Here is a 55,882-nt window from a genome sequence, read left to right on the forward strand (position 1 = left end):
ATCTGCGCCATCTTCGCGCCGCTTTTCGCCGCGAGGTCCTGCACCGCCTGGATGACGGGCCTATCCTGATCGCCTGTCTTGTCGTAAAGCCGCTTGCCGACGTCGTCCGTCTGCAGCCGCTGCGTGGCTTCGTCCGCCGGCCGCGTGAGGCGGCCGCGCGCCATCGGGCTCCAGGGAATCAGACCGACGCCCTGATCGGCGCACAGCGGGATCATCTCCCGCTCCTCTTCGCGATACAGCAGGTTGACGTGGTTCTGCATGCTCACGAACGGCGTCCAGCCGTTGCGGCGCGCGACCTCCTGCGCTTTCGCGAACTGCCACGCATACATCGAGGACGCGCCCAGGTAACGCGCCCGGCCCGAGCGCACCACGTCGTTCAGCGCGCACATGGTTTCCTCGATCGGCGTGTCGTGATCCCAGCGGTGGATCTGCAGCAGGTCGACGTAGTCGGTGCCAAGTCTTGCCAGGCTGGCGTCGATCTCGGCGAGCACCTGCTTGCGCGACAGGCCGCGGCGATGCTTGACGCCTTCGGGCGTCTCGTACGGGAAGTACATCTTGGTCGCGAGCACGACCTCCTCGCGCCGCGTCATCTCCTTGAGCAGCACGCCGACCATCTGCTCGGACGTGCCGCCGGAATAGCTGTTGGCGGTGTCGAAGAAGGTGATGCCGCTGTCGACCGCCTTGCGGAAGATCGGGCGGGAGGCCTGGAGGTCCAGCGTCCAGCTGTGGTTGCCCACGTCCGCGGCCCCGAAGGTCATGCATCCCAGGCACAGCCGCGAGACGTCCAGCCCCGTGTTGCCCAGCTTCGTGTACTTCATGCCTGCAGCTCCTGGTTGAGATCACGTCGATGCCGCGCGGAGCCGGTGCGAAGGCGATGCCGCGAGGCGGGGAATGCCGGCCCAGGATAGTCGACCCTCGTGAATGGGAGACACTCGCCCCCTTGATGGCCCTCCCCGGATTCGGAGCATTCATGAGCACAACGCGCTTCTATCCCATCGGCACTCCCGGCGTCCCGTGGGGCGACGCGGAACGCACCGCCTGGCGCGAGCGCCAGGTCGTGTCCCGGCGTTATCAGGACGACGTCGTCACGCGCGTCGAGGCGCTGGCCGACCGCTTCGAGATCGTGCGCTACGGCCAGCTGACGTATGGCGCGGACACCTTCCCGCTGCTCGCGTTGAAGAGCCGCAGCTGGGACCCGGCGCGTCCCGTGGCGCTGGTCACCGGCGGTGTGCATGGCTACGAGACCAGCGGCGTGCTCGGTGCCCTGCGATTCGCGGAAGAACACGCGGAGTCCTTCAGCGATCGCGTGAATGTGATCGTCGTGCCGTGCGTGAGCCCGTGGGCCTATGAGCGCATCTGCCGCTGGAATTACCACGCGGTCGATCCCAACCGGAACTTCGGCGCGCGCCGCGAGGCCGCGGAGTCCTCTGCGCTTATCGAACTGTTGGCGCCTTACGCGGGCCAGTTCCTGCTGCACATCGACCTGCACGAGACCACGGACACCGACATCACCGAGTTCCGCCTGGCGCTGGCGGCCCGCGACGGCAAGGTGCTCGAGGACGAAGAAGTCCCGGATGGCTTCTACCTCGTCGGCGACAGCGAGACGACCCGGCTCGACTTCCAGCAGGCCATCATCGAGGCCGTGGAGCGGGTCACCCACATCGCCCCGCCCGACGCGGACGGCCGCATCATCGGCGCCCCGCTGAGCGCCCGGGGCGTCATCGAATTCCCCGTGCGCAACTCGGGCCTGTGCGCGTGCGTGACGCGGGCGCCGTTCACGACCACCACCGAGGTGTACCCCGACAGTCCGCGGACGAATCCGGAGGAGTGCGTGGAGGCCCAGGTGGCGGCGGTGCGCGCGGCGCTCGAATTCGCCATCGCGCACAAGCCCTGACAGCGGGCACAGCGCGCGGCTGCGCGGCGCTGGCTGCAGCGTTGGTGCCTGGACTGCTGCCACGACTGGACGGCGTCGCGCGGAAACTGGTCCGGTCGACCACCCTACCCGAGGCCTCCCATGCACACGCCCTCCTCTTCAGGCGCCGATGATTTCGACTTCGAATTCGGCAGCTTCGCCGTCCATCACCGCCGGCTCGACCGCCGCCTGAGCGGCTGCGAGGACTGGACCACCTTCGAGGGTCGCTGCACGACGCGGCCCATCCTCGGCGGTCTCGGCAACCTTGAGGACAACGAGCTGGACCTGCCCGAAGGGCGCTACCGCGCGGTGGCGCTGCGATCCTTCGATTCAGGGAGCGGACAGTGGGCGATCTGGTGGCTCGACGGCCGCGCGCCGCATGCGCTGGACGTGCCGGTCAAGGGCCGCTTCGACGGGCCGATCGGGTTGTTCTACGCCGACGACGTGCTGGACGGTCGGGACATCAAGGTCCGCTTCACCTGGGACAAGCGCAACCTCGACGAACCCCGATGGGAACAGGCGTTCTCCGCCGACGGCGGCACCACCTGGGAGACGAACTGGGTGATGCGGTTCACGCGGGTAGGCGAGGCGGACTAGGGACGCGCCGCATCGTCCTCCAGGCGGTCTACCCCCACACCGCCACCGGGCAGTCCACCTTCCCGTCGCCGTATTTCACGCCGGGCTCAACGTCCTGGACCAGGATCGTCGGCCCGTCGAGGTCGACGATGTCGCACAGCTTGCCGACCAGCATCGCCGGCGCCATGGCCAGGCTGGTGCCGCCCATGTTGCCGACCATCACGCCGAGCTTCAGCACCCGCGCGCGGTGTGCCATCAGCAGCCCTTCGGTCAGCCCGCCGCATTTGTCGAGCTTGATGTTGAGCACGTCGAAGCGCCCGGGCAGCGATTCGAGTTCGTCGAGCGTCAGGCAGCTCTCGTCCGCCGCCGTCGGCATCGGGAAATCGACGAGCGCCATGTCGGCCTCGCGTCCGCGCGCGAAGGGTTGCTCGACCAGGCTGACGTCGCACGCGACCAGCACCGGCAACAGCGCCTCGATCGTCGTCGGTGTGAAGCCCTGGTTCGCGTCCACGCTGAGCCACACGTCCGGCCGTGCGCCGCGCACGGCGCGCACCCGGGCGATGTCGGCATCCGTGTCACCGGTGAGCTTGAGCTTGAGCGCCCGCATGTCGCGCAGCGCCAGCGCCCTCGTCGCCATCGCGCCGGGCTCGTCGGCCCCCAGCGTGATCGTCGTGGTCAGCGGCCTCGGCTCGGTGAGCCCCGCCATCTGCCAGACGGACCGGCCGGTGCGCCGGGCTTCGAGCTCCCACAACGCGCAGTCCACCGCGTTGCGCGCACCGCCAGGCGGCAGCAGGTGGCGCAGCGCCTGGCGGCCGATGCCGCCTTCGATGGCCTCGCGCACCGCCTCCAGTTGCGCCGGCATGTCCGCCGGACGATCGTCGAGGTAGTAGACGCCGGCCGCTTCGCCGCGGCCCTCGTACGACCCCTCCCGCAGGGTGACGCGCATCGCGGGCATCTCGGTGAAGCGGTAGCCGGAGATGACGAAGGGCTCGCGCAGCACGAGCTGCTCGACATGGCTGGACAGTTGGAGACGGGTCATGACATCGGGGACCGGGCGTGAGGAACTGGACGTGGGGGGGGGTCAGGCGTTGCGGAAACGCTGAGGGGAAAGTTCTCGGGCGTGGACGCCGGCGGCGGCGATGTCGTCGGGCAGGTCCTGGCCGAGCGCAAGCGCCGCTGCGGCGCGGCTCAGCGCGGGCGCCGTCTGGATGCCGTAGCCGCCCTGCCCGGCGCACCAGAAGAAGCCCGGCGCCGTGGGGTCGAAGCCCACCACCGGCGTGCGGTCGGGACTGAAGACGCGCAGACCGGCCCAGCGATGGCGCACGCGCGGAACGCGCTGACCGCTGAGCGTCTCGAAACGGTCCACCGCGATCGCCACGTCCAGTTCCTCGGGCTGCGCGTCGCAGGGCGGGCTGGGCGTTTCGTCCGCCGGGGAGATCAGCAGCAGGCCGGCGTCGGGCTTGAAGTAGTGGCTCTCGTCGATGGCGATGACCGCCGGCCAGTCGGCGGCCTCGGCGGCGGCGACGCCCGCCGGCACGTCGATCAGCGCCGCCGTCCGCCGCAGCGGCTGCAGCGACAAGGGCGCGACGCCGGCCAACTGGGCCACCGCATCCGCCCACGCGCCCGCGGCGTTGATCACCAGCGGCGCGCGCACGCTGAAGCTGTCGGTGCGGGCGAGCCAGCCCCTCTTCTCGCGCACCAGCTCGCGCAGCGGCGATCCCAGATGCAAGCGCACGCCGCCGCCCCGCGCCTGGCGCAGGAAGCCCTGATGCAGCGCGTCGACGTCGATGTCGGCCGAGGTGTCGTCGAGCAAGGCGCCCTCGATCCGGTCGCGCTGGAGGATGGCGATGCGCCGCATCGCCTCGTCCGCATCCAGGCGGCGCGTGTGCGTGCGCACGTCCTCGTCCGCGGCGAACTGGTCGGCGATCGATTGCTGCCCGGTACCGATCAGGTAGAGCGTGTCGCGCGCCCGCAGCAGCGGGACCTCGGCGAAACCCGCCGTCGGTCGATCGAAGAACGGCCGGCTGGCCCGCGTCAGCGCCCGGACCGGCGCGTTGCCGTAGAGCGCCGAGTAGAGCGCAGCGGAGCGGCCGGTCGTGTGATACCCGGCGTGCGCTTCCGCTTCGAGCACGGCCACCGTCATGTGCGGTGCGAGGTTCGCCGCGATCGACGCTCCGGCGATGCCGGCCCCGATCACCAGGCAATCCACGCTGCGGGCGGTCGTCTCACTCATGGTTTTTAGCTACTTTCCAAATTGGAAAATAACTCTACCATCCGGACAACTCGATGCACAACCTTGTTTGTCACGGGAAGACCCGCAGGGATTTCCCCGGAGGCCCCGCGACGATGAGCGCCACCATGACCCCCCTCAGCACTGTCCCCGACGCCGTAACGACGAGTTCCCGCGCCACCTGGTTCGGCCAGCCGCGCGGACTCACCGTGCTCTTCCTGACCGAGATGTGGGAGCGCTTCTCCTTCTACGGGATGAGCGCGCTGCTGGTCTATTACATGACCAAGCAGCTGCATTTCTCGCAGGCCGACGCCTCGCTGATCTACGGGCTGTACACCGGCGGCGTCTTCCTGACGCCGATCGCCGGGGGCTACCTCGCCGACCGCTGGCTGGGGCGGCGCTTCGCGATCGTGATGGGCGGCAGCCTGATGGCGGTCGGGCACTTCGCGCTCAGCTGGGAAGCGATGTTCTATCCGAGCCTCGTGCTGATCGCCCTGGGCAACGGCCTGTTCCTGCCCAACCTGCCAAGCCAGGTCGGCGACCTCTACACCGAGGACGATCCGCGCCGCGGCGGCGCCTACAACGTGTACTACGTCGGCGTGAATCTCGGTGGGCTGCTCGCGCCGCTGGCGTGCGGCACGCTGGGCGAGGTGTACGGCTGGCACTGGGGATTCGGCGCCGCGGGCGTGGGCATGTGCGTGGGACTGGTGATCTATCTGCTTGGAGGGAAGCACCTGCCGCAGGACCGGCCACGAGACACGTCGGCGCGCGGCGCCAACGCCGCGAGCCCCGATGCAGCCGGAGCTGCGGGATCTTCGGACGGGAGCGTGAAGCGCAAGCCCGGCGCCGCAGCGATCGTCGTGCCGCTGCTGCTGGTGGCCTTGTCGGTGATGGTGTTCCGCAGCTCGTACGCGCACAGCGGCAACACGCTGGCGCTCTGGGCGGACACCAGCGTCGACCTGCACGCCTTCGGCATCGCGATCCCGGTGACCTGGGTGCAGTCGCTCAATCCGCTGTTCGTCTTCCTGTTCACGCCGCTGCTGATCCGCGCATGGCGGCGCGCCGCCGTGAAGGGACGGGAACCCGCGCCGGTCCGGAAGATGGCGATCGGCGCTGCCGGCGTCGCCGCGGCCTACCTGCTCCTGGCGGCGACGGCCGCGATGTCCGATGGCAAGCCGGTGAGCGGCCTCTGGCTGCTGGTGTTCTTCATGGTCTACACGATCGGCGAGCTCTACATCCTGCCCGTCGGCCTCGGCCTGTTCGCACGACTCGCGCCGTCGGGCATGGGCGCGACGGTGATCGCCGCGTGGTTCCTCGCGGCCTTCGCGGGGAATCTGCTGTCGGGGGTCGTGGGGCGTGCGTGGGAGTGGCTCGGGCCTGCAGGATTCTTCGTGCTGCTCGCGGCGCTCGCCGCCGCAGCCTCACTGGCGCTGCTTGCGCTGGGACCCATGTTGAGGAGGTTGGAAGCGCCGCTGGCCCTCACCCCTGCCCTCTCCCGCAAGCGGGAGAGGGAGTAAGAAAGGCTCAGCGCTTCGAACCGCGCGACTTCGCGGCCGAGGCCTTGGCGCCCTTGCCGGAGGTCGTCGGTGCGGGCGCCGGCGCCGGCTCCTGCAGACGCTTGGAGACATCGATGAAATGCTGGCTGAACCCGTCCGGCGTGCCGCTGCTGCGCGGCGCGCAGGTCGCGAGCACGCGGCAGCGTTCGTCGGACGCCTTCAGGTAGGCGTGCCCCATCTCGCTGTCGAAGTAGATCGAATCGCCGGTCTTCAGCACCACCGGCGCATACAGCTCGCAGTGGAAGGCGATCTCGCCTTCGAGCACGTACGCGAACTCCTCGCCCGGATGGCGGATGAGGTCGCCGAACTCCGCCTTGAACTCGTCCAGCGTGCGCGCGTTGACCTCCGCGATCAGCGGCGTGACGCGCTTGTTGAGCAGTTCCGTCGCGAGGTAGAGCTGCTGGTAGCTCTCCGTCACGACCTGCTGCCCTTCCCCCGCGCGCTCCACGATGCGACGGCCGCCGCCGCCCGGCGCGGCGCGCGCGCCCGGCGCGTCGACCAACAGCTCCGCCATGTCCACGCCCAGGCCCTTGCTGAGCAGCATCAGCTTGTCGTAGGACAGGGACATGTTGCCCTTTTCCAGTTTGGAAAGCGTCGACACCGCCAGGCCGGTCCGTCCGCTCACGTCGCTGAGCGTGAGGCCCAGCCGTCGACGCACGCTGCGGATGTGGTCACCAGGAAGGTTCGAGTCGATGGCCATGGTCGGGAGGAGCAAACAGTGCGGCGATCTTAGCAAGGCCGCCTCCGCGGACCACCGCGAACACCCTGATTTGAAGCTTTGAGTAATAGCAGCTAAGGTTTCCACCAATGTGAAAGCTTTTTCCAAATTGGAAACTTGTGGCTCAACTTCGCCCGCCTCGCCAGGAGTCCACCGAATGAACGCCTCCCCCCGTTCCCGCCGACCAGCGCCCACTGCAAGACCCTCGCGATCCTCGCGGTCCATGCGCACCACGCCTCGATTCGCCTTCGCGCCGCTGCTGCTGCCCTGCCTCGCCGCGCTGCATGCCATGCCGGCGTGGAGTCAGGCGGCCGCGCCGGCACCGGCTGCGGCAGCGTCGTCCGCCGGCGTCGTCGAGAAGGATGGCGACCGCGCCGCGGTCAAGGCGGAGAAGCTGGAGGTCGTGACCGTCACCGCGACGCGTCGCCGCGAACCGCTGCGCGACGTGCCGCTGCGCGTCGAGACGATCAGCACCGAAGGCCTGGAGCGCTCCGGCGCCGGCTCGCTGGTGGACTACGTGGGCAACCTGCCCGGCGTGGACGTCAGCAGCGACGGCGGTCCCGGCCGCGGCCAGGTCAGCATCCGCGGCGTCAACGTGGGCAGCGCGGGCACGGCGACGGTCGGCACCTATGTCGACGAGGTGGCCTACGGCTCCAGCACCGCCTTCGGCGGCGCGGCGGTGGCCGCGCTCGACATGTCGCTGCTGGACCTGCACCACATCGAGCTGCTGCGCGGCCCGCAGGGCACGCTCTACGGCGCGGGCGCGATGGGCGGCCTGCTCAAGTACGTCACCAACGAACCCGACACCCTGGAGTTCTCCGGCAAGGTCGGCTTCGGCGTGCGCGGCATCAAGGGCGGCGCGCTCGGACACACGGAGAACGCGGTGGTGAACGTGCCGCTGAGCGCCGGCGTCGCCGCCCTGCGCGTGGCCGCCTTCAACGACCATGACGGCGGCTACATCAAGGCTTCCGGCCTGGCGTCGGGCAAGCACGTCAACGACGGCGACACGCGCGGCGGACGGGTCTCGCTGCTGCTGGAGCCGATGTCGAAGATGAAGGTCCGCCTCTCCGCGGTCGACCAGAAGATCGAGCGCGACGGCACCGGCGTGGTCCAGTACGACGTCGCGACGGGCAAGCCGCTGCACGGCGACCTGACCCATGACCTGTCGATCTCCGAGCCCTACAGCATCCGCACGCGGCTGCTCTCGGCGGACGTCGACTACGACTTCGGCTGGGCGCGCCTGAACGCCATCGTGTCCAGCCAGCGCTTCAACGGCGACACGCTGCTGGACGCCACCGAGATCCTGGGCGGCGGCGCCTTCGACTTCGTGCAGCTGGACAACCGCACCAAGCTGCGCAAGGAAACGCAGGAGCTTCGCCTGACGTCGGCGCGGGGCACCGTCGAATGGCTGATCGGCCTGTACCACAACAAGGAACGCAACAACTACAACCAGCGCCTGTGGGGCCGGCCCACCGGCGCCGACGCGGACATGGAGCTGGTGCGCGTAGGCCAGCCCGCGAGCTACGAGGAGAACGCCGTCTACGGCGACGTGACCTGGAATCCGAGCTCGGCGCTGTCCTTCACGCTGGGGGCCCGCGTGGCGCGCAACAAGCAGGCGTACGAGACGCTCACCAACGACGTCCCGGACTTCTCCACGCCGGCCACGTCCAAGGACCGGTCGAACACCTACCTCGCGACGGCGCGTTATTCGCTCGACAAGCAGAGCAGCGTCTACGTGCGCGCCGCCAGCGGCTACCGCCCGGGCGGTCCCAACCCGCAGGCCATCGACGAGAACGGCCAGATCATCCCCGGCGCGCCGACCTCGTTCGAGGCCGACACGCTCTGGAGCTACGAGGCCGGCTACAAGGCCGACCTGCTGGAACGGCGCCTGTCGCTGGAGGTCGCGCTCTTCGACATCCGCTGGAGCAAGCTGCAGCAGCCGCTCGCCTTCGGCGCGACGACGGTGATGGGCAACGCCGGCAAGGCCGAAGTCAAGGGGCTGGAACTGGCGTCGCGTTATGCGATCAACGACGACTGGCGCCTGGAGGGCAACCTGGCCTGGACCGACGGCAAGCTGAAGGAAGACGCGCCGGCCCTCGGCCCCTCCGGCGCGAAGCTGCCGAACTCGGCCAGGCTGTCCGTGTCGCTGGGCGCGCGCTACGCCTTCGCGCTGGCCGGCAGGCCGTCCTACGCCAGCCTGCAGGTGCGTCGCGTCGGCAAGCGCAACGCGGGCTTCGACAGCGACACCACCTCCATCCCCAACTTCGTGATGCCGGCCTACACGCTGGTCGACGCGCAATGGGGCATGGACTTCGGCGCCTGGCAGCTGTCGGCCTTCGTCCGCAACCTGACCGACAAGCGCGCGATCCTCGGCGCCGACACCGCGCTCACCGCCTTCGGCGGCCCGCTGCGCGCGACGCCGGCCCAGCCGCGCACGATCGGCGCCTCGGTCAACTACAACTTCTGAACGACGACTCATGAAGCCACTGACCTTGCGCCTAGCCGCGCTGATGCTGGCCGCCTTCGGCGCGGCGATGCCGACGGCATCGGCCCAGTCGCCGACGACCAGTCCCCAGTCCCCGCCGATCGCACCGCTCACGGCGACCGCGAAGGAGACTGCCCGGCCGATGACGCTGGCCGACACGCAGGCCTGGCTGGACGGCCTGATGCCCGCCGCGCTGAAGATGGCGCAGGTGCCCGGCGCCGTCGTCGTCATCGTGAAGGACGGCCAGCCGCTGATCCAGAAGGGCTACGGCTACGCCGACTGGGACCGGCGCGTGCCCGTCGATGCGGAGCGCACGCTGTTCCGTCCCGGCTCCGTGTCCAAGCTGTTCACATGGACGGCGGTGATGCAGCTGGTCGAGCAGGGCAAGCTCAACCTCGACGCCGACCTCAACCAGTACCTCGACTTCAAGATCCCGCAGTTCAACGGCAAGCCGATGACGCTGCGCCATGTGCTCACGCACACGACCGGGTTCGAGGAAACCGCGCGCGACCTGATCACCTACACCGGCAAGTCGCCCGACCTGGCCAAGGTGCTCAAGGACTACATCCCGCCCGCGCTCTACGAGCCGGGCGCGCGGCCGGGCTACTCGAACTACGCGACGGCGCTGGCCGGCTACATCGTGCAGCGCGTCAGCGGCCTGCCCTTCGACGACTACGTCGAGCAGAAGATCTTCACGCCGCTGGGCATGCGGCACGCGAGCTTCCGGCAGCCGCTGCCCCCGGCGCTGGCGCCGCTGATGTCGCAGGGCTACGAGAAGCAGGGCGAGCCCGGCAAGGGCTTCGAGATCGTCAGCCTGGCGCCCGCCGGCAGCCTGTCGGCGACCGGCGCGGACATGGGGCGCTTCATGCAGGCCTTCCTGCAGCAGGGGCAGCTCGGTGAGTCGCGCATTCTCAAGCCCGAGACCGTGAAGCAGATGCACGGCCAGCTGACGAAGCCGATGCCGGACCTGCTCGGCATCGGGCTGGGCTTCTACCAGCACGACATCAACGGTCATCGCGTCGTCGGTCACGGCGGCGACACCATCCTCTTCCACACCGACCTCCTGCTGTTCGTCGATGACGGCATCGGCCTCTACATCTCGGTCAACTCGCCGGGCAAGGACGGCCAGGGCAAGTGGCTGCGGGACACGGTGCTGGAATCCTTCGCCGACCGCTACCTGCCGGATGCGCGCGCCGCGACGCCCCGGCAGGTCGATGACGCGACCGCCAAGCAGCACGCCCGGCAACTGGCCGGCTCGTACCAGAGCACGCGGCGCGAGGACTCGACCTTCTTCTCGCTGCTGCCGCTGCTCAGCCCGCTGAAGGTGGAGGCGCTGGACGACGGCCGCGTGGCGCTGGAACTGGCCGGCACGCGCAGCGTGTTCCGCGAGGTCAAGCCCTATCTGTGGGAAGAGGTGCACGGCAAGCGCCGCCTGCAGGCCATCGTCGAGAACGGCCGCGTGGTGCGTTGGGGCCTGGAGCCCTACGTCTTCGCCTTCGTCTTCGAGCCGGTGCCGGCGTTGTCGGGCGGCCTGGCGCTGCTGCTGGCCGGGCTCTCGCTGGTGACGATGCTGCTCACCGCGCTGCTGTGGCCGGTGGCCGCGGTGCTGCGCCGCAAGCACGGCGTCGCCGCGCCGGGCCGGCCGTTGCTGGCGGTGCGGGTGGCGAGCGTCCTCGTGCTGCTCTCAGTCGCGCTGTGGACGCTGGTGTTCACGCGGCTGGAAGGCGACGGCGACCTGAGCGTCGTCCTGCCCCTCGCGCAAGTCCTGACCCTGGTCGCGTTCATCGGCGGACTGCTCGTGTCGCTGTGGCAGGCGCGGCTCGCCTTCAAGGGCGGCGCGGCCGTCGGCAAGGCGGCGAAGGCGCTGGCCGTGGTCTGGGTGCTGGCCTTCGCGGTCCTCATCGTGATCGGCGGCGCGCACCACCTGATGAGCTTCAACCAGAACTTCTGAACCCGCGGTCCCCGGACGAGGACCAGGGCGCGCCCACAAGGCGCGCCCGTGTTTGTTTGAAGGAATCCCGATGACGTCGATGAAGAAGGCCGGTCTCGCCGGAATGGTCGCCCTGGCGCTGACGGTGTCCGCGGCGACGCTGGCCGTCGCCCAGCCCACCCAGCAGCCCGCGGCGATCCCGCCGCAGAAGCCGCTGGCGCCGAAAGTCGCCGCGACGCCGGAACCGCCCGCGGTGCCGGCGTCCTCCGCCTCGGGGGCCTCGTCGACGTCGTCGACATCGACCGCACCTGCGGCCAAGGCCCTGACCGCCGCCGACCTCGAAGCCTGGCTGGACGGCCGCGTCGCCTACTCGCTCGAGGCCGGCGACATCGCCGGCGCGGTGGTGTCCGTGGTGAAGGACGGCCAGGTCCTGTTCCAGAAGGGCTACGGCTACGCCGACGTCAAGGCCAAGGTGCCGATGAGCGCCGAGACCTCGATGGTGCGGCCCGGCTCGACGTCCAAGCTGTTCACGTGGACGGCGGTGATGCAGCAGGTCCAGGCGGGCAAGCTGGATCTCGATCGCGACGTCAACGACTACCTCGACTTCAAGATCCCGCAGACCTTCGGCAAGCCGATCACGCTGCGGCATCTGATGAACCACACGGCCGGCTTCGAGGAGGGCCTGAAGGACCTGCTCGCCTACGACCCGAAGCTCGCACCGTCCAACGAGGACTACCTGAAGCAGCATCCGCGGCCGATGCTGTTCGCGCCGGGTCAGGCGCCGGGTTACTCCAACTACGGCGTCGCGCTGGCCGGCTACATCGTGCAGCGCGTGTCCGGCGAGCCCTTCGATGCCTACGTCGACCGCCACATCTTCCAGCCGCTGGGCATGCTGCACTCGACGACCGCGCAGCCGCTGCCGGCGAAGTTCGAGCCCTTCATCGCCAAGGGCTACCGTCAGGCGAGCGACCCGGCGCCCTCCCCGTTCGAGCTGGTCGTCACCGCGCCTGCCGGCAGCGGCAGCGCGACGGCGTCCGACATGGCGCGCTTCATGCTCGCGCATCTGCAGCAGGGGAAGTTCAACGGCTACGAGATGCTGAGCCCCGCCACCACCGCGCTCATGCACAGCCCGTCCGCGCAGACGCGGCCCGGCTTCAACGTGATGGCGCACGGCTTCTTCCGCGAGTTCCGCAACGGCCGCACGCTGCTCGGCCACGGCGGCGACACCATCGTGTTCCATTCCGACCTGAGCCTGCTGCCGGATGAAGGCGTCGGGATCTTCCTGTCCTTCAACAGCCGCGGGAAGGACTCGGCGGTCTACCTGGCGCGCAAGGCCTTGATGGAGGGCTTCCTCGACCGCTACTTCCCCGGCAAGCCGGTCGTCGATGCGCCAGCGCTGGCCTCGGCAACCAAGGACGCACCACTGATCGCGGGCCGCTACCAGACCTCGCGCCGCGTCGAGCACGGTTTCCTCAGCGCGCTGTACCTGATGAACCAGACGGTGATCACCGCCAATCCGGACGGCACCATCCTCGCGCCCTCCGGACCGACCGGCGAGATGGTTACCTTCCGCGAGGTCGCGCCGCAGCTGTGGCGCAAGCAGGGCGGCCTGCAGGAGCTCGCGCTGGCCAACGTCGACGGGGTGAAGACCGTCATCGACAGCGAGAACCCCGTCTCCGTGCTGCAGGAGGCGCCCTTCCTGCGCTCGGCGCCGTTGACGCTGAGCATCCTGGGGCTGTCCCTGCTCGTGCTGGTGAGCGCGCTGGTCGCATGGCCGCTGGGCGCGCTGCTGCGCCGCGCGGATCGCGGCACAAGCGGCGCGTCACCCGCGCTGCATCGGCTGCGCCGCTGGCAGCGCATCGCGGTCGTCGTCGACGTCGTCTACCTCACCGCCTGGATCATCCTCATCATGCCGGTGCTCAGCACCGACCTGGCGCTCTACAACGGCGGCAACGACTGGCTCTTCGGCCTGATGCAGCTGAGCGGCGTGTTCGCGCTCGCGGCGGCGATCGTCGGCGTTTGGGTCGCGTGGCGGCTGTTCCGCGTCGAGGCGACGCGCCTCTCGCGCGTGTGGGGCGTGCTGGTCGCGCTCGCCCTGGCGGGCATCGTCTGGATCGGCGTCGTCGGGCAGCTGATGAGCCTCAACCTCAACTATTGAGCGCGCCTGAGCGCCCTCACAACGACGAGCACCGGACGATCCATGAAGTTCTTCATCGCGCACCTCGCCACCGAGACCAACACTTTCGCGCCGGCGCCGACGGGGCTCGGCGGCTTCGAGGAATACGGGATCTTCCACGGCGACGCGAGTCGCCGGGATCCCGAAGGCACGGGCGCCTTCCTGCGCTTCCTGCGCGAGCTGATCGAGGCGGACGGCCATGAGGTGGCCGAGAGCCTGAACGCGATCGCGCAGCCCTCAGGCCGCACGGTGCGGCATGTCTACGAGGCGCTGCGCGACGAGATCGTCGCCGACCTGCGCGCGGCGATGCCCGTCGACGCGGTGCAACTGCTGCTGCACGGCGCGATGGCCGCCGAGGGTTACGACGATTGCGAGGGCGACCTCGCGGCGCACATCCGCAAGGTGGTCGGTCCGGACGTGCCGATCGGGCTGGAGCTCGATCTGCATTGCCACCTCACGGCGCTGATGCAGCGATCGGCGACCGCGATCGTGGCGTTCAAGGAGTACCCGCACATCGACGCGGAGCCGCGCGGGCGCGAGCTCTACCGGATCCTCGTCGACACGGCGGCGGGACGCGTGCGGCCGGTGACGGCGACCTTCGACTGCAAGATGGTCGGGCTCTGGCACACGACGCGCGAGCCGATGCAGTCCTTCGTCGCGCGCATGCAGGCGGTGGAGCAGCAGCCCGGTGTGCTGTCGGTCTCGCTCGGTCACGGCTTCCCGTGGGGCGACGTGCCGGAAGCGGGCGCGAAACTCTGGGTCGTGACCGACAACGACCCGGCACTCGCCCGCTCACTCGCGGAGCAGCTGGGTCGCGAGTTCTGGGAGCTGCGAGACGAGATAGGCCCGGAACTGATCGATGTCGACGGCGCGCTCGACCGCGCCCTGGCGATGGACGAAGGCCCCGTCGTGCTGGCCGACATCGCCGACAACCCCGGCGGCGGCGCGCCCTGCGACAGCACCTTCATCCTGCGCCGCATCGTCCAGCGCGGCATCGGCAACGTGATTGTCGGCGCGTTGTGGGACCTCGGTGCGGTGCACATCTGCCGCGACGCAGGCGTGGGCGCCGAGCTCGACCTGCGCATAGGCGGCAAGTGCGGACCGGCCTCGGGCGACCCGCTGGATCTGCGGGTGGTGGTCCGCGCGGTGGTCGAGGACCACACGCAGACCGCGCTCGGCACGCGCGAGCGGCTCGGCCCCAGCGTGCGCGTCGAGGCGGCGAACGGCGTGCACATCGTGCTCTGCTCGATCCGCACGCAGACCTACGGCACGGACGCGTTCACCGGCCTGGGCCTGACGCTGGAGAACAAGACGCTGATCGTGGTGAAGTCGACGCAGCACTTCCACGCGGAGTTCGCGCCCATCGCCAAGGCGGTGCTCTACGTCACCACGCCCGGGGCGATGAACTGCGATTTCGCGAGCACGCCGTATCGGCTGAGGTCGCCGGACTACTGGCCGAGGGTGGCGGATCCGCACGGGTTCGGTTGACGCATCTTCCGGTCGACGGTCGCCTGGACCGCGTGGATCGCTGCGTTCACCGGCCTTGCACGGTGCCGTAACGGGCGTGATAGGCCGAGCACAGCCGCACCAGCTCGTCGAAGTTGATCTTCAGCGTGGTCGAGGAGATCGCGAGCGGGCTCCCGCACAGCTTGAAGTTCATCCGGTTCAGCGCCCGCTTGAGCGGGTTGCCGCGCTCGATGTACTGCTCGGGCGACGTCACGCGGATCACCAGCATCCGCGAGTTCTGGATCACCAGCACGTCGAAGCCGAGGATGTCCCGCCACGGGATCAGGCCCGCCGCGACGCCGCTGGAGTTGTCGACGATGCCGTCCTCGCGCAGCACCAGGCCGGGCGACCGGTCGAAGAGCTTCCTGAAGGCGAAGGCCGCGACGAGGCCGAAGAACGCGATGCCGATGAGGCCCATCGCATGGACCAGCGTCAGGTGGCCGAGCGGACCGCCCTCCAGCGCCGATCCCGGCTGCGCGCGGAACATCCACCAGCCGCCGACGACGAACACCATCGAGCCCGCCATGACGAGCAGGAGCTTGGTCCTGCTGAGCGGGATGATCTTCTGGTCGCGGGTCTCCTGATCTCGACTCACTGGCGTTCCTCCGTCGTGCTTGCCTGGGCGGCAGTGTCGCCGCATTGCGGCCCGCCGCCGGGCGAGAATGCCACCCCATGGCACAAGGCAAACGCATCTCGGTGGACATCGACGAGGACGCCCTGCAGGCGATCAAGGCCCTGGGCGCCGCGGCCAAGGCCGCGCGCACGGCGGCCGGCGAGAGTCAGGGCGCGGCGGGCGCTCGCCTGGGCGTGCATGTCCAGACCATCGCGCGGATCGAGTCCGGCGAGCCCGGCGTCGCGATCGGGCACGTGTTCGGGATGCTGGCGTTGTACGGGATCAGGCCGGCGCTGCCCGTCTGAACGCGCCTGGCCCACGGTGGGCAAGTCCATCGATTGACCGGGCTAACCACGAGCGAAAACCTGGCGCGGCGATGTCACACTCTCGCGCTTAATTTTTACAGCTCGAGGGAGAGAAGAAGATGCCACCCAATATCAAGGTGTACCGCGTGCACCGTTTGCTCGCTGCCCTGTACGGTCTGCTGGGGCTCGCGATTTCGGGCGCCATCGCGTTCGGATCGGGCAAGGACAGCGTGCTGGCGGCGCTGCCGGTGCTGCTGGTGTTCGGCCTCATCTGCGCGATGCACGGCTTCACCGCGCGGGCCGCCCGCAAGGGCACCTCGGGCGGCCGCACGGCGTCCAGGGTCATCGCCATCCTGATGCTGCTCGGATTCCCCATCGGCACCCTCATCGGCGCCTACCTGCTCTTCAACAGCCGCGACTGGCCGAAGCCGGGTGAGCCGCTGTCGCGGGAAGCGACACTGGACTTCTGATCCCGCACGCTTGCGCGACCGTTTCGGCGAGGCATTGAGCCGCCCTTGACGGAACGCAGGCTGCACGCCTGCTCGCGTCGAAAGGCATCGGATTCGGATTCGGATTCGTGGACGGCGACTTCGGTCGTCGCCTCCATCACTACTGTTGTTCGTCAGCACTGATCAGGCGCCGCTGCGACGCGCCCGGAACGCCGCGACCTTCATCCGGTTGCCGCAGGACGCCATGCTGCACCAGCGGCGCCGATGGGACTTGGTCAGGTCGCGGAACAGCAGCGTGCAGTGCTCGCCTTCGCACTGCCGCACCAGCCCGAGATCGACGGCCGAGAGCAGCTCGACCAGCGCTTCGGCGATCGGCGCGAGCAGTTCCGCCGCATCCCCCCTGCCCGCGCGCCGCGTCGCCTCGAACGCGCCGAGCTCGGCATTCCATCGCAGTTCCGTGCCGCGGCTGCCTTGTCCCAGCACCTGGTTCACCACGGCCGGGTCGGCCTCTTCGCCGCGCCGGGCGGCCTCCACCAGCGCCCGCGCGTTCGTCCGGAGCTTGCGGGCGAGCGTGAGCAATCCCCGAGGCGCCGCGAGGTCCGCGTCCGCGTCGCCGTCGGCATCGGCGTCGAAGAGGCCGACCGTCCTGAGCCAATCGAGCACGGCCTGATCGCTCTGCAGGACCTCGCGGTGCAGGTCCGCCTCGCCGTACTCGGTGTTGATGAAGTCCAGCGCAAGGTGGTCGCCCACCAGCAGCGCGGGCTCTCCCGGGACGTCCTGGCCCATGGTGTTCCTTCCAAAGCATCGCTGCGTTCAGCGTCCGCGCATTGTAACCATCAAATTTAATTTGACAGGTTACCCACGAAGTGCGTAACCTTTAAAACGTGAGATATCGGTTACTACGACAACCGCGGATCTCCGCTTGCCTTTCACCGCCATCCAGGAATCAAGGAGTCATCGCCATGAAGCTCAGCTCTCTCATTGCCGCCACGGGAACCGCCGCCGCCATCGCCGCGAGCGGCGCGCAAGCCGCCGACACACGCACCGATGCGCGCACCGATGCGCGCGTCGACACGTCGACGCCGGCGGTGTCCTACCGCTACGCGCAGGTCGACGACGTCAGGGTGTTCTATCGCGAGGCCGGGGACCCGTCGTCCCCGACGGTGCTGCTGCTGCACGGCTTCCCGACCTCGTCGTTCATGTACCGCAACCTGATCCCGATGCTGGCGGACCGCTATCACGTGATCGCGCCGGACCTGCCCGGCTTCGGCCTCACGGAAGCGCCGGAGCGCGGCCGCTACGCCTACACCTTCGACAACCTGGCCAGGACCATGGGCCGCTTCACCGAGGTGCTGCGCCTGGACCGCTATGCGATGCAGGTCTTCGACTACGGCGCGCCGGTCGGATGGCGCCTGGCCGTGGCGCACCCCGAACGGATCACGGCCATCGTCACGCAGAACGGCAACGCGTATGAGGAAGGCCTCGCCGAGGCCTGGAGCCCGATCCAGAAGTACTGGGCCGATCCCACCGCGAAGAACCGCGACGCGCTGCGCGAGTTCGTCTCGCCGAAGCTGATCAAGTGGCAGTACACGCACGGCGTGCCGGACGAGAGCCGGGTGTCTCCCGACACCTACACGATGGACTCGGCGCTGATCGCGCGTCCGGGCAACGTGGAGATCCAGCTGGACCTGTTCGGCGACTACGCCAGCAACGTCCGCCAGTATCCGCAGTACCAGGCGTATTTCCGCAAGCACCGTCCGCCGGTGCTGGCCGTGTGGGGCAGGAACGACCCCTTCTTCCTGCCGGCGGGCGCCGAGGCCTGGAAGCGCGACGTGCCCGACGCGGAGGTCCGGTTCTTCGACACCGGCCACTTCGCGCTGGAGACGCACGTGCAGGAGATCGGTCCCGTGATCCGCGAGTTCCTGGACCGCAAGGTGCCCCGCTCGAAGTGAGCGGCCGGGGCGGCGCATGCGGCCGCCTCAAACCGAGTCGCGCCGGGTCGCCCCGGGTCGCACCCGGTCGGATCAGGCCAGCTTGAAGGTCGCCACGACCTTGACCAGCTGCTCGGCCTGCGACTTCAGGCCGCTCGCGGCGGCGGCCATCTGCTCGACCAGCGCGGCGTTCTGCTGCGTCGCCTGGTCGATGTGGGTGACGGCCTCGCCGACCTGCGCGACGCCGCTGGACTGCTCGCTGCTCGCCGAGCTGATCTCGCCGATGATGTCGTTGACGCGACGGATGCTGCCCACCACCTCGGTCATCGTCTCGCCGGCCCGGTCCACCATCTTCGTGCCCTGCTCCACCCGCTCGACGCTGGCGGTGATCAGGCGCTTGATCTCCTTGGCCGCCTCGGCCGAACGGCCCGCCAGCGATCGCACTTCCGACGCCACGACCGCGAAGCCGCGGCCCTGCTCGCCCGCACGCGCCGCTTCCACGGCGGCGTTCAGCGCCAGGATGTTGGTCTGGAAGGCGATGCCGTCGATGACGCCGATGATGTCGCCGATCTGGCGCGACGAGTCGTTGATGCCCTTCATGGTCTCGACCACGCGGCCGACGACCTCGCCGCCCTGCACCGCCACGTCCGACGCGTTCTGCGCCAGCTGGTTGGCCTGGTGCGCGCTGTCGGCGTTGTGCCGCACCGCGGCGCTCAACTGCTCCATCGACGACGCCGTCTCCTCCAGCGAGCTGGCCTGCTGCTCGGTGCGCGCGCTCAGGTCCATGTTGCCCACGGCCATCTCGTCGCTGGCGGTCTGGATGCCTTCCGAGGCCTGGCGCACCTGTCGCACGAGGTCGGTCAGTCCGCTGCTCATCTTGCCGAGCGAGCCGACCAGGTAGGCGATCTCGTCACGGCCCTCGACCTTCAGGCGCTTGGACAGATCGCCCTCCGCGACCGCGTCGACGAGCTCGATGGCCTGCGCCATCGGACGCGTGATCGAACGCGTCAAGGTGATCGCCAGCACCACGCCGAGCGCGATCGCGATCACGCCCAGCACTTCCAGCTGGAACTGGGCGCGCGCGGTGTCGGCGGCGATGGTCTGGTTCATCTCGTCGATGACCTTGCGCTGGTAGTCCAGCACGGCGGTCAGGGCGGCCACATAGGCCGGGGAGACGACGCTGAACTCGCTGTCGTAGATGCGGTTGGCCTCGTCGGCCTTGTCGGCGCGCTTGGCCGCCATCATGCGGTCCCGCGCGTCGAGGTAGGCCTTGCGGGCCGCGTTGAACTTCTCCAGCAGCGGCTTCTCGCTGTCGGCGGTCGGCAGGTCCGCGAGGGCCTTGACGATCTCGTTGCCGCGCGCGGTCGAAGCCTTGGCCTCGTCCCGGAAGAGCGCCTCCAGCCCGCCGTCCGCGTTCTTCGCGATCGCCTTGCCGCGCGTCACGCCGGCCACGACGTTGCGCAGCTGCTCTTCCAGCAGACGCTCCTTGGCCAGCGGCGACGCCATCATGGCCTGGACCGCGACCGACGCGCTGTTCAGGCGCAGCACGCTGACCACCAGCATCAGCGCCAGCAGCAGCAGGATGAGAGCAAACCCGGCGCCAAGCCGGGTACCGACACGCATGTTGTTCAGAGTCATGAGGACCTCATCCAGGACAGGGAGTTGAAGCGGCCGGCGGGTGCTGGGGCAGCCCCCCGCCGGGTTGGGCGCGAGCCTATGCGCTTGTTTCACCGGCGAACAGATCAGGCGCGGTCGCGAGGCGAGCGGCGCCGTGAACAGCTTGACGAAAGCCGTTCCGTTACGCGCGGAGCGACCGAACCCGGCATGACGGATCGGTGACAGCCCGCGCTGCGCATGACGCTCGTCGGCCCGCAGGGCAGTTCATCACGGCTCGTCGGCAGCGCGTCACGCGGCGGTCGCCTCGACGGGGGCGGACATCGAGACTCCGGGCTCCGATGAACGATCTTCGAGGGGGAAGAATGAATTCACTTGTCGTGCTGCCGCTGTGCGCGCTGCTGGCCGCGGCGCCCGCGCCGGCGACGGCCCAGACCGCTCAGGTCGCTCAGGCCGCTCAGGCCGATCGAGCACCCGCGGCCGTGCCGCTCACCACGAGCTGCCTGGTCGGCGCCTATCGCCTGGAGAGCGGCCAGACGCTGGACATCGCGCCCGCAGGCGGCAACACCCTGCGCTGGACCGCCCTCGGCGGCGAGACGGGCCGGCTGCGGCCTCGGCCCGACGGCACGTGGACCAGCACCGTCGGCTGGACCGGCAGGCCGGCGAAGGACACGCTGTCGTCGGCCGACTGCGACAAGGGCGAGATCAGCTTTGGAGGACAGCGCGGCCAGCGCATCGCCTTCGACGTGAGCGAGACCACCTTCGATGCCGGCGGCGTCACCTTGGCCGGGCGTCTGGTCATGCCCCGGGGCCAGGGCCCCGTGCCGGTCGTGGTGCTGCTCCACGGCTCCGAATCGGATTCCGCACGCGAGGGCAACGTCCTTCAACGCGTGTTCCCCGCGGAGGGCATAGGCGCGTTCGTCTACGACAAGCGGGGCACCGGCGCCTCCGGCGGCGCCTACACGCAGGACATCGGCGTGCTGGCCGACGACGCGGTGCTGGCCATGAAGGAAGCCCGTCGTCTGGCCGGACCTCGCGCCGGCCGCGTCGGCTACCAGGGCGGCAGCCAGGGCGGGTGGGTCGCGCCACTGGCGGCGGCGCGGGCGCCGGTGGACTTCGCCCTCGTGAGCTTCGGCCTGACGGTGTCCATGCTCGAGCAGGACCTGCAGAGCGTCGCGCTGGAGATGCGGGCCAACGGACATTCCGCGCGGGACACCGAGGATGCGCTGGCGCTGACGCGCGCCGGCCAGAAGGTCATCGAGACGCGCGGCCGGGAGGGCTACGAGGCGTTCGACGCGCTCCGTGAGCAATACCGGTCGCGAGCCTGGTTCAAGGACGTGCGCGGCAACTTCCTGCATCTGGTGCTGCCGCTCGACAAGGCGCAGATCCTCGAGGGACTGAACACGACCTACAAGTTCGACGTGTCCTTCCGCTACGACCCGATGCCGACGCTGCGGGCCTCCCGCACGCCGCAGCTGTGGATCCTCGGCGCCGACGACCGCGTCGCGCCGAGCGCCGGCTCCGAGGCGGACATCCGGTCCCTGATCGCGGCGGGCAAGCGCTACACGCTGGCCGTCTACCCCGGAGCGGATCACGGCATGACCGAATTCGAACTCACGGCGGACGGCAGACGCGTCTCGACGCGTTACGCCGAAGGCTACTTCGCCCTGATGCGGGACTTCATGCGGAACGGCCGGATCGCCGATGTCGGCGACGCTGGCGACCGGTACGGGAAGGCGGTCATCACCCGCCCCCTGCCGGTGAAGTGACCGGGGCGCGCGGCAGTAGTAGAGTGCCGCCATCCCGACCCTGAACCACCAGAAGGAAAACGAGCCATGCCAAAAGGCGAGCAACGCAACGACAAGGCCAACAAGAAGCCCAAGAAGGACACCAGCACCCCGAAGGAATCGTCCTCCGTCTCCACCCGGCCGGTCGCGCCGATGACGGCCGTGGCGCCCAAGGGCAAGCTGAAGAACAAGCCGGGCTGATCACGCGCCGGGCCAATGAGCAACGCCGGCGGGACTCGCGTCCCGCCGGCGTTTTTCATTGACGCAGGGCGTCAGTGCTTGCCGGCGTCCTTGGCCGCTTCCTTCACGTCGCCGTAGGCCTTCTGGGCCTTGCCGTCGACCTGCTTGGCCAGGCCCTTGGCCTGCTGTTCGGTGCTGCCGATGACCTCACCGGTCTTCTGTTGCACCTTGCCTGCGGCGTCCTTGACGGCGCCCTTCACTTGGTCCTTGTTCATCGTCTACTCCAGAAAGTTACTGCGTATCTCGCAGGGTGCGATGGCACGGAACTGATAGTAGGACGCTGGTCTCGCGGCGCGTGACGGTGGGCGGCGCGTCTTCGCGTCGGCGCGGTCCTACGTCGCTGGACGCCTCCCGCACAAGTCATGCACGGCGCATTCACAGCCCGTCGCATTCACGGGCGAACGGATTGCGTCGCGGCATGTTGGCGATCTCCTGCAGCGTCCAGAGTTCGGCCGGCGTCATGTGGACGAGCTGGCCGAGCGCCGGCAGCCGGTCGGTGGGAATGGTGCGTCCGCCGGTGCGGGCTTCGCTGACGTGCTGCCGGGGGACTTTCAGATGACGGGCGAGTGCGGCCTGACTGCCGCACAGGTGCACGGCGCGGTCGACCGCGCCCTGCCAGGTGGAGGACATGTCCATGACGAGAAATCCTGCTGCCGCGCGGGGCGGACAGACGATGGCGCCGCACGCGCGTCAGGGCGCGGCGGCATGACCGCATCGGACGGGCTCCGCGACGGCGGCCCGGGCGATGCGGAACGGCGGAGAAAGGCGGAGCGCGCGACCTCCGTGCCAGGAGCATGGACCGGTGCGCGCGCCATCTCGGCCGTTCAGCGCCGGGGCGGTCGCTCCAGTCGCGTGTCGCCGATGCTGCGCCAGGTCGGCGGCTCGGCGCGCGGCCAATGGCCGTTGGCGCTCGCGGGCATGGGGATGCGCGGCATGACGACGTTCGCCATGGGCAGGACATAGCCGCCCAGCGCCGCAGCGTCGCTCAACGAAGGCCCGTCGTGGTCGTCCAGCACGACGGTGGGATCGTCGGCCAGGTGATGGTGGCGCTCGAAAAGGCCGTGGGCATGGACATGCGCGGATTTGCCGCCCCGCTGCAACTGGAGCTCGGCCTGCTGCTGCCGCGCCCGCGCGTTGTCGAGGACCTGCGAGGCCTCCTGGCCTGCCAGCGCCTGCAGCCCCCGATGGACGAGCTCGCGCCAGGTCTGCGCAACCGAGGGCGAGTCGTGGTCGTGATCGACGGCGGGAGCGGCGCGGTGGTGATGCGCCGGGCCGAGCGTGCTCAGCCGCGCGCCTGCGGCGCCATACAACGGGACCGCGGCGCACAGCAGCAACAGCAGCACGCCCCGCATCTGGCGCAGCCAGCCGGCGAGCGTGCGGGCGGGGGATCCAGTCGCAGGGCGCATCGCGACGCAGGGTCGCCCAGCTTCATGTCATCCGCATGACCGGTGGCCCGGAGCCAGCGAAACGTCCCGCTTTCCCGGCTCGCATTGTTGGTCCCCGTTGGCAAGTGAAGACGGCGTGAGGCTCTTTTTCGAAGCGCGCCGATTCCGAAGAATCACTTCCGTCATCACTTCATTTCAAACGAGGCCACCATGCCCTTCGCCAACATCAAGCTCCCCGAGGGCGTCGCCGACGCCGCCCGCAAGGAGGAAATCATCCACCGCGTGACGGCCATGTTCGTCGAGTACTTCGGCGAGCGCGCACGCCCCTACACGATGGTCCTGGTCGACGAGGTCGCCGACGGCGGCTGGGGCCGCGCGGACGAGACACTGACGCTCGAGAAGATGGGACTCAAGCCGAAGCAGCGGTAGTCGTCGTCCGGACGGCCCGGGAGCGTCGCTCCAGCGTCGCGCTCCCGCCGTCCCCGCCGGCATTCAGGCGTCGGACGGCGCGAGCAGCTTCACCACCAGGCCACGCACCTGCTCGCGCAGCCAGGCGTGGGCCTGGTCGCCCTCGTGGCGGCGATGCCAGGTCGCCACGATGGGCAGCGCCGGGGTGCGCAACGGGACAGGCACGACCTTGAGCTTCAGCGCCCGCGCGGCGCCGGCGCTGATCCGCTCGGGCACCAGCGTCAGCAGATCGGCGGCGCCGACCCACGCCAGCGCCGCCGCCACCGTGGGCGCGGCGGCCACCACGCGGCGCGCCATGCCCTGCGTCGCCAGCGCGTCGTCCACCGTGTCCCGCAAGCGGCCGCGTCGCGAGACCGTGACGTGGTCCGCCTCCGCGTAGCCGCGCAGCGTCAGCTTGCGACCCGCCAACGGGTGCCGGGCGCGCATCACCACCATCGGACGATCCTCCCCGAGCACCTCATGCAGCACGTCGGCGTGCGTCGGGATGGCCGCGCCGATCTGCAGGTCGACCTGCCCCTGCCGAAGCTCCTGCGCGTCGGCCGCGCCCTCCGCCGGCATGCGCAGGACGGCCAGCGGTGCGGCCTTGCGCAGCGCGGCCAGCAGCGGCGGACCGAGCGCCGCGGCCAGCGCGTCATGGCACTGGATCGTGAAGGTGCGCTCGACCTGCGCGATGTCGAAGCGGCTCTGCCGCGCCAGCACCGTCCGGGCGCGCAGCACCACGTCATGCACGTCGGCCTGGATCGCCTGCGCGTACGGCGTGGGGGTCATCGCGCGGCCGTTGCGCACCAGGATCGCGTCGCCCGTCATGTGGCGGATCCGGTCCAGCGTGCGGCTCATCGCCGGCGAGCTCACATGCATGCGCGCGGCGGCGCCGCCCACGCTGCCCTCATCCAGCAGCGCATCCAGCGCCACGAGCAGATTCATGTCCAGTTGCATGACGGTTAACTCACGGTTCATCCCAATTGATTTGATGTTAATCGGTCGACTGCCAACAATCGATCCATCGACACCACGAAGCACCCCATGACCTCCTTCGATACCGAACGCCAGACCGCCGAACGGCTCGCCGACATCGCCGCCTCTGATCCGACGGACGGCGCCGTCCTCGCTGCCGCGGTCGCGGCCGTCCGCCTTGCCGGCCGGACGATGCTGGACGCCTTCAGCGAACGGACCCGCACGCCCGACGATCTCGGCAGCCTCGTCCGCGCCATCCATGCCAACGACGACGCCTCGCTCGCCATCGCTCGCCGGCTGCTGGAACGCAGCCTGCCGACGGCGGGCTGGGTGGACGACGAACTCGAAGGCGGCGTGCTGCCGCCCGGCGACTGGTGGATCTTCGACGCCGTGGAAGGCAACGTGAACCACGTGCATGGCCTGAGCGAATGGGGCATCAGCGCGACGCTGGTGCGCGACGGCGCGCCGCACCTCACGGTGGTGTACGAGCCCGTGGCCGACCGCCTCTACACGGCGGTGCGCGGCAGCGGCGTCGCGGCGCTCAACGGCGAGCCCTTGCGGCCGTCGACCAAGACCGAGTTGAAGGCCGCCATCGTCACCACGGGACAGGCCAGGCCCGGCGAGTCTGCGGAGACCTACCGACGGATAGGCGCGTCGGTGACGGCGATGCTGAACTCGGCGCTGGTCGTGCGGATGACCGTGCCGGCCACTTTCCAGCTCGGACTGGTGGCGGGTGGTCAGACCGATGCCTTCTGGCAGCACAGCGATGTGCGGTCCGGATTGGCAGCCGGTGCGCTGCTGGTGTCGGAAGCGGGCGGCTCGGTGACCGACCTGCAGGGCCGGCCCTGGTCTTTCGCCAGCAACGACTTCCTGGCCAGCGCGCCGGGCATCCAGCGCGAAGCGCTGGCCGTGCTGGGAGAAGTGGCATGAACAAGGATCTTCAGCCCGTCAGCATCCTCGGCGCGGGACGCGTCGGCGCCAACCTGGCCCGGGCCTTCGCCGAGCGGGGTCACGTCGTGACCGTGGGGCATCGCACGCTCTCGACGGGCGCTCCCGCATGGCAGGGGCCGGCGGTCCGCCACGCCACGCTGGCCGAAGCGGCCGCGGCGTCGCCCGTCGTCTTCCACGCCACGCCGGGACACACCGCGCTGGAACTGCTCACCGGCCTTCGCCTCCCGTTGCGGGACAAGGTGCTGGTGGACGTGTCCAACGCCACCGTGCGTCAACCCAACGGGGCGCCGGGCGACCTGCTCTATCCGGACGGCAGCCTGGGACAGCGGATCCAGGCCGCGTTGCCGGAGACACGCGTGGTGAAGGCCTTGAACACGATGTTCTTCACCGTCATGACCGCGCCGCGCAGCCTGGCCACGCCGGCGCAGGTTTTCCTCAGCGCAGAAGACGTTGATGCCAAGACGCAGGTTCGGACGCTGCTGGCCTCGCTGGGTTGGCCGGATGAGTGGATCCTCGACCTCGGCGGCATCGCCAGCGCACGCGCCACCGAAGCGATGATCCTCATGGCGCCCCATGTCGTGGCCGCCAAAGGGTTCAAGCCGTTTGCGCTGACGGTCGCGGCCTGAACCGGGTCCCGGCGGGCGCTCGCGCGTCGGGGATCCCTTCATTCGACGCCATGGGTCCACCCCGGAACGTTGACGTAGTACCGCACCGCCTTGCCCACGCCCTGCGCGCGAAGCTGCCCCGCCGCGGTCATGTCCGACAGGTCGCGGGTCGCCGTCGCCTTCGACACGCCGGTCATCTTCATGTACTTCTCGGCGTTGAGCCCGCCGAGGAACCCACCGTCGCCATCGTCAAGCAGGCGCTGCAGCACCTTGCGCTGACGCTCGGCGAGCGTGCTTGCGGCGTGCGTGTCCCAGAACCGGCGCTTCTCGATGGCGGATTCGATGATCCGGTCCGCGGCATCGCAGGCGGCGGTGTACTGACGCACGAACCACTGCACCCACGCGGTCACATCCGCGCCGCCGCGCGAAGCCCGGTTCAATTCGGCGTAGTACTCGCTGCGCGAGGTCAACAACTGCCTGGACAGGCTGTGGAGCCGCATCGGCGGGCGCAGATGCTGCGTGATCGCCATGTCGACGATGGCCCGACCGATCCGCCCATTGCCGTCATCGAAGGGATGGATGCTCTCGAACCAGAGATGCGCGATCGCGGCCCGGGCGATGCCGTCGAGCCGGGGGCCGTCCAGCGAGGGCGGCACGCCCTTGCGCGGCGTGGTCGCGGCGAACCAGTCGAGGAATCGCGCCATCTCGGCCGGCACGTCGCGCGATGCGGGCGCCTGGTAGTGCACCACTTCCCGGCCGGGACGTCCGCTGACGATCACCATCGGGTCTTCGTGATCGCGATACCGCCCGACGGCGATCCGCTGGAAGCCCGAAGTGCCGTTCGGGAACAGCGCCGCCTGCCAGCGGCACAACCGGTCCTGATCCAAGGGTTGATCGAAGCCCTCGGTCGCATCGGCGATCACGGCGACCAGGCCGTCGACGTGCCGGTCGACCGGCCCTGCCTGGCTGAGCCCCAGCCGCCTCAGCACGGAGGAGCGCACGGCATCGATCGACAGCTGCTCGCCTTCGATCGCGGCGGTCGCCACCACCTCGTCGGAGAACAGGTCCAGCACGATGGCGCTCTCCGCGCCCAGGCCGATGGCCATGGCCTTGCCTTCGATGCTGCCGTGCATCAGATAGGCCTCGGCCAGGAAGGGTGCCAGGTCTTGCGCGACGTAGTGGAAGTCCGTCCAGTCGTCGCGCTGCCAGACCCAGGTCGACGTCTTGGGTTTGGGGGTCATGAGCCGCATTCTGTCACTTGCGGCTCATTCATTGAGCCGTATTTCGTCAAATGCGGCTCACGTCGCCGATTCAGCCCAGGTAGGCTGCCGCGCCCTCGCCCGCGACCAGGCCGCTGGCCATGGACGCGGTCAGCAGATAGCCGCCCGTCGGCGCTTCCCAATCCAGCATCTCGCCGGCGACGAACACGCCGGGCCTGGTCTTCAGCATCAGCCGCTCGTCGAGCGACTCGATCGTCACGCCGCCGGCGGTGCTGATGGCTTCCGCGACCGGGCGTGCGGCGCGCAGGCGCAACGGCAGCGCCTTCAGCGTGCGGGCGAGCGTCGCAGAATCGGCGTACTCGTCCTTCGTGAGCACCTCGTGCAGCAGACCGGCCTTCAGGCCTTCGATGTTCAAGCGGCTCTTCAGGTGCGAGGACAAGGAGCGCGAGCCGCGCGGATGGGCGACCTGCTCCAGCACCCACGCCGCATCGCGACCGGGCAGCAGGTCCAGGTGGACGAGCGCTTCTCCGTCGCGCTCGATCTTCTCGCGCAGCAGCGCGGAAACGGCGTAGACCAGCGAGCCTTCGATGCCGGTCGCGGTCACGACGAACTCGCCTTGACGCGAGAAGCTGCGGCCATCGACACCTTCGGCGCTCAGCGCCACGGGCTTGAGCGGCTGACCCGCGAATTTCTCGGCGAAGAACGGCGACCAGCCCGGTGACGCGCCGTCGCGCGTCACGCCGAGATCGAAGCCGCAATTGGCGGCCCGCAGTGGCGACACGGTCGCGCCGACCTCGGCGAGCAGCGGCGCCCACGCGCCGTCCGAGCCGAGCTGCGGCCACGAGGCACCGCCCAGCGCGAGCACGACCGCCTCCGCGTTCACGGTCGTTTCGCCTTCAGATGAGTTGAATCGCAGCGCGCCCTCCGCGTCCCAGCCGAGCCAGCGATGCCGCATGTGGAAGCGCACGCCTTGCGCGCGCAGGCGCGACAGCCAGGCGCGCAGCATCGGCGCGGCCTTCAGGTCCCTGGGAAAGACGCGCCCGGACGTCCCGACGAAGGTCTCGACGCCGAGGCCCTGGGCCCAGGCGCGCAGCGCCTCGCCATCGAAGCGGTCCAGCCAGCCGCCGACCTGCGTCTGGCGCTCGAAGAAGCGCGAGTCGAAGTCGGGACGGGCCTCCGAGTGCGTCAGGTTCAAGCCCCCTTTGCCCGCCAGGAGGAACTTGCGCCCGACCGAGGCCATGGCGTCGTAGAGGTCGACGGAAAGCCCGGCATGGGCGAGGCGCTCGGCGGCCATGAGGCCGGCGGGGCCGCCGCCGATGACGACGGCGCGACGGGGGGATTCGGAGGTAGGCATGTGATGGAGGGTACTGCGCAGGGCCGCGCAGTGTGCCAGACCCTGGCGATCGCCCGGATCCGGGCGGCCCGGCGCCTGATGACGCCCGCCGTTCCGGGGCCGGCTCACCCGGAAGAGGTACCGCGATCCGCGGCGTTTACCGTTGATTGCAGCTCTTGCCTCTCCCCGTTGGAACCGCTTTCACCCGCGGCAAAGAATGGAATCGATCCAGACACACACCAACGAGAGACGCGCATGCACACCTCCATCAGCCCAGGCCTGCTCAGGCTCCAGGCCGCGCCGACCACGATCGCGCTCGCCGTCAGCGTGCTGCTGAGCGCCTGCGGCGGCGCCGACTCCCCCGAGTCGTCGACCGGCCCGTCGGCGAGCGACCGCGTGAACGCCGAGGCGCTCGCGCCCGATCCGTCGCCGGTGGTGGCCGCGGGCCGCTACGTGCTGATGAACGCGCTGTCCGGCAAATGCGTCGAAGCCGTGCCTGCTGCAGCGGACGGCGGACGCGTCCAGCAGACGACCTGCAGTGACAGCGTGAACCAGGCCTTCGACCTGACCCTGCAAGGCAACGGCTTCTACAAGCTGACCAACGCCGCCACCTCGAAGGTGCTGGAACTGACCGGCGCCTCGCGCGCCGACGGCGCGGCCATCCAGCAGGCGACCGGCAACGACACCGACGCGCAGCGCTTCCGCCTGTGGCGCGCCAACGGCAACCGGGTCCGGGTCGTCAACGCGTCCAGCGGCAAGTGCCTGACCCTCCCCGGCCGATCGGTCGCCAACGGCGTGCAGATCCAGCAGGCGAGCTGCCTCACTGCCGAGGCCGTGCATCAGTTCTTCCTCTATCCGCGTGCGTCGGCGTCGCGCGGCCTACTGCCGGTGGGCCAGTACAGCGTGCGCGGCGTCCAGTCGGACCTGTGCCTGGACATCGAAGGCGCGAGCACGGCCGACGGCGCCAAGACGCAACTCGCGGCCTGCGGCAGTGCCGCCAGCCAGCGCTTCGAGGTCATGGCCGCGGCCGACGGCAGCTACGCGTTCCGCAACATCAACAGCGGCAAGGGGCTGGACGTCAGCGACATCTCCACCGTGAACGGCGCGTTGCTCCAGCAGTGGAGCTACGGTGCCGGCGCGAACCAGCGCTTCGCCGTCACCGCCAAGGGCGACGCGTTCAACATCGCCGCCAAGCATTCCGGCAAGTGCCTGGACGTGAAGGACTTCAGCGTCGCCGCCGGCGGCCGCATCCAGCAATGGGATTGCGGCAACGGCGACAACCAGCGCTGGCGCCTGCAGGCGACGGACGCGCAAGGCCCGGCGCCGACGCCGGCACCGCCTGCGCCCGCGCCGTCTCCCACGCCGCCACCGGCCCCGGCCCCTTCGCCGACACCGCCGCCGCCGCCGCCCCCGCCACCGCCGCCGCCTCCACCGCCCCCGGCGCCTCCACCGGGACCAGCGCCGGCGCCTGGCCCCGCACCGGCCCCCGGCCCGGCTCCCACGCTGACCCTGCCGATCGAAGTCCTCGGCGCCGGCGCGCCCGACGCGCCGACCGTCGTCGGCGCCGAGCTGTCGCTCGATGCCGCGTCGCTCTCCACCGCGACGCAGCTGGTGGTGCGCTGCCATCGCTGCGGCTTCTACAACTCCCCGGAGTTCGAGGCGCTCAGCAAGCCGCTGACGGCCATCGCCGGCAGCCTGCGCGTGATAGGCGCCGCCAACGCCAACAACACCAGCGCGGCGGCGTGGATCCCGATCAGCGACACCGGCGTGCAGCTCGACGACATCGAGCGCGCTCACGGCGGCGTCAACGGCGGGCTGCTGACCCTCCGCTTCCGCGTGCCGCTGGACAGCACCGCGCGGGCGCGCCTGGTCGCGAGCCCCGCCACCAACCGCATCGAGTTCCGCTTCAACGGCACCGACGGCAACTCCAACGGCTTCCGCATCCTCGACCTGCAGCTGCAGGACGCGAGCGGCCGCAACCTCGCGACCAACCCGCGCCGCTGGGCCGACATCGCCGCCGAGAAGCAGGCCGGCCGCGTCTGGACGGCCGATGCGGACAAGGGCAAGGTGCTGTGGAACGCCTCCGGCCTGCTGCTCAAATCCCCGGTGGTCAACACCCGGATGCGCGCCGCCTGCGCGTCCTGCCATGCGGCCACCGGCCGCGACCTGCAGTACTTCAACTATTCGGACAACGCGATCGTCCAGCGCTCACGCTTCCATGGCCTGAGCGAGACGCAGGGCCGGCAGATCTCCGCCTACCTGCGCGCGGCGCTGACGCAGGTCCCGCACGTGCCGCAGGCCACGCCGTGGAATCCGCCCTACCAGCCCGGCCCCGGCATGGACGGCAAGCCCGTCGTCGAATGGGCGGCCGGCGCGGGCATCGACGCGGTGCTGCCGGACGCGAAGTCCTTCGTCAACGTCTTCGCCGGCAAGGCGGCCAACAGCACGGCCGCGGTGACGCAGGCCGAGCTCGACGCCGCGATGGACCCGAGCCCGGGCAAGGTGCTGAACACGCGCGAGATGCCCATCCCGCTGCAGCTCCCCGACTGGAACGCGTGGCTGCCGATCACGCATCCGCTGGACATCTGGACGCCGGACGCGGGCCAGGGTCAGGGCTTGTTCGAGACCAAGGGCGACGACGGCTCCAACCCCATCAAGGTAGTCAAGCGCATCGCCGACTGGCTGGCGGCCAACAAGAATCCGAACGGGGTGTACGGCGACTGGAGCCACCTGACCGCGGACCAGCGCGAACGCGCGCAGTACTGGCTGACCGATCCGGGCATGCGCATCCTGGACTTCGTGGGCGGCGGTCGCGGCAGCCGCGTGTCGTCGAATCCGTCGCAGCCCTACGGCGCCGAGATCGGCGGCCGCAAGCTGCAGGCCCTGCTGTCGTCCTCGACGCAGTCCTCGGCGACCGCGCTCTATCCGAACGCGAAGGCCGGCTACAGCAAGGAGGCCTTCATCGAACGCGCCATGTTCGGGATGATCCACTGGATGGGCGTCAAGCAGTGGGAGCTCGCGCACGAGTACGGGCTGGAAGGCCAGGCCTCGTGGTTCCGCGGCAGGAAGGACGCCAGCGGCAAGTGGGTGGGCGAAGGCGAGAAGCGCGGCTGGCCGTTCAGCTGGCCCAGCGTGTTCTACATGGCGCCGCACATGCTCTACGTCGACGAGCAGACGCCGCAGGGCAAGCGCGAGTTCTACTTCTCGTGGGAGCCGCGACTGACCTCGTACTACCGCACCAACCAGTGGTACCAGTTGCAGATGACGGTGAACCCGGGCTGGACCGGCGCGTCCGAAGGGCCGATGGACTGGCCGTACCACATGGGCTTCACGACGGCGGTGGTCGACGACCTGATGACGGCCAAGGCACCGTCGCAGGTGTCGGCGTCCCACCTGGCGCGCTACTTCCAGGTGCGGACCAAGCTGGCGCAACTGGCCAACACCAACCTCTCCTTCAACAAGCCGGATCCCGCCGCGCCGACCGATCTCTTCCGCAACGAAGGGCATCGCAGCCGGGCCTCGCTCGCCATCCACAAGCTGGGCGTGGGCGAGGTCGTCGACCGCGGTCCGGAGAGCTGGGAGAAGTCGCGCTTCCGCCTGCTGGACGACGTGACGCCCGGGCTGCACCTGATGTTCATCAACAGCTCGATCTCGCTCTACAACGCGATGTACGCGAACACGACCTACGAGCAGTGGCGCCGCTGCGATCCGAACGCGCTGTTCGGCAGCGAGCCGGAGATCAGGTCGGGCTTCCGCTTCTGCCTCGACGCGAAGCGCACGCCGCTGCCCTTGAACAGCAAGGGCCAGCCGCACCTGGTGGGCGGCTGGGTCGACTGGACCAGCGAGCAGTACATCACCTGGAGCGTGATCTCCGCGCGCAACCATGGCGCGGAGGCACAGCGCTTGAAGACCTTCTCCGACTGGAGCGGGCGGATGTGGCGGGAGTGAGGGAACGCTGAAGGGGGCCGTGGGCTCGACCAACCGCCTTGCCCGTTCAGTCCTTCACGCCTTCACTTGGACTGGCTCCATATCCGGCGGTAGGCGGCGATCGACTTCACCGAAGCCAACTGGGACGAGGTGATGGCGGTGAACCTCGGCACCGTCTTTCGGCTGTCGCAGGCGGCGGCGAAGCGCTTCGTGACACGGGGCTCGGGCGGCCCGCTATGTCCATGGGCACACGCTGGCGGTGGATGGAGGCTGGCTCGCGCGTTAGCGAGGGGAAGAGGGATAGGCCCTGTTCGTGGCGCGCGTGCTGCCGACTATGTGTGAAGCGTCAAGACGTTATGTTCTGGAGCTTCGAGTCTGATCATTGGTGCGACGTAACCGATTCCGGTATGCGGGCAATGCCAGTGGAATTGATGCGTCACTGCACCTCGGCTTCCGACCCATTCGCACCATTCAGGTCGAGCGCCGCCGCTTGGCGCGCGAGGGCCTGTTCGAAGGCGCTCAATCTGCGCTGCAAATCTTCCGAGACATCATCCAGAGGACCTTCACTCCCAACACTTGGCACCACCACCACAGGTCCCTGAAGCTTCGGGGCGTCAATGGAGTCGCTTCGCCTTGGCCAGGCATTTACGAGAGCACTTACGATCATCGTTCGCCTACCCGGGGCGGTGAGGTGTTCACGCTCCACTGTCTCCATCATCTCTTGCATGTTTTCCCAGGTACGAGACTCTTTGAAGTCGTTCTGGAATACCGTCGTTGCATCAATGGAACTAAGGCAGCTGAGCTCGTAGCCTTCTGGGAAGCTTACCTCCCTTCCGATATGAACATGAGCGACTAGTCCATCCAGATAGAACCTGACGTAGTCAACATCCGGACCTCGGCTCCCGTCCAACCCGAGCGTCCACTTGCGCTCCAGGATGGGCGTACGGTTGTGCATCACTCCCTTGGTCGAGAGCTGAAAAAGTTGCACCGGATAGTCCATGAAGTTTCCAGCATCCCGACGCACGATGCGATCTGTTAGGTCCACGAGCACGTCTGAAGAAAGTACGACGTCGCTGAACTCGTCGCGGTCGCTGGCCCCTGCTCGCCAAAGTAGGCTCAAGAAGAAGAGTTGCAGTACAGCTGGATTCTGAATCTTGATGAATCGGAAAAGGCCGGCAGTGTCAAGCTCCTGGAGACCTTCATCCTTCAACGCGTTCGCGGCCCAACTGCTCCACACGAGCCTGTGTTCTCGGAGGATCTCAATGCCGGCGTCGTCAATCTCAGCAAGGATGTCTTCGCCTTTTCGGGTGACCAATCCGAGGTCGTACCAGCTGTTTGATCTACGCTTCTTGCCGAGGCCGATGCCTGCCTCCAAAAACTTCGCACCGGAGCCACTGAGTCGGGTTAACGCGAGTGGGATCAAGTGCGACTTCACGTAAGGACCGACGTCTCCCGTCAGTCGGCAAGGTCCATATGGTTTTTGCGGCTTCACCCTAACCATTGTGAACCCCTCTGACCGAATGGCATGTCATCGGCACTTTGCCCCCCCGCTCGCGGGGACCGAGATTCGCCCTGAGCGGATAGAGTTCCTCCCAAAAATCAGGGAGGAAAAAATGAAAAATCGTTTACTTTCGCTGGCGGCACTCGTTCTGAGTTCGGCTGTCGCTAATGCAGCCGGTACGCCGACCTACACCATCACATCATTGGGGGAAGGAACGGCCTGGAGGGTCAATGAGTCAGGTCAAGTGGCTGGCTGGTCTAGCCTCGCGAACAGAGCGTTCCTGTACACGCCAGGAATCGGTCAAACGCTAATCAACCCCGCGCCCTACGCCATCTCGAGCATCGCTTACGGACTCAACAACGCCGGAGAGGTAGTGGGTTACTCCAACTTCGCCGGCTCCGGTGGCTCCCAACCGTTCAAATTCTCCGTGGAGGGGGGACTCCAGGCGCTCCCGATGCCTAGCGGCGCAACTCCCTACCTTCGCGCTAGCGCGATCAACGACGTGGGCTCGGTCGCCGGCGATCAGTGGTACTACACGTCTGCCTTGGGGGCTCAAATGAACCCGCGGGGACTGAACGTCCTTGACGTTAACAACAGCAATCTGTTTGCCGGTCTCAGCTACGACTACGCAACCGGTCACAGCACCGCGGCGCTGTGGAGCCCAACAGGCGGACTTCAGACCTTTGGCTCCATCGGAGGCAACAACTCGCAATTCATGGCCTTGAACGGCGCCGGCATGGCAGTTGGCTACGGTGAGAACCGGTGGTTCACTGAGCACGCGCTAATCTACGACGGACAGACTCTCGTCGACATCGGAGCTCAGTTTGGCGACCGCACCTTTAGCCAAGCCTACGGGATCAGTGACTCCGGCCTAGTGGTCGGGAGGTTCACGCCAGGCGGCCAGTACGGCAGCGGCCCTATGCACGCGTTCGCATACTCCAAAGAGTACGGCTCGTTCGATCTGAACAATGCACTGGCTGTGGGGCAGGGTGAAGGCTGGCTACTGCTCTCCGCGCAAGACGCGACTTCAGACGGTCGCATCGTTGGGTTCGGCGTTCTGAACGGCACGATGTCGGCGTTTATGTTGAACCCGGTCACGGCGGCAGTACCTGAACCGTCCACAGCCCTCCAAGCATCGCTTGGCTTGATGCTCCTGGCTTCTTGGTTCGTTCGTAAGCGCGGGGCGAGGCGTTCGAATCTACTCACCTAGCGGCGGCGTCCATGTCGAACTATTTGACCCCGCTCGCTCCTTTCGTTCCCCTGCTCCAAACGCTCGCTTGGATCACGCTGATCGTCGCGTTGACGCTCTGGTTCAATCGGCCCATTCGAGAGCTCTTGGGCTCACTGCGAAAGCGAGTGGACGCGGGCAGCGCAGTGAAGGCGGGCTGGTTCGAACTATCGGAGATGAAGGCTGAGCCAGCAGACCAGCAGCGTCTACGGGCGCAGATTGAACTGAAGGAGGCGTCGGACGGCGGCACGATCTCCGCCAAGGGTGGTGGAACGAGGCCCACGCAAAACGGCACTCCGCCAAAGTACTTGCTCGCGGAGGACTTGGCACTCCGCGCACTTCAAGCCGATCTCGGTGTTCCGTTGAATCGTCAGATTTCTGCAGGACCAAGTGCCGGCTTCGATGCTGCTTTCGCACAGGGAGGAAAGCTGAACATCGTCGAAGTGAGGTTCTTCCCCGGCCCCGCGAATCCAGAAGGCATCCGACTAGCGCTCGAACGCATAGCCGACACAACTGAACGAATGAACTGGAAAAGCGTGAAGGTCATTCTCGTACTGGTCTTCGCGCAGCCCGGAGACGTGTACCTCCCGACAGATCCAATCAACAAAGCTCTTGAAGGATTCAGGCTTTCGGTCGACGTGCGCACGTACTCCCTTGACGAGTTGCGCATCCGATTCGGCGTTGCACCGGGCGATCTCTGAACGGACTCAGGGCAGCGTGTGCATGTAGTCGGAAGAGAAGATCGTCTGACCAGCAAGCATCGGCTCGGTATGCGTGCTCCACATCCCATTTCCGTTGTGCACCCTCAGGCCGTATGGCAATTCGGCTATTACTTCGCCAGTCACTCGAATCGGCGGGCCACTGATGGAGGTCAACTTCGCAGCGTAGTTGGCCGCTCGACCTATCCACACTAGGTCGTTGTCTGCGCGAATTCCGATGCGTGCAGCCCGAATCTGACTACGGTCGATTCCCACGGCGTGACGGAGCGTAAACCGCTCCTGAGGATAGCGCTGCTGGATCGTTGGCCGGATAACTTCATGCACAGCGCAATTAATCTGCATCGCCGCGATTACCGCGTCAGCGCATTGACTCTGCCCGATGAAAATTGCCATCACCCTGTCGCCGTCGTACGCGGTTATGGCGCCTGCCCGGCTGCGGATGATGCTGGCTGCGCAACGCAGATAGGCCTTATACACGCCGGCACTGAACCACCACTCGAACTGGTTGACCATGTCGGTCGACCCATCCAGATCGGCGTACAGCACAGTGGCGATACCCAGCGCCTTGGCGTGAGGGCCAGCCAAAGAAAGATCTGTTGCCTCTGGAACAGATGAAGTCAACTGTACGTTCCACTTTGAGGTGAAGCACGCGTTGACCGCTTCGAAGAGGTCCTGCTTCGACGTTCCCATCGTTTAAGCCTTATTGAGCAAGGCGATGATTGCTGGCACCCAGAACATGATGGCAATGAATGACGCTCGCATGCCGCTCTGGACGTTCGAAAACTTCCCACAAGCGACCTCTGCATTGCGATGAATCTGGTCTCCCCAGTCTCTCAGCAGGTCGTCATCCGACGCCTTCATAAGTCGCTCTACGTAGTCGGAACGAGGCAAATTCGCGATTCGTCCGAAGAACAGCAGCGAGTCCTTTGGGCCGTCTGTCTTAGGAAGCACTGCCGCAGCCAAGTACATGAGAGCAGCTCCTAGAGGAACAGTTGCCAGCACCGCCAAAGCGATCGGCCAGTAGTTGTGTGCCGCTTTCCAAGCCGCCCAGTCCGCAGAGCTAATCAGTGCGCCGATGGCTCCCAGCATTGCCAAGTCAATGGTGACAACCACGGCCACCTTCGCATCAGCCGCGGAAATCCAAGCAAGTTGTCGTTCAAACACCCATTGAGCAGTGGAAAGACGTTCTTTGCTATTCATTTTTCACCTCTCTGCGTGGTGGGCTCGCGTCTCTCGACCTATTTCCTTACAGTTTCTCACGCCTGACAGAACTCAGCTAAAGCAGCCTACGGGCAGCTTCCCCATGCACATTCCGAAGAGTGACCACTTCCCCGCGTTCTCTCTGATTGCCGACATCAATAGCTTCGCGTACCTCGTCACTGCACATCAGCTACCGAGCGGCGTGGCCGACTAGTGCGAGACGTTTTGACTGGCTCGATAACGGCAGTAGAGGACTGTGGCGTGAGCGTCCTTGGTGTGATGGGAGACGCCATCTTCGCTGTGCTTCCAGGCTTCGACGAGGCTTTCAAGGCCTGCGTCTCAATCGCTAGGGACGTAAACAAGCTCTGTGGGTACCTAGCCGGAACGGAGTTTGAAAAGGAGGTTCCGGAATTGCCCAGCATGAAGATCGGCGTGGAGTACGGATTCCTTCGACCGTCATCCATTCACACTGCGGCTCTCGGAAGGCTGCCGTACTGCATAGGACCTGCGACGAGAGCTACGCGAAGCGCGTCAGCGATGCCGAGGAGGGCAACAGGTGTCACGTCGGGCCTCTAGCTATGGCGGCCGGCTTCCACAGCTACATCTCAACTGAACCTTCGATCACGACTGGGAAGCGTCGCGAGCCCGATTACCAGTATTAGGTTCTTGACCTGAGCGATAGCTGGATTGAAGGGACGCCCGAGAATGGAATCAGGTACTAGTGACACTCGGCGCCAGAACGTGCAGTTCCTTGTTCACCGATGTGCGTCCTGCAGAGGTCCGACCTAGCTTAGTTGGCGATGAGGGGCCTTTACTCGCGAACGCCCACCTATGCGATGCGCCGCCGTCTCAAAGCGCCACAAGCGGAGCAGCTTTTGAGTTTCATGTAAGACATGACGACCAGCAACACCTCGGCGCTGCGCGAAGACGCCCAGCGCAACGAGGCCATCCTGGCTCGCACCCCGGCGGGACGGTGGGGAGATCCGCAGGACCTTTTGGAAGCAGTCATGTTCCTGGCCTCGGACGCCGCGCGCTAAGTGCACGGTCACACGCTGGCGGTGGATGGCGGTTGGCTGGCGGGTTAGGTCTTAGGCCGCCGCCGGCACGGCCGGCAGTTCGAGCGTGAACCGCGAGCCCTGACCGCTCTCGCTGTCGACCAGGATGCGGCCGCCCATGCGTTCCATGAGCTGCTTGCAGATCACCAGGCCGATGCCGTGCCCGGGCTGCTCCACGCGGCCGAGCCGGTTGAACGGCTGGAACAGCTGGGAACGCTGCTCGGGGCTCAGCCCGATGCCGTTGTCGGCGACCTCGATGCGGAAGCCGCGCGGCTCCGCGCAGGCGCGGACCTTCACCCAGCCGCCGCGCCGGTTGTACTTGATGGCGTTGGAGATGAGGTTGTGCAGCACCTGCTCCAGCCGGATCGGGTCGGCCTGCACCAGCGGCAGCGTGCTGTCCTCCTCGGGCGTCATGCCGACCTGCAGGTCGATGCCCGCGGCCTGCGCCGCCGGCTGCGCCAGTTCCACCACGCGGCGCAGCAGCGGTCCCGCCTGCAGCGGCAGCGACTGCACGCTGAGCGTGTTCGCCTCGACGCGCGAGAGCGTCATCATGTCCTCGATCAGCACCAGCAGATGCTTGGCCGCCTCGTCGATGTGCCGCAGCCGCGAGTGCTGCATGTCGTCCAGCGGCCGCTTGGGATCGTGGGCCAGCAGCTGGCTGAAGCCCAGCACCGCGTTGAGCGGCGTGCGCAGCTCGTGACTGGCCTGGGACAGGAACTCGCTCTTGGTCTTGCTCGTGACTTCGGCCAGCTCGCGGGCGCGGTCCACGTCCTGCAGCCGCATGCGCTCGCCGAGCTCGCGCTGCAGCAGCTCGCCGCGCAGCCGCACCTGGCGCTGCAGGGCGCGGTTCCAGAGCAGCGTCACGCCCAGGCCGGCGACGACCAGCGCCAGCGCGATGCCCACGCCCCACAGCGCGCGGCGCTGCCAGCGCATCGCCGCGGTGTCCTGCGTGATCCAGCGGTCGGCGATGGCCTGGCGCTCGCTCTCGCCGATGCGCGTCAGCGCCTTGTCCAGGATGCGGCCCAGCATCGGCCAGTCGCGTCGGTAGCCGATGCCCAGGCCGTAGGCGTAGCCGAGGTCGTCCACCACCCGCAGGTTGCCGATGCCGTCGCGCCGCATCAGGTAGGTCGCGCCGGCCAGGTCCACGACCGCCGCGCCGACCTCGCCGCCGGCCAGGCGGCGCAGCACGGTGCGGTCGTCGACCTCGACCTGCAGCGGATTCGTCGCGTAGCGGTCGCGCAGGAACTCGGCCACCGCGTAGCCGCGCGCCACCGCCACCGCCTCGCCGGGCCGCAGCGGATCGTCGCCCGCGCCGGCGCGGCGCAGCAGCACCGCGGGCACGGTGATGTAGGGCCGGGTGAAGCCGAAGCGCTGCGCGCGTTCGGGCGTCTCGCGCATGGACATCTGCACGTCGAGCCCACCGACGGCGAGCGCGTCCAGGTTGTCGGCGAAGGGGCGCGGCGGCTGGAACTCGAAGCGCAGTCCGGTAAGCTCCATCAGCCGGCGCGCATAGTCCACCGACAGGCCGGTGAGCCGGCCTTCCTCATCGACGTAGGTGAACGGGCCGTAGCTGGCCGAGCCGCCGACGCGCAGCACGGGATGCTGCGCCACCCACGCGCGTTCCTCGGCCGTCAGCCAGTCGCGCGGATCGGCGTGCCCCTGTCCCGCCAATGCCAGCCACGCCAGCACCGCCGCCACCAGGATAGGCAGCAGACGCGGCAGCACGCGCAGAAGTCGGGGGAGTGCGAACAGGACCACGGGACCATTGTGAGCCTGCCTCTCCCTCGCCAGGGCAAGGGCTCTCCCGCATCCGGGGGAGGTCCCTGTCAGAAGTGTCAGGTGCCTCCGACACCTGCCGTGCGCCGTCCGCCCGGATTCAGCCGCGCAGCGAGGCCTTCAGCTTCGCGCCGATCTCCGGCTTGTCCTCGAAGGGATCGGTCGGGTTGCGCAGCTGCATGACGTCCTCCAGCCGCGTCTGCACGCCCTTGAGCGCCTGCGGGTGGCTGAAGATGTAGAAGCGCTCCTCGTCCAGCGCCTCGAACACCATCCGTGCGACGTCCGCGGCCGTCAGCTTGCCGGAGCTGACCGCCTTGTCGGTCATCGCCTGCGAGATGAGCTGGCTCTTGGTCGGCTTGTCCGCGCCGAGATCGCCCGGCCGGTTGCGATGACTCTGCGTGATGCCGGTGGGCACGAAGAACGGGCACAGCACCGAGGCGCGGATCTGGTCCGTCACCAGCGCCAGGTCCTGGTACAGCGTCTCGCTCAGCGAGACCACCGCATGCTTGGACACGTTGTAGACGCCCATGTTGGGCGGGTTCAGCATGCCGGCCATCGACGCGGTGTTGACGATGTGGCCCTGCCAGGCGGGATCCTTGCCGGCGGCCTCCAGCATCATCGGCGTGAACAGGCGCACGCCGTGCACCACGCCCATCAGGTTGACGCCCAGGACCCAGTCCCAGTCGGAGAGCGAGTTCTCCCAGATCAGTCCGCCGGAGCCGACGCCCGCGTTGTTGAACACGAAGTTCGGCGCGCCGAAGCGTTCCTTCACCGCGGCGGCCAGCGCCTCCATCTGATCGGCCTTGGACACGTCCACGCGACGCGCCAGCACCGGGTGCCCGGCGAATTCCGCGGCGGCCTTGTCGAGCGCATCCTGCTGCACGTCGCACAGCACCAGGTTCATGCCGCGCGACGCGGCGATGCGCGCCACCTCGAGCCCGAAGCCCGAGCCCGCGCCGGTGATCACCGCAGTCTTGCCTTGATAGTCCTTCATGCGCCTGTCTCCTTGATGCGGTTCTTGTGTGGTGCTTGTCCGTCTCTTCGCGTGGTGTCCGCGGCCCGTCCGTGCGGGCCCGATCGGACTACGCCTGCTTGAGCGTGTAGCGGATGCGCGGGAAGTGCACGTGCACGAGGCCGGCGCGTTCGTCCTCGCGCGCGAGCGTCACCGTGCGGCAGCTCAGGCCCACCAGCGTGCCGGCGACGGCGTCGCGGGCGTAGTCGTAGGGCGTGACCGTGACGGCGTCGCCGGCGGCGAAGCCCAGGCCGTCCTCGACCTGCGCCGGACGCGGCGTCGACGCCTTCGCCAGCGCGATCGCCGCGGCGCCGTCGAGCTTGCCGGCGCGCTCGCCGTGACCGATCGCGGCGACACGGCCCATCCAGGCCCGCAGCGCCTCGTGCGGCGCGAAGATCTCGGCCAGCGGTCCGGTCCGGGTCACGAACCACAGCGGGTGATAGACGCTGAGGTCGGCGATGCTCGTCTCGCTGCCGAGCAGCCATGGCCGGTCGTCGGACAGCATGGCCGACAGCCACTCGAGGTACTGCGTCAGCGCCGCGCCGGCGTCGACGCCGCGCACCTGCGGCATGCCCTCGCTCATCGCCCGCCGGTCGGCGACGAAGATCTTCAGCATGTCCGGCGGCGCGCCGGCGAACAGCGCGGTCGCGCCCGCCGGTTGCATCGCGTAAGGCAGCGCGGTCCAGAAGAGATCCGTGTCGGCCCATTGCGCCAGCGTGCGCGCGTGGCCGGCGACGGCCGCGGGGAACAGGCTGGGCGTCGGCCGGCGGGCTTCCAGCACCTCGGCGATCAGCGCGGTGTCGCAGTAGATGTCGGCGCCGAGCTGCAGGAAGGGCGTGCGGCGGTAGCCGCCGGTCAGCGCGACCACGTCGGGCTTGGGCAGCACCATGGGCACCGTCACCGAGTGCCACGGCAGGCCCTTGAGGCCGAGCATCAGCCGCGCCTTCTCCGCGAACGGCGAGCTGCTGTAGTGGTGCAGGACAAGGTCGTCGGCCGACGGAAGGCCGGCGGGCGTCGTGGGGTCTCGCGTGGCTTCGCTCATGGCGTCGCCTCCTTGCGCATGTCGATGTGGGGGATGCCGTCCTCGTCGTAGACGTCGGAGATCGGCGTGAAGCCGAAGCTGCCGTAGAACTCGCGCAGGTGGGCCTGCGCGCCGAGTTCGATCGGCTGGCCGGGCCAGAGCGTCTCGCACTCGCGCAGCGCCTGGCTCATGAGCGCGCGACCGAGGCCGCCGCCGCGGGCCGTCGCCGCCGTGATCACGCGGCCGATGCGGGCCGCGCCGTCACCGATGGACGGCGGCAGCAGCCGCGCGTAGGCGACGAGGGTCTCCGCGCCGTCGGCGCCCTGCCCGTGCTCCTGCTCCACCAATCCCTGAAGGTGCCACGCGTGCTCGTCGAGGCCGTCCGGATCGAGGTAGATGCAGTGCTGCTCGATGACGAAGACCTCGGCGCGCAGACGCAGCGCGCGGTACAGGCCGCGCACGCCCAGTTCGTCGAAGGGCTGGGTGATCCAGCGCGGGCCGGCCATCAGACCAGCTTCACCAGTTGCTTGCCGAAGTTGCGGCCCTTGAGCAGTCCCAGGAAGGCCTCGGGCGCGTTCTCCAGTCCTTGCGCGACGCTCTCGCGGAACTTCAGCTTGGCCGTAGCGACCAGCGTGCCGAGTTCCTTCAGCGCCTCGGGCCAGACCTCCATGTGCTCGGAGACGATGAAGCCCTCGACCTTCATGCGGTTGGTGAGGATCAGCTGCGGGTAGGTCAGCGGGATCGGCTCGCCGTTGTAGCCGGCGATCATGCCGCACATGGCCACGCGGCTGAACGCATTGGCGCGCAGCAGCACGGCGTCGAGGATCATGCCGCCGACGTTCTCGAAGTGGCCGTCGATGCCGTCCGGGCATTCGGCCTTGAGCGCGGCGGACAGGGACTTGAGGTCGGTGTGCTGCTTGTAGTCGATGCAGGCGTCGAAGCCGAGTTCCTCGACGACGTAGCGGCACTTGTCCGCGCCGCCGGCGATGCCCACCGCACGCGCGCCGCGCACCTTGGCCAGTTGGCCGACCGCGCCGCCCACCGCGCCGCTGGCGGCGCTGACGACCACCGTCTGGCCCGGCTTCGGATCGATGATCTTGACGAGGCCGTACCAGGCCGTGACGCCCGGCATGCCCACCGCGCCGAGGTAGGCGGACAGCGGCACGTGCGTGGTGTCGACCTTCTGCAGCACGCCGCGCTGGTTCGCGTCGACGAGCTGGTACTCCTGCCAGCCGCCCATGCCGACGACCTTGTCGCCGACGGCGAAATGCGCGTTCTTCGACGCGACCACCTCGCCCACCGTGCCGCCGATCATCACGGCGTTCAGCGGCTGCGGCACGGCGTAGCTCTTGCTCTCGTTCATGCGCCCGCGCATGTAGGGATCCAGGCTCAGGAAATGGTTGCGGACCAGGACCTGGCCGTCCGCGAGTTCAGGGATCGGCTGTTCGACCAGCTTGAAGTTGTCAGTGCCGGCCTCACCGGTCGGGCGGGAGACCAGATGGATCTGGCGGTTCACTTGGCTCATGGAGGGCTCCTCGGTCGTTGTTGATCCATGCCACCGCATGGCTCATGTGAGGGACTCGCGCGCGGCCGGCCGCTCGCGATCCGTGACGGAATGCCGACGATTGAACCACGGAGCCCTCCCCCTTCACGTCCCTCGCGCGACAGAAAAGAACGAGCGTGCTTTTTCAAATGGGCGCCAGATGGACCTGCAGATTCGTGTCAAGAACCGCAGCCGCCGGATGTCGACTGACCTCGCCATTCCATCCCTCCAGCGTCGTCACCATGTCGCAGATCTTCCGTCGTTCGAATCTCCCCACCTGGCTCGGCGGCAATGCCGGTCCTGCGCAAGCGCCCCAGGATCCCCAGGTGCGGCAATGGATGGGCAACGGGTCGCGGAAGGAAGCCCTCCCCGCCGCCCGGCAGATCGAGAAGGCGCTGGTCCGCAAGCCGGAGGTCCTGGACCTGTCGTCTGCGCCGCATCACCTACTGGAGCAATTGCCGGTCAGCCTGCTGCGACGTTTGAGCGGGTCGACGCAGACCTTGGTATTGCCGCAGGACTGCCCCGTGGACATCGCGAGGCGCCTGATCCACGAGACCGACGCGCGTCGAATCGAGCCCAGGTCGGTGATGGCCGCTGTCGAAGACACGTGGTCGCGGCCATCAAGACCGGTCCGCCTGCGCCCGCAGACCCCGCCGACGGCCGCAGCCACGCCAGCGGCCAAAGCCCCGTCGAAGGGCGACGCCAGTCCGACGGTGTACGACGTTCCCCCTCGTCGGAGTGAGAACGACGTTCCTCCTCGTCGGAGTGAGAACGACGTTCCTCCTCGTCGGAGTGAGAACGACGTTCCTCCTCGCCGCGGCGACTCCGACGTGCCGCCTCGTCGCAGCAGTGCCGGCTATGAGCGTCCCGAGTCCCTCTTCGTCCGCAACGGCTCGACCGCCCACAAGGACTACGTGCTCATCGAGGTCCGCCCCGACTCGGGCGGCGTCATCGATGCGGTCAATGCCGGTCGGACGGAGGACCCGGAGGTCATCCAACGCCAGGGCGCGTTGCTCGACAAGGCGATGACCGCGCCGCTGCGATCGTCGATCGGCGTGACGATCCCGGACGTCAAGGCGGCGGCGGCCGCGTTGCTCGCGCCCAAGGCGTGGCATCAGGCGCGCGCCTTCGGCGAAGGGCAACATCCGCTCTGCGCCGTGCCTTCAGACGACGCGACCGCGCTCGCTCGCGCGCTGCTCGTGGTGCCGATGGAACTCCTTTCGGCAAGGGAGCGTGAATCGATGACCGAGGCGAGAAAGGCGCTTGCCTCGCATCAGCCCTACAAGATGCTGCAGCTCACACCGGAGGCGGTCCGTCATCTGGGCCTCGCCCTGGACGCCGTGACCCGACTGGTCGTGAGCCAGGAGGAGCTGCCGCCGGCACTCCCGAAGCGCAACCCTGCGACTGCACGACTGCCGGCCACCGCCATCGCCTCCGGCGGTTGAGCGCCGGCGACGGGTTCAGTCTTCGGTGCGCTGCAGCGCCTTGAGGCTGCGACCCTTCCCGGGCAGCGCCTTCAGGTACTTGAAGGTGCCGGTCGAATGGGCGCAGAGCTTGCCGTCCTCGCCGTAGACCGCGCCGTCGCAGAAGGCCATCGTCGTCGAGCGGTGCAGCAGCCGGCCGACCGCGCGCAGCGCGCCCTCGCCGGGGCGCATGAAGCTGGTCTTCATCTCCACCGTCACCACGCCGGGGCCGAAGCCCGGCTGGTCGCGGTGCACGCTGCGCGCCGCATGCGCCATCGCCACGTCCAGCAGCGTCATCAGCACGCCGCCGTGCGCCACTTCCCACGAGTTCAGGTGCAGCTCGCGGATGTCGACCCGCAGCTCGGCCTCGCCCTCGTCGATGCGGACCAGCTCGAAGCCCAGTTGCTGGACGAAGGGGATGTGGACGGGGAACTTCAACGGCTCGGACATGAGGACGGGGGGATCAACTTCCGTGGACTGCGGAGACGCCGCCGTCGACCGCGAGGATCTGTCCGGTGATGTGTTTCCCGGCGCGGCTCGCGAACAGCAGGGCGGCGCCCTTGAGGTCCTCATCATCGCCGATGCGCTTGAGCGGCGCGTGCTCGGCGAGCTTCTCCTCGCCGATCGCGGCCATCAGGCCCTTGGTCATCTTGCTGGGGAAGAAGCCCGGCGCCAGCGCGTTGACGGTGATGCCGTGCACGCCCCATTCGCCGGCCAGCGCGCGGGTGAAGTTCACCGCCGCGCCCTTGCTGGTGTTGTAGGCGATGGTCTTCATCATGCCGCTGTTGCCGCCCAGGCCGGCGATCGAGGCCACGTTGATGATGCGCCCCGACTTGCGCGGGATCATGCTGCGGCGCGCGACCTCCTGGCTCATCACGAACAGGCTGCGGATGTTGAGGTCCATCACCTTGTCCCAGGCCTCGACGGGGTGGTCCTCGGCGGGCGCGCCCCAGGTCGCGCCGGCGTTGTTGACGAGGATGTCGATCTGGCCGAGCTTCGCGAGCGTCTGCTCGACGATGCCGCGCGCCTGCGCCTCGTCGGACGCGTCGGCGGCGACGTACTGCGCCGCGATGCCGCGCGCCTTCAGGTGCGCCACGGCCTCCTCCAGGTCGGCCGCCTTGCGCGAGCTCAGCATCAGCGTCGCGCCGGCTTCACCCAGCGCCTCCGCGATCTGCAGCCCGAGGCCGCGGGATCCGCCGGTCACCAGCGCCACCTGGCCGGTCAGGTCGAAGAGGTCTTGTACCTTGCTGCTCATCGTCGTCTCCTTGATGTCGTTCAGAACCACGCGTTCAGAACCACGCGTCTTGCATCTCGCGGGTGAGCGCCTCGCGCCGCGCGACCACGCCCAGCCAGGCGTGGATCTTGGGCAGCTCGTAGGCGAAGAAGTAGCGCTGCGCGGCGCGCTTGCCGTGGGCGAAGTCATCGTCCCGGCCGTCGAGCGCGAGCGCCACGTCCAGCCAGATCCACGCCAGCACCGTGTGCCCGAAGGCCTGCAGATAGGGCGTCGCGTTGGCGAGCGCCGCTTCCGGCTCGCCGGTGGACCAGGCCTTCTTCGTCGCGCCGCCGACGGCGGCCAGCGCCGCGCCGAGCTCGTTGGCCGCTTCGGCAAGACCTGGCACCTGGCCGGCGCGTTGCGCGGTGTCGCTGATGCGCGCGGCCAGCGCCATCAGCGCCTGCCCGCCGTCCATCACGACCTTGCGGCCCAGCAGGTCCAGCGCCTGGATGCCGTGCGTGCCCTCGTGGATCATGTTCAGGCGGTTGTCGCGCCAGTACTGCTCCACCGGGAAATCGCGCGTGTAGCCGTAGCCACCCAGCACCTGGATCGCGAGCGAGTTCGCTTCCAGGCACCACTCGCTGGGCCAGCTCTTGGCAATCGGGATCAGGACTTCCAGCAGCCGCTTGGCCGCGGCGACATCGTCCTCGGAACCCGTGTGCTGCTCGTCGACCAGCCGCGCGCAGAACAGCTCGAGCGCGAGTCCGCCCTCGACGAAGCTCTTCTGCGCCAGCAGCATGCGCTTGACGTCGGCGTGTTCGATGATCAGCGCCTGCGGCCGCGCCGCGTCCTTGATGCCGGCGGTCGTGACGGGTCGGCCTTGCGGACGCTGCCGCGCGTACTCGAGGCTCGCCTCGTAGCCTGCATAGCCCAGCATCACCGCGCCCAGGCCGACGCCGATGCGGGCCTCGTTCATCATGTGGAACATCTGCCGCAGGCCCTCGCCGGGCTTGCCGACGAGGTAGCCGATCGCGCCCTTCTTCCCGCGCGGCGTCTGACGCCCCTCGCCGAAGTTGAGCAGGCAGTTGGTCGTGCCGCGATAGCCGAGCTTGTGGTTCAGGCCCGCAAGCGCCACGTCGTTGCGCTCACCGGTGAGTTGCCCCTGCGTGTCGACCAGGTGCTTGGGCACGATGAACAGCGAAATGCCCTTGGTGCCCGGCAGCGGCTTGCCGTCGGGCCCGGGGATCTTCGCCAGCACGAGGTGGACGATGTTCTCGGTGATCTCGTGCTCGCCGCCCGAGATCCACATCTTGTTCCCGGTGAGCCGGTAGCGCGGGCCGAGCGGATCGGCCTCGAAGGCCGTGCCGTCGCCTCCGGTGTCGGGCTCGGCGCGCGTGGCGACGTCGGACAGCGAGGACCCCGCCTGCGGCTCCGACAGGCACATGGTGCCGAACCAGCGTCCGGACAGCTCGTTCATCGCGAAGACCTCGCGCTGCGTGTCCGTGCCGTGCGCCATCAGCAGGTTGGCGTTGCCGTTGGTCAGCATCGCGTAGCCGCCCAGGGACACGCTGGCCTTGCTGAAGAAGCAGTTGGCGGCCATCTCCACGACGCAGGGCAGCTGCATGCCGCCGTGCTCGTAATCCTGCGCGGCGGCCAGCATGCCGGAGCCGACGTAGGCGGCGAGCGCCTCGTGCGTCGCCTTCGGCAGGTGCACGCGCTCGCCGTCGAAACGGGGCTCCTCGGTGTCGGCCAGGCGGTTGAACGGCGCGAACTTCTCGCGGGCGATCTTCTCGCAGGTGTCGAGCACCGCATCGAAGGTCTCCCGCGAATGCTCCGAGAAGCGCTCGCGCCGGCCGAGGTCCTGCACCTTCAGCCAGTCGTAGAGCAGGAAGTCGAGGGTCTGGCGCATCGCGCCCTCCTGGATGACGTCAGGCCGGGCGCGCGTCGCGCTCAGCCGTGAATGTTGAACGCGAAGTCGCGCTGGAGGCGCCACTCCGCCGGCACGCCCGCCGGCTTGGCGAAGCGCTTCAGCGCGCGGTGGCTGGTCTCCTGGAGGGCGTTGCGCAGCGTCTGCTGCACGCGGCCGCTGTCGCGGTCGCGCACGTCGTCGCCGCTCATCGCGCCCGTCATCGTGCCCAGGCGCAGCTCCAGCTCCTCCCACTCGACGGTGGCCGTCGCCGGATCGAAGTTCATCCGGTAGCGGCCGTAGACCGCGTAGGCGGTGCCGACGCTGGGGTACTCGATCTCGCCGGAGATCGCGTGGGCGACCCCCACCACGTACACGCAGGCATCGAGGCGTCCCGCGGGCCAGCGGCGCAGTTGCGCCACGTAGGCCTCGGGCTCGTGGCGCAGGTCGCGGCCGGCCAGGCATTCCTCGGGCAGTCCCGACGGATCCTCGACCGCCCAGTACATCGCCGCCGCGCGGTCCCGGCCGCCTTCGGCCAGGCCCGCGATCATGCGATGCCGGCCCTGCGGCTCGCCCGCGTCGTTGGCCTGCTCGAACAGACGCGCGGCGCGGTCCCAGTCCCGCTTCAGGCACAGGCCCTGCTCGTACAGGGTCCCGGCCAGCAGATAGACCGAGGGGTACTTGCGCTTGAGCCCGTCGTTGAGCCGACTGGCCACCAGCGCGCAGTCGCCGGCGCGGAGCGCGTCATGGATGCCGGCGACGGCCTGCTTCTCGACCTTGTCCGCCGGTTCCTTGCGACCGGCGGCCGCGGCGGGCGCCACGGCCAGCACGGCAAGGAGGCCCAGCGTGGTCGCGGTCGCCTTGAACCTCGCGGCGGATGTCGTCTTGCGCAGGCTCACAGGACCTCGAACACGCCCGCGGCGCCCATGCCACCGCCGATGCACATGGTCACGCAGACGCGCTTGGCGCCGCGGCGCTTGCCTTCGATCAGCGCATGGCCGGTCAGGCGCTGGCCCGACACGCCGTACGGATGGCCGATGGCGATCGCGCCGCCGTTGACGTTCAACCTGTCCATCGGGATGCCGAGCTTGTCCGCGCAGTACAGCACCTGCACGGCGAAGGCCTCGTTGAGTTCCCACAAGTCGATGTCCGACACCTTCAGGCCCAGGCGCTTGAGCACCTTGGGCACGGCGAAGACCGGGCCGATGCCCATCTCGTCGGGCTCGCAGCCGGCCACGGCGAAGCCGAGGAAACGGCCCAGCGGCTTGAGGCCCTTCCTCTGGGCGTAGTCCTCGCTGACGATCGCGCAGGCGCCCGCGCCGTCGCTGAACTGGCTGGCGTTGCCGGCGGTGACCACGCCGCCGGGGATGGCCGTTCGGATGTCCTTGATGCTCTCGTAGGTGGTGCCCACGCGCAGGCCTTCATCGACGCTGACGGTGACTTCCCGCGTCATCATGCCGCGCACCTTGTCGGCGACGCCGGCCATCACGGTGATGGGCACGATCTCGGCGTTGAACAGGCCTTCGGCCTGCGCGGCGCAGGCGCGCTGCTGGCTGGCCGCGCCGTAGCGGTCCATGCGCTCCTTGGGGATCTTGTAGCGCTGGGCGACGTTCTCGGCCGTCTGCAGCATGGACCAGTAGATCTCGGGCTTGTGCGCCGACAGCCAGCTCTCGTGGCCCATGTGGCGGTTGGCCTCGTTCTGGACGCAGGAGATGCTCTCCACGCCGCCGGCGACGAAGACGTCGGCCTCGCCCGCGATGATGCGCTGCGCCGCGGTCGCGATGGTCTGCAGGCCGCTGGAGCAGAACCGGTTGACGGTCTGTCCGGAGACGCTCACCGGCAGGCCGGCGCGCAGCGCGATCTGGCGCGCGATGTTGCCGCCGGTGGCGCCCTCGGGCGTGGCGCAGCCCATGAGGACGTCCTCGACCTCGCCGCCCTCGATGCCCGCGCGCTCCAGCGCCGCGCGCACCACGTGGCCGCCCAGCGTCGCGCCGTGGCTCATGTTGAACGACCCCTTCCAGCTCTTGGCGAGCGGGGTGCGGGCCGTGGAAACGATCAATGCCTTGCTCATTCTTTTCTCCTGATGCGGTCCGCGGGGGTCAGTCGTTGAAGCCCTTGCCCTGGTCGGCCAGGCGCTGCAGCAGCGGCGCGGGCTCCCAGAACTTGCCGTCGTCCAGCGGGTTCTTGGCGAAGCGCTTCATCGCCTGCACCACGTTGTAGAGGCCGACCGTGTCGGCGTAGCACATCGGGCCGCCGCGGTGCAGCGGGAAGCCGTAGCCGGTCAGGTAGACCATGTCGATGTCGGAGGCGCGCAGCGCGATGCCCTCCTCCAGGATCTTGGCGCCCTCGTTGACCAGGGCGAAGACCAGGCGCTGCACGATCTCCTCGTCGCTGATCTTGCGCGGCGTGATGCCCAGCGCCGAGCGGTGCATGTCGATCATCTCCAGCACCGTCTTCGACGGGATCGCGTCGCGCTTGCCCGGCAGGTAGTCGTACCAGCCCGCGCCGGTCTTCTGGCCGAAGCGCCCCATCTCGCACAGCAGGTCGGCGGTCTTGGAGTAGCGCAGGTCCGGCTTCTCCAGGTAGCGGCGCTTGCGGATGTACCAGCCCACGTCGTTGCCGGCCAGGTCGCCCATGCGGAACGGGCCCATCGCGAAGCCGAAGCGCTCCAGCGCCTTGTCCACCTGCTGCGGCGTGCAGCCCTCCTCCAGCAGGAAGCCGGCCTGGCGGCTGTACTGCTCGATCATGCGGTTGCCGATGAAGCCGTCGCACACGCCGGACACGACGCAGGTCTTGCGGATCTTCTTGCCCAGCGCCATCACGGTGGCCAGCACGTCCTTGGCGGTCGCCGCGCCGCGCACCACCTCCAGCAGCTTCATCACGTTGGCCGGGCTGAAGAAGTGGGTGCCGATGACGTCCTGGGGCCGCTTGGTGAAGGCGGCGATCTTGTCCACGTCCAGCGTCGAGGTGTTGCTGGCCAGGATCGCGCCGGGCTTCATCACCGCGTCGAGCTGCTTGAAGACCTGCTCCTTGACGCCGATGTCCTCGAAGACGGCCTCGATGACCAGGTCCGCGTTGCCGATCTCGGCGTAGCTCAGCGTGGTGCCCAGCAGGCTCATGCGCTGGGCGTAGCGGTCTTCCTTGAGCTTGCCCTTCCTGACCTGCGCCTCGTAGTTCTTGCGGATGGTGGCGACGCCGCGGTCCAGCGCGTCCTGCTTCATCTCGAGGATCGTCACCGGGATGCCGGCGTTGAGGAAGTTCATCGCGATGCCGCCGCCCATCGTGCCGGCGCCGATGATGGCGACCTGCTCGACCTTGCGCAGCGGCGTGTCCGCGGGGACGTCGGGGATCTTGGAGGCGTCGCGCTCGGCGAAGAAGGCATGGCGCAGCGCCTTGGACTCGGGCGTCAGCATCAGCTGCTGGAAGGCGTCGCGCTCGGCGCGCATGCCGTCCTCGAACTTCAGGGCCACCGAGTTGGCGACGGTCTCCACGCACTGCAGCGGCGCGGGGAAGTTCTTGGCCATCGCGCCGACGGTGTTGCGCGCGAACTGGAAGTAGGCCTGCGCTTCGGGATGCTGGGCCTTGATGTCGCGCACGCGCGGCAGCGGGCGCTTGTCGGCGATGCCCATCGCGTACTGGACGGCGCTGTCGATCAGGTCGCCCTCGACGACCTTCTGGAACAGCACCTGGCCGGGGACCTGCGCGAGCTGCTCGCTGAGGACCGGCTCGCCGCTGACGATCATGTTGAGCGCGGGCTCGACGCCCAGTGCGCGCGGCAGGCGCTGCGTGCCGCCGGCGCCGGGCAGCAGGCCCAGCTTCACTTCCGGCAGCGCGATCTTGGCGCCGGGCGCGGTGATGCGGTAGTGGCAGCCCAGCGCCAGCTCCAGGCCGCCGCCCATGGCGACGCTGTGGATGGCGGCGACGACGGGCTTGGTGCAGGACTCGACGCGGTTGATCAGCGAGCCGAGGTTGGGCTCGGCCAGCGCCTTGGGCGAGCCGAACTCGCGGATGTCGGCCCCGCCGGAGAACGCCTTGCCGGCGCCGGTGATGACGACGGCCTTGATGGCGGGATCGTTCTCCGCCTGCTCGATGCCGTCGGCGACGGCCAGCCGCGTGGCGTGGCCCAGGCCGTTGACCGGCGGATTGTTGAGCGTGATCACCGCGACCTGACCGCGGACTTCGTAGCTGGCACCCATGCTGGTTCCTTCCGATGCTGAAAGAGTCGACTCGCCGCGGCCGAGTGTCCCCCGAAGGCCGCCGGCGAAAAGAACGATCGTTCGATTCTAGGCAGCGCCGGGGCGCGCGGATTGTCTCTGCTGTGACAGGGCGCTACCGGGGGACGTGCGGCGCTTGATCCGTCCACCAAACCGAACCCGTCGGGGAACAACTCAACCGACCTCATTCACGATCCGAACGGGGCCTCCCGATGTACGACCTCCCTCGCCTATCCCCGGCACCCATGACCTGCACGGCTCAGACCTCGACCGCCTCGCCGACCCGACACGCCCGTCCCTGGGGCTCGGACCCGGAGGACCACCGGCTGGACGAGCTTGCCCTCGGCAGCGGGACCACGCCGTCCGACGTGCAGCGAAGCGCCGCGCGCCGGCTGCCGGACTGGCTGCGTCGCACACAGGGCTTCATGCACGAGGCCCGCCGCGGCGGGTTGGCGCTGGAGCACGGCACCTCGATCCCGAAAGAGGAGGTGCAGGACCTGCGCCGCCTGTTCGAGTTCCTTCCTTCCGGCCTGCTGCTCAGCCGGTTCCGCGAGACGGCGCAGGAGTTCCGCGAACTGCGCGAACTGGACGGCGACACGATCTGTTCATTCGACCAGCTGTATCAGCTCCTGGATCTGATGGCGCACGTCCGATCGGCCCTCGATCGGGTCATGCCCGGCGGCGGCCGATTCCAGCCGGAAGTGCTGCAGGCCCTGGCGGGCCTGAGGCGCTGGGAGCGCTCTGATCATCCCAGCCTGCCCGCCGAGGTGCGGCAGGACATCGCCGACCAGCTGATGCAGGCCGCGGTGACCGACCCGGAGCTCGACGCCCAACCGACGGTGCTCGAAGGCTGGCGCGACGGTCTCCTGCTCGATCTGCCGGACGCGCATCTGCTGCGGCAATTGCATCTGCCCGCGGGCCTCGTCCAGATGAAACTGGAAGATCAATTGCCGCTGGACTGGTCAGACCTGCGATGCAAGGCGGACGCCGGAGGCATCACGCTGATCCGATGAGGCGCTGATCCGCGGCGGCGACGGCCCGGCGGCGCCGGGACTCAGAACGGCTTGTCCAGCTGCGTCGGCATGAAGCCGCGCGAGTGGGGATCGTCGCTCGCGTTGTCGTCCTGGATCTCGGTGCGGGCGAAGCCGTCCGCGCGGCCATGGGCGCGATCGTTGCGGGCGAGCGCGGCGTCGACGCTCGCGATCGTGGGGGCTGGCGCCGGCACCGGCGCGGCGCGCGGCTTCTCCACCGGACGGAAGGCCGGCAGCGGCGTGGGCGCGCTCACCGGCGAGACCGAATCCAGCGGCAGCATGGAATCGTTGCTGCCATAGCCCGATTCATGCGGCGCGGCGGCCGCCAGCTTGCGACGCAGCCGTTCGACGGTGAGGCGCATCTCGCCCAGTTCCATCTGCTGACGCTCGATCTGACGCCGCGCCTGCGTGGTCTGCTCATTGAGCAGCAGACGCGACGACTCGATCCGGTCGATCAGCCGCCGCGCGCGCTTGAGCTGGGGCCACCACCAGCCGCTCACGGCGGCGGCGCCGACTGCCAGTCCGGCCAACGTCCCGACGGCCACCATCCATGGCTGCACCGAATTCATGGGGGGCTCCCTGTTCTTGTTGCCTGCCGGCCAATGTAGTGCGATGCCCCTCCCGCGGGGCATCGCGGGCCACCCGGATCAGGGGACGGCACAACGGGGTCAGAGGACCATGAACGTGGGGGGTGGTGATGTCGGGATGCGAACGGGCGGTGCTGCAGAGACGGGCCGGACGGGCCGATCGACGAACCGACATGACACACAGGCAACTCAGCGCCCCTCGATTCAGCAGGACGCGACATGCCTTTGTCCCCTCTCTTTTCGACGTGCCTTCCATGCGTGAGCAGCGACCCGGCGCATTCCGACTGTTCGGACACCGCCGTTCTCCACGAGCGTGCCGAGGATCCGCCACCTCCGCAGGACGCGCCGGCAAAGGACATGGCGCTCTGGTCCGGTTCCGCAAGCCGCACATGGCGTCGATTGCTCCAGGAGGCGCAGGCGCCCATGCAGCATGGCGATGGCCGCAAGACGGAGGGACTGGACCCGTACTTTGCACAGCAGATGTCGCGCGCACTGGCCTGTCTGCGGACGGACCTGCTGCTGCCCGATGAAGTCGCGACGCGCGACATCGCCCTCGACCTGTTGCGGACCGCCCCACCCGATCGGCTCTTCTTCGGGTGCAGGCACTGGCGGATCACGTGCGAACAGGGACAGCAGCTGCGCAACGCCATTCTGCTCGGCGATGCGATCCTGGCCACCGGGCCGGAGGGTCATCGGCGACACCGCTCCAAAGACGAACTGGCGGCATTGCGCGACCTGGTCCACTGGGCCGGGGACGGCGGCGATCGCCAGCAGCGGGCCGCCTTCGTCGCTGCGCTGCGGGCGCCCGAATGGGATAACGGCGACGCCACCGTCCGCTGGCACGAGTCCGCCGCTTGCGAAGGCAGGGCGGGTCCGCTGGACATGCCACCCCGTCGCCTGATCGCGGCACTGACAGGTCGAGATCGGACCAGCCTCCTTTGGCAGACGCATTCCTTCCAGATCGACGATCCGCGGCGCTTCGCGGAATCGATCGCCGCGTTCGATGGCGTCACCTTGCAGCCCACGCGGATCCCTTCCACGGAATCCTGCATGCGCCTGCCCCGCGGCATCACGACACTCGACGTCACGAAGCTGCCGACCTCGCTCGCCTGGTCGGACATCGCGCCCCTGAGACGTCACCTGCCGGATCTGAGAAACACCCGATACGTCAAAGGGCAGTTGCCGGGAGCGGAGCCCGCCGCGCTGACGATCTTCAAGGCGCGGCTTCGTGATCACATCCTGCACTCGGGGATCGAGACAAGGATCAGGCTTGAACAAGAGCACGCCCCGCGCATAGAACGGATCGTTGCCGCCGTGCGAGAGCAGCCGGAGCTGGCCGATGGCCTCGTGACCGCCTTGTGTCGCGAGACCGGCGTCTGCCTCGATGCGGACGTGATGCGGCTCGACGAGATGGAAGCCCAGTTGAACGCTTGCCAGTCACCGCAACATCCTGCGGACAGTGCCGCGTTCTTCTTCCGCGAGGCCGTGAAGGTCCGCGCACGGCAGACCGCCGCAGACCGCGATCGGGCAGAGAGGGAGAAC

49 protein-coding genes and 1 pseudogene (2 of these 50 running past the window's edge) are annotated in these 55,882 nt (G+C 68.5%); 22 read left to right on the forward strand and 28 right to left on the reverse strand.

Translation table 11 applies throughout. The features are described 5' to 3' along the window. On the reverse strand, window positions 1-818 hold the 5' portion of the coding sequence (locus tag ABE85_RS14430; protein ID WP_067275799.1) for an aldo/keto reductase. Its footprint begins 172 nt before the window's first position; the window shows 818 of its 990 coding nt (coding positions 1-818); it begins with the start codon at window positions 816-818; its stop codon lies beyond the left edge, outside the window. 152 nt (window positions 819-970) lie between these two features. On the opposite strand from ABE85_RS14430, the gene ABE85_RS14435 reads away from it, so the two are divergent. Both ABE85_RS14435 and ABE85_RS14440 read left to right on the forward strand, forming a co-directional pair. Further along, window positions 971-1,894, forward strand: coding sequence for a M14 family metallocarboxypeptidase (locus ABE85_RS14435; protein ID WP_067275802.1), 924 nt, complete (start codon window positions 971-973; stop codon window positions 1,892-1,894). A 120-nt stretch (window positions 1,895-2,014) separates the two neighbouring features. After that, entirely contained in the window at window positions 2,015-2,509 is a 495-nt protein-coding gene (locus ABE85_RS14440; protein WP_067275805.1) for a DUF1579 domain-containing protein, read from the forward strand. Between the two features lie 28 nt (window positions 2,510-2,537). Here the strand turns inward: ABE85_RS14440 and ABE85_RS14445 are convergent, their stop codons facing one another. Continuing rightward, window positions 2,538-3,527: a dipeptide epimerase gene (locus ABE85_RS14445; RefSeq protein ID WP_067275808.1), complete on the reverse strand. Its 990-nt coding sequence runs from the start codon at window positions 3,525-3,527 to the stop codon at window positions 2,538-2,540. A gap of 42 nt (window positions 3,528-3,569) precedes the next feature. Next, entirely contained in the window at window positions 3,570-4,721 is a 1,152-nt protein-coding gene (locus ABE85_RS14450; protein ID WP_067275814.1) for an FAD-binding oxidoreductase, read from the reverse strand. A 125-nt stretch (window positions 4,722-4,846) separates the two neighbouring features. Here ABE85_RS14450 and ABE85_RS14455 point away from each other — a divergent pair, with 125 nt between their 5' ends. After that, window positions 4,847-6,235, forward strand: coding sequence for a peptide MFS transporter (locus ABE85_RS14455; protein ID WP_067282746.1), 1,389 nt, complete (start codon window positions 4,847-4,849; stop codon window positions 6,233-6,235). Window positions 6,236-6,242: 7 nt separating this feature from the next. On the opposite strand, the gene ABE85_RS14460 is transcribed toward ABE85_RS14455, so the two are convergent. Beyond that, window positions 6,243-6,974: a helix-turn-helix domain-containing protein gene (locus ABE85_RS14460; protein WP_067275817.1), complete on the reverse strand. Its 732-nt coding sequence runs from the start codon at window positions 6,972-6,974 to the stop codon at window positions 6,243-6,245. Between the two features lie 241 nt (window positions 6,975-7,215). Here ABE85_RS14460 and ABE85_RS14465 point away from each other — a divergent pair, with 241 nt between their 5' ends. From ABE85_RS14465 to ABE85_RS14480, 4 genes are all read left to right on the forward strand, one after another. After that, complete coding sequence (locus ABE85_RS14465; protein WP_197507011.1) at window positions 7,216-9,459, forward strand: TonB-dependent receptor; 2,244 nt, start codon at window positions 7,216-7,218, stop codon at window positions 9,457-9,459. A gap of 10 nt (window positions 9,460-9,469) precedes the next feature. Next, window positions 9,470-11,428, forward strand: a complete 1,959-nt coding sequence (locus tag ABE85_RS14470; protein WP_067275824.1) for a serine hydrolase — start codon at window positions 9,470-9,472, stop codon at window positions 11,426-11,428. A 70-nt stretch (window positions 11,429-11,498) separates the two neighbouring features. Then, complete coding sequence (locus ABE85_RS14475) at window positions 11,499-13,565, forward strand: serine hydrolase (protein WP_082938621.1); 2,067 nt, start codon at window positions 11,499-11,501, stop codon at window positions 13,563-13,565. 42 nt (window positions 13,566-13,607) lie between these two features. Continuing rightward, the gene (locus tag ABE85_RS14480; RefSeq protein WP_067275828.1) at window positions 13,608-15,071 is read left to right on the forward strand and encodes a M81 family metallopeptidase; all 1,464 of its coding nucleotides are present in this window, start codon (window positions 13,608-13,610) and stop codon (window positions 15,069-15,071) included. Window positions 15,072-15,117: 46 nt separating this feature from the next. Here the strand turns inward: ABE85_RS14480 and ABE85_RS14485 are convergent, their stop codons facing one another. Beyond that, window positions 15,118-15,684, reverse strand: a complete 567-nt coding sequence (locus ABE85_RS14485) for an STM3941 family protein (RefSeq protein ID WP_082938622.1) — start codon at window positions 15,682-15,684, stop codon at window positions 15,118-15,120. 77 nt (window positions 15,685-15,761) lie between these two features. Between ABE85_RS14485 and ABE85_RS14490 the strand changes: the two genes are divergently transcribed. Both ABE85_RS14490 and ABE85_RS14495 read left to right on the forward strand, forming a co-directional pair. Then, window positions 15,762-16,007, forward strand: a complete 246-nt coding sequence (locus ABE85_RS14490) for a helix-turn-helix transcriptional regulator (protein ID WP_067275831.1) — start codon at window positions 15,762-15,764, stop codon at window positions 16,005-16,007. Window positions 16,008-16,126: 119 nt separating this feature from the next. Beyond that, entirely contained in the window at window positions 16,127-16,477 is a 351-nt protein-coding gene (locus tag ABE85_RS14495; protein WP_067275836.1) for a hypothetical protein, read from the forward strand. A gap of 162 nt (window positions 16,478-16,639) precedes the next feature. Here ABE85_RS14495 and ABE85_RS14500 read toward each other — a convergent pair whose 3' ends face one another. Beyond that, the gene (locus ABE85_RS14500) at window positions 16,640-17,242 is read right to left on the reverse strand and encodes an ABATE domain-containing protein (protein WP_067275839.1); all 603 of its coding nucleotides are present in this window, start codon (window positions 17,240-17,242) and stop codon (window positions 16,640-16,642) included. Window positions 17,243-17,418: 176 nt separating this feature from the next. Here ABE85_RS14500 and ABE85_RS14505 point away from each other — a divergent pair, with 176 nt between their 5' ends. Continuing rightward, on the forward strand, window positions 17,419-18,408 hold the full coding sequence (locus ABE85_RS14505; RefSeq protein WP_067275842.1) for an alpha/beta fold hydrolase: 990 nt from the start codon (window positions 17,419-17,421) through the stop codon (window positions 18,406-18,408). Between the two features lie 72 nt (window positions 18,409-18,480). On the opposite strand, the gene ABE85_RS14510 is transcribed toward ABE85_RS14505, so the two are convergent. Beyond that, entirely contained in the window at window positions 18,481-20,025 is a 1,545-nt protein-coding gene (locus ABE85_RS14510; RefSeq protein ID WP_082938623.1) for a methyl-accepting chemotaxis protein, read from the reverse strand. A gap of 341 nt (window positions 20,026-20,366) precedes the next feature. Between ABE85_RS14510 and ABE85_RS14515 the strand changes: the two genes are divergently transcribed. Then, complete coding sequence (locus ABE85_RS14515; RefSeq protein ID WP_067275854.1) at window positions 20,367-21,770, forward strand: S9 family peptidase; 1,404 nt, start codon at window positions 20,367-20,369, stop codon at window positions 21,768-21,770. 66 nt (window positions 21,771-21,836) lie between these two features. Continuing rightward, window positions 21,837-21,989 carry a hypothetical protein gene (locus tag ABE85_RS27970; protein ID WP_197507012.1) on the forward strand — a complete coding sequence of 51 codons (153 nt, stop codon included), beginning with the start codon at window positions 21,837-21,839 and terminating at the stop codon, window positions 21,987-21,989. Between the two features lie 71 nt (window positions 21,990-22,060). Here ABE85_RS27970 and ABE85_RS14520 read toward each other — a convergent pair whose 3' ends face one another. The 3 genes from ABE85_RS14520 to ABE85_RS14530 all read right to left on the reverse strand — a co-directional run bounded on the left by ABE85_RS14520 (window position 22,061) and on the right by ABE85_RS14530 (window position 23,434). After that, entirely contained in the window at window positions 22,061-22,243 is a 183-nt protein-coding gene (locus tag ABE85_RS14520) for a CsbD family protein (RefSeq protein ID WP_067275857.1), read from the reverse strand. A gap of 160 nt (window positions 22,244-22,403) precedes the next feature. Beyond that, complete coding sequence (locus tag ABE85_RS14525) at window positions 22,404-22,664, reverse strand: YdaS family helix-turn-helix protein (RefSeq protein ID WP_067275860.1); 261 nt, start codon at window positions 22,662-22,664, stop codon at window positions 22,404-22,406. Window positions 22,665-22,852: 188 nt separating this feature from the next. After that, a complete protein-coding gene (locus tag ABE85_RS14530; RefSeq protein WP_067275863.1) occupies window positions 22,853-23,434 on the reverse strand; it encodes a hypothetical protein in 582 nt (193 codons plus the stop codon). Window positions 23,435-23,623: 189 nt separating this feature from the next. On the opposite strand from ABE85_RS14530, the gene ABE85_RS14535 reads away from it, so the two are divergent. Continuing rightward, window positions 23,624-23,842, forward strand: a complete 219-nt coding sequence (locus ABE85_RS14535; protein WP_067275866.1) for a 4-oxalocrotonate tautomerase family protein — start codon at window positions 23,624-23,626, stop codon at window positions 23,840-23,842. Window positions 23,843-23,905: 63 nt separating this feature from the next. On the opposite strand, the gene ABE85_RS14540 is transcribed toward ABE85_RS14535, so the two are convergent. Then, a complete protein-coding gene (locus ABE85_RS14540; RefSeq protein WP_067275869.1) occupies window positions 23,906-24,817 on the reverse strand; it encodes a LysR family transcriptional regulator in 912 nt (303 codons plus the stop codon). Window positions 24,818-24,904: 87 nt separating this feature from the next. Between ABE85_RS14540 and ABE85_RS14545 the strand changes: the two genes are divergently transcribed. Together ABE85_RS14545 and ABE85_RS14550 are read left to right on the forward strand one after the other, a co-directional pair. Beyond that, window positions 24,905-25,765, forward strand: coding sequence for an inositol monophosphatase family protein (locus ABE85_RS14545; RefSeq protein WP_082938624.1), 861 nt, complete (start codon window positions 24,905-24,907; stop codon window positions 25,763-25,765). After that, window positions 25,762-26,412, forward strand: coding sequence for an NADPH-dependent F420 reductase (locus ABE85_RS14550; RefSeq protein WP_067275872.1), 651 nt, complete (start codon window positions 25,762-25,764; stop codon window positions 26,410-26,412). Before ABE85_RS14545 ends, ABE85_RS14550 begins: the two co-directional genes overlap by 4 nt. Window positions 26,413-26,450: 38 nt before the next feature. Here the strand turns inward: ABE85_RS14550 and ABE85_RS14555 are convergent, their stop codons facing one another. Continuing rightward, window positions 26,451-27,632, reverse strand: a complete 1,182-nt coding sequence (locus ABE85_RS14555) for a Fic family protein (protein ID WP_231993094.1) — start codon at window positions 27,630-27,632, stop codon at window positions 26,451-26,453. Window positions 27,633-27,702: 70 nt separating this feature from the next. Further along, a complete protein-coding gene (locus ABE85_RS14560) occupies window positions 27,703-28,965 on the reverse strand; it encodes a TIGR03862 family flavoprotein (protein ID WP_067275878.1) in 1,263 nt (420 codons plus the stop codon). A 234-nt stretch (window positions 28,966-29,199) separates the two neighbouring features. Between ABE85_RS14560 and ABE85_RS14565 the strand changes: the two genes are divergently transcribed. Continuing rightward, on the forward strand, window positions 29,200-32,892 hold the full coding sequence (locus ABE85_RS14565; RefSeq protein WP_067275882.1) for an RICIN domain-containing protein: 3,693 nt from the start codon (window positions 29,200-29,202) through the stop codon (window positions 32,890-32,892). Between the two features lie 415 nt (window positions 32,893-33,307). Here ABE85_RS14565 and ABE85_RS14570 read toward each other — a convergent pair whose 3' ends face one another. After that, a complete protein-coding gene (locus ABE85_RS14570; protein ID WP_067275885.1) occupies window positions 33,308-34,294 on the reverse strand; it encodes a hypothetical protein in 987 nt (328 codons plus the stop codon). A gap of 190 nt (window positions 34,295-34,484) precedes the next feature. On the opposite strand from ABE85_RS14570, the gene ABE85_RS14575 reads away from it, so the two are divergent. Further along, window positions 34,485-35,582: a hypothetical protein gene (locus ABE85_RS14575; RefSeq protein WP_157522408.1), complete on the forward strand. Its 1,098-nt coding sequence runs from the start codon at window positions 34,485-34,487 to the stop codon at window positions 35,580-35,582. An 11-nt stretch (window positions 35,583-35,593) separates the two neighbouring features. Continuing rightward, a complete protein-coding gene (locus ABE85_RS14580) occupies window positions 35,594-36,301 on the forward strand; it encodes a hypothetical protein (protein ID WP_067275893.1) in 708 nt (235 codons plus the stop codon). A gap of 6 nt (window positions 36,302-36,307) precedes the next feature. Here the strand turns inward: ABE85_RS14580 and ABE85_RS14585 are convergent, their stop codons facing one another. Beyond that, a complete protein-coding gene (locus ABE85_RS14585) occupies window positions 36,308-37,009 on the reverse strand; it encodes an adenylate/guanylate cyclase domain-containing protein (protein ID WP_067275896.1) in 702 nt (233 codons plus the stop codon). 3 nt (window positions 37,010-37,012) lie between these two features. Then, entirely contained in the window at window positions 37,013-37,519 is a 507-nt protein-coding gene (locus tag ABE85_RS27600; protein WP_157522411.1) for a Pycsar system effector family protein, read from the reverse strand. Window positions 37,520-38,412: 893 nt separating this feature from the next. On the opposite strand from ABE85_RS27600, the pseudogene ABE85_RS27605 reads away from it, so the two are divergent. Then, window positions 38,413-38,556, forward strand: a pseudogene (locus ABE85_RS27605) (2-deoxy-D-gluconate 3-dehydrogenase); the annotation flags it as partial. A 51-nt stretch (window positions 38,557-38,607) separates the two neighbouring features. Here the strand turns inward: ABE85_RS27605 and ABE85_RS14595 are convergent. The 5 genes from ABE85_RS14595 to ABE85_RS14615 form a co-directional block, all read right to left on the reverse strand. Next, a complete protein-coding gene (locus ABE85_RS14595; protein ID WP_067275903.1) occupies window positions 38,608-40,332 on the reverse strand; it encodes an ATP-binding protein in 1,725 nt (574 codons plus the stop codon). Between the two features lie 118 nt (window positions 40,333-40,450). Continuing rightward, complete coding sequence (locus ABE85_RS14600) at window positions 40,451-41,344, reverse strand: SDR family oxidoreductase (RefSeq protein ID WP_067275907.1); 894 nt, start codon at window positions 41,342-41,344, stop codon at window positions 40,451-40,453. Between the two features lie 88 nt (window positions 41,345-41,432). Next, window positions 41,433-42,404: a glutathione S-transferase family protein gene (locus tag ABE85_RS14605; RefSeq protein ID WP_067275911.1), complete on the reverse strand. Its 972-nt coding sequence runs from the start codon at window positions 42,402-42,404 to the stop codon at window positions 41,433-41,435. Continuing rightward, entirely contained in the window at window positions 42,401-42,889 is a 489-nt protein-coding gene (locus ABE85_RS14610) for a GNAT family N-acetyltransferase (RefSeq protein ID WP_067275915.1), read from the reverse strand. The genes ABE85_RS14605 and ABE85_RS14610 overlap by 4 nt, the downstream gene beginning before the upstream one ends. Next, window positions 42,889-43,908 carry an NADP-dependent oxidoreductase gene (locus tag ABE85_RS14615; protein ID WP_067275918.1) on the reverse strand — a complete coding sequence of 340 codons (1,020 nt, stop codon included), beginning with the start codon at window positions 43,906-43,908 and terminating at the stop codon, window positions 42,889-42,891. Before ABE85_RS14615 ends, ABE85_RS14610 begins: the two co-directional genes overlap by 1 nt. Before the next feature lie 260 nt (window positions 43,909-44,168). On the opposite strand from ABE85_RS14615, the gene ABE85_RS27610 reads away from it, so the two are divergent. Next, window positions 44,169-45,371 (forward strand): hypothetical protein, encoded by a 1,203-nt coding sequence (locus ABE85_RS27610; protein WP_157522417.1) that lies wholly within the window; start codon window positions 44,169-44,171, stop codon window positions 45,369-45,371. A 15-nt stretch (window positions 45,372-45,386) separates the two neighbouring features. On the opposite strand, the gene ABE85_RS14625 is transcribed toward ABE85_RS27610, so the two are convergent. From ABE85_RS14625 to ABE85_RS14650, 6 genes are read right to left on the reverse strand one after another with little or no spacing between them, the layout of a single operon-like run. Next, window positions 45,387-45,839: a PaaI family thioesterase gene (locus ABE85_RS14625; protein ID WP_067275925.1), complete on the reverse strand. Its 453-nt coding sequence runs from the start codon at window positions 45,837-45,839 to the stop codon at window positions 45,387-45,389. Between the two features lie 13 nt (window positions 45,840-45,852). Continuing rightward, window positions 45,853-46,644, reverse strand: a complete 792-nt coding sequence (locus ABE85_RS14630; protein WP_067282767.1) for an SDR family oxidoreductase — start codon at window positions 46,642-46,644, stop codon at window positions 45,853-45,855. A gap of 34 nt (window positions 46,645-46,678) precedes the next feature. Continuing rightward, the gene (locus ABE85_RS14635) at window positions 46,679-48,511 is read right to left on the reverse strand and encodes an acyl-CoA dehydrogenase (protein WP_067275928.1); all 1,833 of its coding nucleotides are present in this window, start codon (window positions 48,509-48,511) and stop codon (window positions 46,679-46,681) included. A 41-nt stretch (window positions 48,512-48,552) separates the two neighbouring features. Then, window positions 48,553-49,407, reverse strand: coding sequence for a hypothetical protein (locus ABE85_RS14640; protein WP_067275931.1), 855 nt, complete (start codon window positions 49,405-49,407; stop codon window positions 48,553-48,555). Then, entirely contained in the window at window positions 49,404-50,579 is a 1,176-nt protein-coding gene (locus ABE85_RS14645) for an acetyl-CoA C-acyltransferase (RefSeq protein ID WP_067275935.1), read from the reverse strand. Before ABE85_RS14645 ends, ABE85_RS14640 begins: the two co-directional genes overlap by 4 nt. Before the next feature lie 28 nt (window positions 50,580-50,607). After that, complete coding sequence (locus ABE85_RS14650; RefSeq protein ID WP_067275938.1) at window positions 50,608-52,704, reverse strand: 3-hydroxyacyl-CoA dehydrogenase NAD-binding domain-containing protein; 2,097 nt, start codon at window positions 52,702-52,704, stop codon at window positions 50,608-50,610. Window positions 52,705-52,967: 263 nt separating this feature from the next. Between ABE85_RS14650 and ABE85_RS14655 the strand changes: the two genes are divergently transcribed. Further along, window positions 52,968-53,735 carry a hypothetical protein gene (locus ABE85_RS14655; RefSeq protein WP_067275941.1) on the forward strand — a complete coding sequence of 256 codons (768 nt, stop codon included), beginning with the start codon at window positions 52,968-52,970 and terminating at the stop codon, window positions 53,733-53,735. A gap of 41 nt (window positions 53,736-53,776) precedes the next feature. Here the strand turns inward: ABE85_RS14655 and ABE85_RS14660 are convergent, their stop codons facing one another. Continuing rightward, entirely contained in the window at window positions 53,777-54,322 is a 546-nt protein-coding gene (locus ABE85_RS14660) for a hypothetical protein (RefSeq protein WP_067275943.1), read from the reverse strand. Between the two features lie 276 nt (window positions 54,323-54,598). Here ABE85_RS14660 and ABE85_RS14665 point away from each other — a divergent pair, with 276 nt between their 5' ends. Continuing rightward, window positions 54,599-55,882 carry the 5' portion of a hypothetical protein gene (locus tag ABE85_RS14665; protein WP_157522420.1) on the forward strand. Its footprint extends 489 nt past the window's final position, so 1,284 of the gene's 1,773 nt are visible here — the first part of the coding sequence; it begins with the start codon at window positions 54,599-54,601; its stop codon lies off the right edge, out of view.

Source organism: Mitsuaria sp. 7 (assembly GCF_001653795.1).
In the GTDB taxonomy this organism is placed as follows: domain Bacteria; phylum Pseudomonadota; class Gammaproteobacteria; order Burkholderiales; family Burkholderiaceae_C; genus Roseateles.

What these genes read in the sequence shown, in the direction of transcription:
- ABE85_RS14475 (WP_082938621.1), top strand. Translation starts at nt 11,499, where the DNA reads ATGACGTCGATGAAGAAGGCCGGTCTCGCCGGAATGGTCGCCCTGGCG.
- ABE85_RS14575 (WP_157522408.1), top strand. Translation starts at nt 34,485, where the DNA reads ATGAAAAATCGTTTACTTTCGCTGGCGGCACTCGTTCTGAGTTCGGCT.
- ABE85_RS14520 (WP_067275857.1), bottom strand. Translation starts at nt 22,243, where the DNA reads ATGAACAAGGACCAAGTGAAGGGCGCCGTCAAGGACGCCGCAGGCAAG.
- ABE85_RS14445 (WP_067275808.1), bottom strand. Translation starts at nt 3,527, where the DNA reads ATGACCCGTCTCCAACTGTCCAGCCATGTCGAGCAGCTCGTGCTGCGC.
- ABE85_RS14450 (WP_067275814.1), bottom strand. Translation starts at nt 4,721, where the DNA reads ATGAGTGAGACGACCGCCCGCAGCGTGGATTGCCTGGTGATCGGGGCC.
- ABE85_RS14635 (WP_067275928.1), bottom strand. Translation starts at nt 48,511, where the DNA reads ATGCGCCAGACCCTCGACTTCCTGCTCTACGACTGGCTGAAGGTGCAG.
- ABE85_RS14460 (WP_067275817.1), bottom strand. Translation starts at nt 6,974, where the DNA reads ATGGCCATCGACTCGAACCTTCCTGGTGACCACATCCGCAGCGTGCGT.
- ABE85_RS14440 (WP_067275805.1), top strand. Translation starts at nt 2,015, where the DNA reads ATGCACACGCCCTCCTCTTCAGGCGCCGATGATTTCGACTTCGAATTC.
- ABE85_RS14550 (WP_067275872.1), top strand. Translation starts at nt 25,762, where the DNA reads ATGAACAAGGATCTTCAGCCCGTCAGCATCCTCGGCGCGGGACGCGTC.
- ABE85_RS14605 (WP_067275911.1), bottom strand. Translation starts at nt 42,404, where the DNA reads ATGAGCGAAGCCACGCGAGACCCCACGACGCCCGCCGGCCTTCCGTCG.
- ABE85_RS14615 (WP_067275918.1), bottom strand. Translation starts at nt 43,908, where the DNA reads ATGAGCCAAGTGAACCGCCAGATCCATCTGGTCTCCCGCCCGACCGGT.
- ABE85_RS14500 (WP_067275839.1), bottom strand. Translation starts at nt 17,242, where the DNA reads ATGGGCCAGGACGTCCCGGGAGAGCCCGCGCTGCTGGTGGGCGACCAC.
- ABE85_RS14660 (WP_067275943.1), bottom strand. Translation starts at nt 54,322, where the DNA reads ATGAATTCGGTGCAGCCATGGATGGTGGCCGTCGGGACGTTGGCCGGA.
- ABE85_RS14560 (WP_067275878.1), bottom strand. Translation starts at nt 28,965, where the DNA reads ATGCCTACCTCCGAATCCCCCCGTCGCGCCGTCGTCATCGGCGGCGGC.
- ABE85_RS14545 (WP_082938624.1), top strand. Translation starts at nt 24,905, where the DNA reads ATGACCTCCTTCGATACCGAACGCCAGACCGCCGAACGGCTCGCCGAC.
- ABE85_RS14510 (WP_082938623.1), bottom strand. Translation starts at nt 20,025, where the DNA reads ATGACTCTGAACAACATGCGTGTCGGTACCCGGCTTGGCGCCGGGTTT.
- ABE85_RS14480 (WP_067275828.1), top strand. Translation starts at nt 13,608, where the DNA reads ATGAAGTTCTTCATCGCGCACCTCGCCACCGAGACCAACACTTTCGCG.
- ABE85_RS14585 (WP_067275896.1), bottom strand. Translation starts at nt 37,009, where the DNA reads ATGGGAACGTCGAAGCAGGACCTCTTCGAAGCGGTCAACGCGTGCTTC.
- ABE85_RS14505 (WP_067275842.1), top strand. Translation starts at nt 17,419, where the DNA reads ATGAAGCTCAGCTCTCTCATTGCCGCCACGGGAACCGCCGCCGCCATC.
- ABE85_RS14655 (WP_067275941.1), top strand. Translation starts at nt 52,968, where the DNA reads ATGACCTGCACGGCTCAGACCTCGACCGCCTCGCCGACCCGACACGCC.
- ABE85_RS27970 (WP_197507012.1), top strand. Translation starts at nt 21,837, where the DNA reads ATGCCAAAAGGCGAGCAACGCAACGACAAGGCCAACAAGAAGCCCAAG.
- ABE85_RS14645 (WP_067275935.1), bottom strand. Translation starts at nt 50,579, where the DNA reads ATGAGCAAGGCATTGATCGTTTCCACGGCCCGCACCCCGCTCGCCAAG.
- ABE85_RS14555 (WP_231993094.1), bottom strand. Translation starts at nt 27,632, where the DNA reads ATGACCCCCAAACCCAAGACGTCGACCTGGGTCTGGCAGCGCGACGAC.
- ABE85_RS14490 (WP_067275831.1), top strand. Translation starts at nt 15,762, where the DNA reads ATGGCACAAGGCAAACGCATCTCGGTGGACATCGACGAGGACGCCCTG.
- ABE85_RS27610 (WP_157522417.1), top strand. Translation starts at nt 44,169, where the DNA reads ATGTCGCAGATCTTCCGTCGTTCGAATCTCCCCACCTGGCTCGGCGGC.
- ABE85_RS14580 (WP_067275893.1), top strand. Translation starts at nt 35,594, where the DNA reads ATGTCGAACTATTTGACCCCGCTCGCTCCTTTCGTTCCCCTGCTCCAA.
- ABE85_RS14525 (WP_067275860.1), bottom strand. Translation starts at nt 22,664, where the DNA reads ATGGACATGTCCTCCACCTGGCAGGGCGCGGTCGACCGCGCCGTGCAC.
- ABE85_RS14540 (WP_067275869.1), bottom strand. Translation starts at nt 24,817, where the DNA reads ATGCAACTGGACATGAATCTGCTCGTGGCGCTGGATGCGCTGCTGGAT.
- ABE85_RS14470 (WP_067275824.1), top strand. Translation starts at nt 9,470, where the DNA reads ATGAAGCCACTGACCTTGCGCCTAGCCGCGCTGATGCTGGCCGCCTTC.
- ABE85_RS14495 (WP_067275836.1), top strand. Translation starts at nt 16,127, where the DNA reads ATGCCACCCAATATCAAGGTGTACCGCGTGCACCGTTTGCTCGCTGCC.
- ABE85_RS14535 (WP_067275866.1), top strand. Translation starts at nt 23,624, where the DNA reads ATGCCCTTCGCCAACATCAAGCTCCCCGAGGGCGTCGCCGACGCCGCC.
- ABE85_RS14530 (WP_067275863.1), bottom strand. Translation starts at nt 23,434, where the DNA reads ATGCGCCCTGCGACTGGATCCCCCGCCCGCACGCTCGCCGGCTGGCTG.
- ABE85_RS14610 (WP_067275915.1), bottom strand. Translation starts at nt 42,889, where the DNA reads ATGGCCGGCCCGCGCTGGATCACCCAGCCCTTCGACGAACTGGGCGTG.
- ABE85_RS14465 (WP_197507011.1), top strand. Translation starts at nt 7,216, where the DNA reads ATGCGCACCACGCCTCGATTCGCCTTCGCGCCGCTGCTGCTGCCCTGC.
- ABE85_RS27600 (WP_157522411.1), bottom strand. Translation starts at nt 37,519, where the DNA reads ATGAATAGCAAAGAACGTCTTTCCACTGCTCAATGGGTGTTTGAACGA.
- ABE85_RS14630 (WP_067282767.1), bottom strand. Translation starts at nt 46,644, where the DNA reads ATGAGCAGCAAGGTACAAGACCTCTTCGACCTGACCGGCCAGGTGGCG.
- ABE85_RS14455 (WP_067282746.1), top strand. Translation starts at nt 4,847, where the DNA reads ATGACCCCCCTCAGCACTGTCCCCGACGCCGTAACGACGAGTTCCCGC.
- ABE85_RS14650 (WP_067275938.1), bottom strand. Translation starts at nt 52,704, where the DNA reads ATGGGTGCCAGCTACGAAGTCCGCGGTCAGGTCGCGGTGATCACGCTC.
- ABE85_RS14515 (WP_067275854.1), top strand. Translation starts at nt 20,367, where the DNA reads ATGAATTCACTTGTCGTGCTGCCGCTGTGCGCGCTGCTGGCCGCGGCG.
- ABE85_RS14600 (WP_067275907.1), bottom strand. Translation starts at nt 41,344, where the DNA reads ATGAAGGACTATCAAGGCAAGACTGCGGTGATCACCGGCGCGGGCTCG.
- ABE85_RS14565 (WP_067275882.1), top strand. Translation starts at nt 29,200, where the DNA reads ATGCACACCTCCATCAGCCCAGGCCTGCTCAGGCTCCAGGCCGCGCCG.
- ABE85_RS14435 (WP_067275802.1), top strand. Translation starts at nt 971, where the DNA reads ATGAGCACAACGCGCTTCTATCCCATCGGCACTCCCGGCGTCCCGTGG.
- ABE85_RS14625 (WP_067275925.1), bottom strand. Translation starts at nt 45,839, where the DNA reads ATGTCCGAGCCGTTGAAGTTCCCCGTCCACATCCCCTTCGTCCAGCAA.